This is a genomic window from Neisseria weixii, assembly GCF_042658245.1.
Lineage (GTDB): Bacteria > Pseudomonadota > Gammaproteobacteria > Burkholderiales > Neisseriaceae > Neisseria > Neisseria weixii.
The window spans coordinates 112279-168403 of the sequence record NZ_JBHSPY010000003.1; the positions used below are offsets into that span (position 1 = coordinate 112279).

Annotated in this window: 47 protein-coding genes and 2 pseudogenes (1 of these 49 cut by a window edge); 35 read left to right on the plus strand and 14 right to left on the minus strand. The window is 49.5% G+C overall.

Translation table 11 applies throughout. From position 1 onward, the window contains the following. Positions 1 to 751: the beginning of a polyamine aminopropyltransferase gene (locus tag ACFPVS_RS03425; RefSeq protein WP_096295433.1), read on the minus strand. 764 nt of this gene lie to the left of the window's left edge; 751 of the gene's 1515 nt are visible here — the first part of the coding sequence; it begins with the start codon at positions 749 to 751; the stop codon falls past the left edge of the window. A gap of 182 nt (positions 752 to 933) precedes the next feature. Between ACFPVS_RS03425 and ACFPVS_RS03430 the strand changes: the two genes are divergently transcribed. From ACFPVS_RS03430 to ACFPVS_RS03460, 7 genes are all read left to right on the plus strand, one after another. Continuing rightward, a complete protein-coding gene (locus tag ACFPVS_RS03430) occupies positions 934 to 1332 on the plus strand; it encodes a DUF350 domain-containing protein (protein ID WP_232507402.1) in 399 nt (132 codons plus the stop codon). A gap of 16 nt (positions 1333 to 1348) precedes the next feature. Then, complete coding sequence (locus ACFPVS_RS03435) at positions 1349 to 2392, plus strand: SPFH domain-containing protein (RefSeq protein WP_096295432.1); 1044 nt, start codon at positions 1349 to 1351, stop codon at positions 2390 to 2392. A 37-nt stretch (positions 2393 to 2429) separates the two neighbouring features. Continuing rightward, positions 2430 to 3173 carry an NERD domain-containing protein gene (locus ACFPVS_RS03440; RefSeq protein WP_158608749.1) on the plus strand — a complete coding sequence of 248 codons (744 nt, stop codon included), beginning with the start codon at positions 2430 to 2432 and terminating at the stop codon, positions 3171 to 3173. Between the two features lie 25 nt (positions 3174 to 3198). Continuing rightward, positions 3199 to 4731 carry a DUF4178 domain-containing protein gene (locus ACFPVS_RS03445; RefSeq protein ID WP_096295430.1) on the plus strand — a complete coding sequence of 511 codons (1533 nt, stop codon included), beginning with the start codon at positions 3199 to 3201 and terminating at the stop codon, positions 4729 to 4731. A 9-nt stretch (positions 4732 to 4740) separates the two neighbouring features. Then, entirely contained in the window at positions 4741 to 4902 is a 162-nt protein-coding gene (locus ACFPVS_RS03450) for a hypothetical protein (RefSeq protein WP_195690046.1), read from the plus strand. Beyond that, positions 4902 to 5252 (plus strand): adenosylmethionine decarboxylase, encoded by a 351-nt coding sequence (speD, locus tag ACFPVS_RS03455; RefSeq protein ID WP_096295429.1) that lies wholly within the window; start codon positions 4902 to 4904, stop codon positions 5250 to 5252. The genes ACFPVS_RS03450 and speD overlap by 1 nt, the downstream gene beginning before the upstream one ends. 265 nt (positions 5253 to 5517) lie before the next feature. Continuing rightward, on the plus strand, positions 5518 to 7122 hold the full coding sequence (locus ACFPVS_RS03460; protein WP_378595406.1) for an NAD(P)-binding protein: 1605 nt from the start codon (positions 5518 to 5520) through the stop codon (positions 7120 to 7122). Between the two features lie 143 nt (positions 7123 to 7265). On the opposite strand, the gene ACFPVS_RS03465 is transcribed toward ACFPVS_RS03460, so the two are convergent. The 3 genes from ACFPVS_RS03465 to plsY form a co-directional block, all read right to left on the minus strand. Next, the gene (locus tag ACFPVS_RS03465) at positions 7266 to 7991 is read right to left on the minus strand and encodes an epoxyqueuosine reductase QueH (RefSeq protein ID WP_123803841.1); all 726 of its coding nucleotides are present in this window, start codon (positions 7989 to 7991) and stop codon (positions 7266 to 7268) included. Between the two features lie 326 nt (positions 7992 to 8317). Then, positions 8318 to 9835 (minus strand): patatin-like phospholipase family protein, encoded by a 1518-nt coding sequence (locus tag ACFPVS_RS03470; protein WP_096295428.1) that lies wholly within the window; start codon positions 9833 to 9835, stop codon positions 8318 to 8320. A gap of 163 nt (positions 9836 to 9998) precedes the next feature. Then, entirely contained in the window at positions 9999 to 10604 is a 606-nt protein-coding gene (gene plsY, locus ACFPVS_RS03475; protein WP_123803840.1) for a glycerol-3-phosphate 1-O-acyltransferase PlsY, read from the minus strand. 58 nt (positions 10605 to 10662) lie between these two features. Between plsY and folB the strand changes: the two genes are divergently transcribed. Next, positions 10663 to 11013 carry a dihydroneopterin aldolase gene (gene folB / locus ACFPVS_RS03480; protein WP_096296135.1) on the plus strand — a complete coding sequence of 117 codons (351 nt, stop codon included), beginning with the start codon at positions 10663 to 10665 and terminating at the stop codon, positions 11011 to 11013. A 40-nt stretch (positions 11014 to 11053) separates the two neighbouring features. Then, a complete protein-coding gene (locus ACFPVS_RS03485; RefSeq protein WP_096295427.1) occupies positions 11054 to 11590 on the plus strand; it encodes an NUDIX hydrolase in 537 nt (178 codons plus the stop codon). Between the two features lie 62 nt (positions 11591 to 11652). Here ACFPVS_RS03485 and ACFPVS_RS03490 read toward each other — a convergent pair whose 3' ends face one another. Continuing rightward, complete coding sequence (locus tag ACFPVS_RS03490; protein ID WP_378595410.1) at positions 11653 to 11991, minus strand: hypothetical protein; 339 nt, start codon at positions 11989 to 11991, stop codon at positions 11653 to 11655. A gap of 146 nt (positions 11992 to 12137) precedes the next feature. Continuing rightward, positions 12138 to 13289, minus strand: coding sequence for an FAD-dependent monooxygenase (locus ACFPVS_RS03495; RefSeq protein WP_096295426.1), 1152 nt, complete (start codon positions 13287 to 13289; stop codon positions 12138 to 12140). A 141-nt stretch (positions 13290 to 13430) separates the two neighbouring features. Here ACFPVS_RS03495 and surE point away from each other — a divergent pair, with 141 nt between their 5' ends. The 9 genes and pseudogenes from surE to ACFPVS_RS03540 all read left to right on the plus strand — a co-directional run bounded on the left by surE (position 13431) and on the right by ACFPVS_RS03540 (position 23965). Beyond that, positions 13431 to 14198 carry a 5'/3'-nucleotidase SurE gene (gene surE, locus ACFPVS_RS03500; RefSeq protein WP_096295425.1) on the plus strand — a complete coding sequence of 256 codons (768 nt, stop codon included), beginning with the start codon at positions 13431 to 13433 and terminating at the stop codon, positions 14196 to 14198. Positions 14199 to 14285: 87 nt separating this feature from the next. After that, positions 14286 to 14683, plus strand: a pseudogene (locus tag ACFPVS_RS03505) (energy-dependent translational throttle protein EttA); the annotation flags it as partial. 99 nt (positions 14684 to 14782) lie between these two features. Then, positions 14783 to 15928: a double zinc ribbon domain-containing protein gene (locus tag ACFPVS_RS03510; protein WP_232507400.1), complete on the plus strand. Its 1146-nt coding sequence runs from the start codon at positions 14783 to 14785 to the stop codon at positions 15926 to 15928. Positions 15929 to 16090: 162 nt separating this feature from the next. Next, positions 16091 to 16999, plus strand: a complete 909-nt coding sequence (locus ACFPVS_RS03515) for a peptidoglycan DD-metalloendopeptidase family protein (RefSeq protein ID WP_096295423.1) — start codon at positions 16091 to 16093, stop codon at positions 16997 to 16999. Between the two features lie 167 nt (positions 17000 to 17166). Then, on the plus strand, positions 17167 to 17715 hold the full coding sequence (locus ACFPVS_RS03520) for a TetR/AcrR family transcriptional regulator (protein ID WP_096295422.1): 549 nt from the start codon (positions 17167 to 17169) through the stop codon (positions 17713 to 17715). 274 nt (positions 17716 to 17989) lie between these two features. Then, positions 17990 to 18637 (plus strand): TetR/AcrR family transcriptional regulator, encoded by a 648-nt coding sequence (locus ACFPVS_RS03525; RefSeq protein ID WP_157742745.1) that lies wholly within the window; start codon positions 17990 to 17992, stop codon positions 18635 to 18637. Next, positions 18634 to 19686 carry an HlyD family secretion protein gene (locus ACFPVS_RS03530; RefSeq protein WP_096295420.1) on the plus strand — a complete coding sequence of 351 codons (1053 nt, stop codon included), beginning with the start codon at positions 18634 to 18636 and terminating at the stop codon, positions 19684 to 19686. Before ACFPVS_RS03525 ends, ACFPVS_RS03530 begins: the two co-directional genes overlap by 4 nt. Positions 19687 to 19751: 65 nt before the next feature. Then, positions 19752 to 22853, plus strand: a complete 3102-nt coding sequence (locus ACFPVS_RS03535) for an ABC transporter ATP-binding protein/permease (protein ID WP_096295419.1) — start codon at positions 19752 to 19754, stop codon at positions 22851 to 22853. Further along, positions 22853 to 23965 (plus strand): ABC transporter permease, encoded by a 1113-nt coding sequence (locus ACFPVS_RS03540; protein ID WP_123803833.1) that lies wholly within the window; start codon positions 22853 to 22855, stop codon positions 23963 to 23965. Before ACFPVS_RS03535 ends, ACFPVS_RS03540 begins: the two co-directional genes overlap by 1 nt. A 510-nt stretch (positions 23966 to 24475) precedes the next feature. On the opposite strand, the gene ACFPVS_RS03545 is transcribed toward ACFPVS_RS03540, so the two are convergent. Continuing rightward, on the minus strand, positions 24476 to 24745 hold the full coding sequence (locus ACFPVS_RS03545) for a hypothetical protein (RefSeq protein ID WP_096295418.1): 270 nt from the start codon (positions 24743 to 24745) through the stop codon (positions 24476 to 24478). A 226-nt stretch (positions 24746 to 24971) separates the two neighbouring features. Here ACFPVS_RS03545 and ACFPVS_RS03550 point away from each other — a divergent pair, with 226 nt between their 5' ends. The 4 genes from ACFPVS_RS03550 to yfaE all read left to right on the plus strand — a co-directional run bounded on the left by ACFPVS_RS03550 (position 24972) and on the right by yfaE (position 31064). Further along, the gene (locus ACFPVS_RS03550) at positions 24972 to 26444 is read left to right on the plus strand and encodes a TolC family protein (RefSeq protein ID WP_096295417.1); all 1473 of its coding nucleotides are present in this window, start codon (positions 24972 to 24974) and stop codon (positions 26442 to 26444) included. A gap of 444 nt (positions 26445 to 26888) precedes the next feature. Next, the gene (nrdA, locus tag ACFPVS_RS03555) at positions 26889 to 29168 is read left to right on the plus strand and encodes a class 1a ribonucleoside-diphosphate reductase subunit alpha (protein WP_096295416.1); all 2280 of its coding nucleotides are present in this window, start codon (positions 26889 to 26891) and stop codon (positions 29166 to 29168) included. Positions 29169 to 29569: 401 nt separating this feature from the next. Continuing rightward, positions 29570 to 30703: a class Ia ribonucleoside-diphosphate reductase subunit beta gene (nrdB, locus tag ACFPVS_RS03560; protein WP_096296134.1), complete on the plus strand. Its 1134-nt coding sequence runs from the start codon at positions 29570 to 29572 to the stop codon at positions 30701 to 30703. Positions 30704 to 30764: 61 nt separating this feature from the next. Further along, positions 30765 to 31064, plus strand: a complete 300-nt coding sequence (gene yfaE / locus ACFPVS_RS03565) for a class I ribonucleotide reductase maintenance protein YfaE (RefSeq protein ID WP_096295415.1) — start codon at positions 30765 to 30767, stop codon at positions 31062 to 31064. 81 nt (positions 31065 to 31145) lie between these two features. Here yfaE and ACFPVS_RS03570 read toward each other — a convergent pair whose 3' ends face one another. Beyond that, positions 31146 to 32450 (minus strand): replication-associated recombination protein A, encoded by a 1305-nt coding sequence (locus ACFPVS_RS03570; RefSeq protein ID WP_378595415.1) that lies wholly within the window; start codon positions 32448 to 32450, stop codon positions 31146 to 31148. Between the two features lie 208 nt (positions 32451 to 32658). Between ACFPVS_RS03570 and ACFPVS_RS03575 the strand changes: the two genes are divergently transcribed. The 6 genes from ACFPVS_RS03575 (at position 32659) to ACFPVS_RS03600 (ending at position 39744) form a co-directional block, all read left to right on the plus strand. Continuing rightward, on the plus strand, positions 32659 to 33030 hold the full coding sequence (locus tag ACFPVS_RS03575) for a hypothetical protein (RefSeq protein ID WP_096296133.1): 372 nt from the start codon (positions 32659 to 32661) through the stop codon (positions 33028 to 33030). Positions 33031 to 33108: 78 nt separating this feature from the next. Further along, complete coding sequence (thrC, locus tag ACFPVS_RS03580; protein WP_378595417.1) at positions 33109 to 34518, plus strand: threonine synthase; 1410 nt, start codon at positions 33109 to 33111, stop codon at positions 34516 to 34518. A gap of 162 nt (positions 34519 to 34680) precedes the next feature. Further along, on the plus strand, positions 34681 to 35460 hold the full coding sequence (locus tag ACFPVS_RS03585; protein ID WP_096296132.1) for a ferredoxin--NADP reductase: 780 nt from the start codon (positions 34681 to 34683) through the stop codon (positions 35458 to 35460). Positions 35461 to 35545: 85 nt separating this feature from the next. Continuing rightward, on the plus strand, positions 35546 to 36289 hold the full coding sequence (gene aroD / locus ACFPVS_RS03590; RefSeq protein WP_096295414.1) for a type I 3-dehydroquinate dehydratase: 744 nt from the start codon (positions 35546 to 35548) through the stop codon (positions 36287 to 36289). 211 nt (positions 36290 to 36500) lie between these two features. Beyond that, complete coding sequence (locus ACFPVS_RS03595) at positions 36501 to 36947, plus strand: GNAT family N-acetyltransferase (RefSeq protein ID WP_096295413.1); 447 nt, start codon at positions 36501 to 36503, stop codon at positions 36945 to 36947. A 106-nt stretch (positions 36948 to 37053) separates the two neighbouring features. Further along, positions 37054 to 39744, plus strand: coding sequence for a M16 family metallopeptidase (locus ACFPVS_RS03600; RefSeq protein ID WP_378595420.1), 2691 nt, complete (start codon positions 37054 to 37056; stop codon positions 39742 to 39744). Positions 39745 to 39810: 66 nt separating this feature from the next. On the opposite strand, the gene ACFPVS_RS03605 is transcribed toward ACFPVS_RS03600, so the two are convergent. The 6 genes from ACFPVS_RS03605 to ACFPVS_RS03630 form a co-directional block, all read right to left on the minus strand. After that, positions 39811 to 41208: an MFS transporter gene (locus tag ACFPVS_RS03605; RefSeq protein ID WP_378595422.1), complete on the minus strand. Its 1398-nt coding sequence runs from the start codon at positions 41206 to 41208 to the stop codon at positions 39811 to 39813. A gap of 60 nt (positions 41209 to 41268) precedes the next feature. Further along, positions 41269 to 42432 carry a M20 aminoacylase family protein gene (locus ACFPVS_RS03610; RefSeq protein WP_096295408.1) on the minus strand — a complete coding sequence of 388 codons (1164 nt, stop codon included), beginning with the start codon at positions 42430 to 42432 and terminating at the stop codon, positions 41269 to 41271. A gap of 131 nt (positions 42433 to 42563) precedes the next feature. Further along, a complete protein-coding gene (gene htpX / locus ACFPVS_RS03615; protein WP_096295407.1) occupies positions 42564 to 43403 on the minus strand; it encodes a protease HtpX in 840 nt (279 codons plus the stop codon). 252 nt (positions 43404 to 43655) lie between these two features. After that, positions 43656 to 45101, minus strand: coding sequence for a LutB/LldF family L-lactate oxidation iron-sulfur protein (locus ACFPVS_RS03620; RefSeq protein WP_096295406.1), 1446 nt, complete (start codon positions 45099 to 45101; stop codon positions 43656 to 43658). Then, positions 45098 to 45799 carry a LutC/YkgG family protein gene (locus ACFPVS_RS03625; RefSeq protein ID WP_096295405.1) on the minus strand — a complete coding sequence of 234 codons (702 nt, stop codon included), beginning with the start codon at positions 45797 to 45799 and terminating at the stop codon, positions 45098 to 45100. The genes ACFPVS_RS03620 and ACFPVS_RS03625 overlap by 4 nt, the downstream gene beginning before the upstream one ends. Next, positions 45796 to 46575 (minus strand): (Fe-S)-binding protein, encoded by a 780-nt coding sequence (locus ACFPVS_RS03630; RefSeq protein ID WP_096295404.1) that lies wholly within the window; start codon positions 46573 to 46575, stop codon positions 45796 to 45798. The genes ACFPVS_RS03625 and ACFPVS_RS03630 overlap by 4 nt, the downstream gene beginning before the upstream one ends. A gap of 631 nt (positions 46576 to 47206) precedes the next feature. On the opposite strand from ACFPVS_RS03630, the pseudogene ACFPVS_RS03635 reads away from it, so the two are divergent. The 7 genes and pseudogenes from ACFPVS_RS03635 (at position 47207) to ACFPVS_RS03665 (ending at position 55679) form a co-directional block, all read left to right on the plus strand. Further along, a pseudogene (locus ACFPVS_RS03635) lies at positions 47207 to 48594 on the plus strand (MFS transporter). A gap of 123 nt (positions 48595 to 48717) precedes the next feature. Beyond that, positions 48718 to 50250 carry a phospholipase D family protein gene (locus tag ACFPVS_RS03640; RefSeq protein ID WP_378595424.1) on the plus strand — a complete coding sequence of 511 codons (1533 nt, stop codon included), beginning with the start codon at positions 48718 to 48720 and terminating at the stop codon, positions 50248 to 50250. Between the two features lie 70 nt (positions 50251 to 50320). Then, positions 50321 to 50821 carry a C40 family peptidase gene (locus ACFPVS_RS03645; RefSeq protein ID WP_123803890.1) on the plus strand — a complete coding sequence of 167 codons (501 nt, stop codon included), beginning with the start codon at positions 50321 to 50323 and terminating at the stop codon, positions 50819 to 50821. A 93-nt stretch (positions 50822 to 50914) separates the two neighbouring features. After that, positions 50915 to 51820 carry an oxygen-dependent coproporphyrinogen oxidase gene (gene hemF, locus ACFPVS_RS03650; RefSeq protein WP_096295403.1) on the plus strand — a complete coding sequence of 302 codons (906 nt, stop codon included), beginning with the start codon at positions 50915 to 50917 and terminating at the stop codon, positions 51818 to 51820. Positions 51821 to 52065: 245 nt separating this feature from the next. Beyond that, positions 52066 to 53925 (plus strand): dihydroxy-acid dehydratase, encoded by a 1860-nt coding sequence (gene ilvD, locus ACFPVS_RS03655; RefSeq protein WP_096295402.1) that lies wholly within the window; start codon positions 52066 to 52068, stop codon positions 53923 to 53925. Positions 53926 to 54132: 207 nt separating this feature from the next. Further along, positions 54133 to 54261 (plus strand): hypothetical protein, encoded by a 129-nt coding sequence (locus tag ACFPVS_RS03660; protein WP_269768586.1) that lies wholly within the window; start codon positions 54133 to 54135, stop codon positions 54259 to 54261. Positions 54262 to 54389: 128 nt separating this feature from the next. Then, entirely contained in the window at positions 54390 to 55679 is a 1290-nt protein-coding gene (locus ACFPVS_RS03665) for a CAP domain-containing protein (protein ID WP_096295401.1), read from the plus strand. Positions 55680 to 56125: the final 446 nt, after the last annotated feature.

Genomic DNA, 56125 nt, shown 5'->3' on the forward strand with positions numbered 1-56125 from the left:
GCGTATCGTCTTTCCAACGTGTCACGACTAAGCGCTGATAGGGAGAATGGCTTTCATACACAATCGGGTCGCCGAAGTAGCGTTGCTCGGCTTGGAAGGTGATGCGGTCGGCGTATAAAAATGCTGCCGCTAAAATCAGCAGCACCGCCGTCGCGCGGATTTGCAACGATTTGTAGTTTTTCAATTCTGCTTTAAACACGTGCGCGGTCAACGCTGCGACGGCCGCATTGAGTAAGCCGAACAACAGGGCCGAGCGCGCCATGCCCAGCTTAGGGGCGAGTATCAACGGAAACAAAAGCGAGACGGCCAACGCGCCCAAATAATCGAAGGTCAACACTTTTGCCACCAACTCTTTGAAATCCGCTTTTTGCTGGTTCAACACGCGCATCACCAGTGGGATTTCCATACCGACAATGGTGCCGACAATCAACACAAGCGCATAAAGCAAAGTGCGAAACGGTGCGGCAGAAAAACCGAATGCCACAAACAAAGCCAGTGCGGAAACGCCGCCGATGATGCCCACCAGCAATTCGATTTCGATAAAACGCGCCAGCGTATCTTCGTCTTTGACGTATTTCGACAAATGCGCACCAATGCCCATCGAAAAAAGATACAGGCCGATGATGGATGAAAATTGCAGAATGCTGTCGCCCAAAAGATAGCTGGCGAGCGCGGCTAAAATGAGTTCGTAAGCCAAGCCGCAACTGGCGACGACGAAAACGGAAATAATAAGCGTGCGGTTGAGTTTCATGTTTCAGACGGCCTGTAGCGGATAAGACGGCGATATCGTGTTTTAAAGGTATTGAGGCCGTCTGAAAAACACAACTTAAAAAATCAACGTTTCAGACGGCATGTGCATTGTCAGCAGCGCATAGTCAATGGCATAATCAGCAAAAATTTCCGGTAATTATACCAAATCAAAGGATGTCTATCGTGAGCATTTCTCCAGCCCAGTATTTTCTGTATCTGCAATACATGCTTGCCGGCGTGGCGATGACGGTGGTGTTTGCCGCGGTTTATCTGCGCATCACACCCGCCGAAGAATTGCGCCTGATTAAAAACGGCAATTTGGCCTGCGCGTTGTCATTCGGCGGCGCATTGGTCGGCTTTTGCGTGACCCTGGCATCGAGCATTTCCCACAGTGTCGGCTTCACCGATTTTATTTTATGGGGCTTGGGTGCGGCGGTGGCGCAGATTTTGGTGTATTTTGCCTCGACCTGTATGATTAAAGGCGCCAATGAAGAATTGATTAACAATAATGTCGCGGTGGGCGCGCTGTTCGGCGCGGTTTCGGTGTCTATCGGCTTATTAAACGCGGCGTGTCTGACCTAATATTCGGGAGCAAAAAATGGCTTTATTCGATTTTATCAAAAAACAATTTATCGACGTCATCCAATGGCCGAATCCGGACGAGCGCCTGCTGATGTGGCGCTTTCCCATGCAGGATGAGGAAATCCAAAACGGCGCCAGTCTCACCGTGCGTGAGGCGCAGATGGCGATGTTTGTCGATGAAGGCGTGACGGCAGACGTATTCGGTGCGGGACGCTACACGCTCAATACGCAGACGCTGCCCGTGCTCACCAACTTGAAAAACTGGGATAAATTATTCCAATCGCCATTTAAATCAGACGTTTATTTCTTTAACACCAAGCAGCAGCTTGCCCGCAAATGGGGTACCGCCCAGCCGGTAACCGTGCGCGATTCGGAATTCGGCGCGGTACAGTTGCGCTCGTTCGGCATGTATTCCTACCGCGTGAACGATCCGGCCAAATTCTTCAAAGAAGTTACCGGTGTGGCTGCGGCATACAGCGGCGAAGAACTGGAAGCGCAATTGCGCAATATCGTGGTGACGCAATTGGCCACCGCCTTCGGTACATCGGGCATTCCGTTTCTCGATATGGCGGCTAATCAAGTGCTGCTGTCGCAAAAAATGGCCGAATTGTTGGCCGCCGAATTTGCCAAACTGGGCTTAATACTGGAAAACTTCACCGTTGAGAGTGTTTCCCTGCCTGAAGCCATTCAAGCGGCCTTGGATAAAAAAATCTCCATGGGCGTGATTGGCGATTTGGGCAGGTATGCCCAATACCAAACTGCCGAAGCCATTACCAAAGCCGCAGAAAACGAAGGCGGTTTGGCCGGCATCGGTGCGGGCATCGGTGTCGGCGCGGGTGTGGGGCAAACCATGGCCGGCGCGATGGCCGGTATGCTTCAACCGAACCAAGCCCAAGCGGCACCGGCCAATCCGGTTCAGACACCGGCAGACTCTGCCGAAGATCCGCAAAGCAAGCTGGCCAAACTTAAAACCTTGCTTGATGAAGGCCTGATTTCGCAAGAAGACTACAACCAAGCCAAAGCCGAAGTGTTGAAAAAATTAATCGGCAAAGATGAATAGGCCGTCGGAAAAGGTTTTGGTGTTCAGACGGCCACCGTTGGGGGAAAACAACACAATGGAAAGTCTAATTATTTTTGTCATTGTGGTTTGTTTTGTGTGTATGCTGTTGGTTGGAAAGGGCTCTAATCAGCCGAGTAGACGCAAAAAAACACGACAAAATAGCAATCAAAAGAAGCAAAGTAATCTAAATAAGGAAGAAAAAACTGCACTTAAAGGTGCGATAGGCGAGCAGATTATTAAAGTACAAGTTTTATCAAAGCTTGATACAGCACGTTACCGTTATTTTCATAATCTAATTGTGCCTATAGATGGTGGTAGTACACAAATCGATAATATTGTTATTTCACCTTATGGAATTTTTGTGATTGAAGCAAAATATTTTCAAGGTTGGATTTTCGGGGCGCCAAATCAACCTAGATGGACGCATACCTTACCTTCCGGCAGTAAGTTTTCGTTTCAAAATCCGTTAAGGCAAAATTATAAGCATATCAAAGCATTATCTAAATTGTTAGGGCTTTCGGACAAAGAATTCCATTCGATTGTTGCATTTACTCATCGTAATTGTCAGTTGAAAACAACATTTCCGGAAAATGTATGTTTGGTTTCTGATTTTATTCCTTATGTTCAGAAACATGACAAGGAAGTTTTCAGTATTGAGCAATGCACTGAATTTTGTAGAATTTTATCAAACCCTGATTTTGAAGCGACGCCTGAGCGGATTGAACATCATGTTCAATCATTAAAACAAAAAGAGACTTCAGCCGTTCACCATGTCGTCTGAACTTTCCCGATAAAACAAAATATCCATGTCAACAACGCCATTTTTCAAAACCGATTGCCCAAGCTGCGGCGCACCGGTAGAAGCGTATTCGGCCACCGCGGTGACGCTGGTGTGCGGCTACTGCAACAGCATGCTGGTGCGTCAAGACGACAGCATCGTCGATACCGGCCGCGATTCCGCGCTGCTGGAAGATTTCAGCCCGCTGCAAATCGGCACGACGGGACGTTACCTGCGCGGGTTTTCGATTATCGGCCGGCTGCAGGCGCGTTATGATGGCGGGGTGTGGAACGAATGGTATGTGTTGTTTGACGACGGGCATAACGGCTGGTTGTCGGAAGCAGGTGATTTGTATGTGATGACCATGGCCGAACGCTTGCCCGAATCAGCGCCGAAGTTTCACGATATTCGTGCCGGATTCAGCACCTTAAACCACAACGGCAAGCAGTTTATGGTGGCCGACGTGCGTGAAATCAGCTTGAGCCAGGCTGCGGCTCAGGGCGAATTGCCGTTTCGGATTCAGGGCGAAACGGTCAGCCGCGTGGCCGACTGGCGTTGCGAAAACCTGTTTCTGACCTTGGATTATGCCGAAGCCGAGCCGCAAGCCTTTGTCGGCCGCACGGTCAAACTCGATGATTTGTATTTGGCCCATACCCGCAGCGACGATCAAATCCGCGAAACCGCAGGCCGTCTGAAAGGCTCGCGGCAGGCGGAAGATTGTCCGAATTGCGGCGCACCGGTGCATTGGGTCAACGGTATGGCCGAGCATATTGTCTGCCCGAGTTGCGCCAGCCGGTTGCAGGCAAGTGAAGACAAAATCAATCTGATTGAAGCCAACCACATGCGGCAGGCGCAGGAAAAGCTGTTTATGCTGCCGGTGGGCAGCAAAGGCCGTCTGAAAAACCGCGATTATTATGTGATGGGTGCGGTGCGTTACAGCGAAACCGACGCGCAGGAAACCTTTGACAAAATGTTCGGCATGGCCACTCACGCGTTGGTACCGGAGAGCTGGTGGGTGGAATATTTACTGTATCACCCGCAGCACGGGTTTAACTGGTTGGTGCAAACGGAAGACGGCGAATGGAGCATCGCCGAAACACTCAACGAATGGCCGCGCTTGAACCAATACAACCAGCCGCAAGGTTGCGAAAAGCTTTACGATTACGGCGGCCGTGTCGAAGTGGCGGCAGGCGCGTTTTATTGGCAGGTGCGGCAGGGCGATTTGAACTATTACACCGATTACCGCCAAGGCAGCGGCAAATTGAGTGCCACATTGTCGCCAAATGAGTTGGCGTGGAGTAAAAACACACCCATCCGCTACGATGAAATCGTCCAAGCCTTCGGTTTGACACAAAGCCGCGCCCCACAATACACCGCCAATATGCGCTCCGACGGCGTGAGCAACGGCTTGCGCTTATTGATGGTGGGCATTTTGCTGTTGGTTAACGCACCGGCATGGCTGATGATGAACTCGGAGCAAATGTTTGACGAATCGATGATTCCGACCATCATCGGTATCGCATTTATTTGGTTTTTAGGCCGCAGCAGCGACGACGATTAGGAAAACAACATGTCTAAAATCGCTTATATTATGTTTGCTTCGCTGATTGTGCTGATGGTGACGCTCAACAATTATTCCATCGTCAGCGACAGTGATTCCGGCGGCTCGCGTACCCACGGCGGCGGCTATGTGGGCGGCTATGTCGGCGGTTCGGCCGGAGGACACAAATAATGCAGCCCGAAAACCACGGTTTGCTGGATTTATACGGCTGCCATGTCGAATCACTGAAAGACGAAGGCCGTCTGAAAAACTGGCTTACCGAAGCAGCGCAAGCAGTGGATGCGACCATACTCGGCAGCCATTTTCACACCTTCGGCGGCGAAGGCGGTGTGACCGGTGTATTGTTATTGGCCGAATCACACATCAGCATCCACACTTGGCCGGAGCACGGTTTTGCCGCGGTGGACGCGTTTGTCTGCGGCAGCAGCGAGCTGGAAACCGTGCACCAACTCTTGCAATCAGCTTTACAGGCCAGGCACAGCGAATGGACGGTACACCGCCGTGGCAGCGGTTTGGGCTGATTTTTGATTCATTAAGGCAGTTTTCAGACGGTCTGAGACTTTGGCTAAAGCATGCTTAAATGTTCAATGCCCAAAAACAAAACAATGTCATCCCCGCAAAGGCCGGAATCCATTTTTGAGTGCGGCAAGTTGTTGCATAAATATCTATCTCAAATTTTAAGATAGATTCCGGCTTTTGCGGTAATGACGTCGTTTTTATATACGTTGACGTTAACAGGATGATTTCAAAAATCTCAGGCCTTAACCTTTCTTCCGAACACCACCCATGAACACCACCCGCCGCCAGTTTCTCGGCTATACCGCAGCCTTAACCACCGCCTCCCTGTTTTCCTATCTCGGCTACCGCCATTTGAATAACGCACCGACGGTATCGGTCAACCGTGTCGGTTTGCCGATGGGGCATTTGCTGCGTGACGGCAAATTGTCGGTTGAACCGAAAAAACATTATCAATGCGATACTCTGATTTTGGGCAGCGGTGCAGCGGGCTTGAGCGCACTGTGGTATTTGGCGAAACACGGCCACCGAGATATATTGCTGGCTGAAGGTTTTGAGCCGGACGGTAACAATGCCGCCTACCGTTTTTCAGACAGCCTGATTGCCCCCCGCGGTGCGCATTATTTGGCCATGCCGTCAAAAGAAAGCAGCCATATCCACGATATGCTGAGCGACTTTGATATTTTGCAGGCCGACGGCAGCTATCGCGAGACGGATTTGGTGCATGCGCCCGAAGCGCGTTTATTTTACGGTCAAATGTGGCAGGCGGATTTGCTGCCTGAAGACGATGACGACAGCCGCCGCTTTTTTGCTTTGATAGGCCGTCTGAAAAATGCCTACGGTAGTGACGGCAAAAAAATCTTTGCCATTCCCATTGCTTTGTCTTCTCAAGATACACAATGGCGCGCGCTCGATAAACTGACTTTTGCGCAATGGCTGAATCAGGAACGTTACCAATCGCCGACCTTGCGCTGGTATCTCGATTACTGCTGCCGCGATGATTACGGGCAGGGGATTGGGCAAGTGTCGGCGTTTGCCGGATTGCATTATTTTGCCAGCCGCAACAGCGCTGATACGGTGTTGACTTGGCCGCAGGGCTTGGCGTATTTGTCGGCCAAGTTACGCGAAAAAAGCAGCTTGCAAACTTTGCATTCATGGCCGTCTGAAAACATAATCCGATTGTCGCAGCCGGCTTCTGTCGAGGCAACCGCTGTCAAGATTCGTGAGCATTCAGACGGCGTGGACGTTTTGTTGTACGACCATGCCAGTAGCGAAACCTATGCCGTCACCGCCCGCCATGTCATCAGCGCCATGCCTTTAATGGTGGCGGCGCGCATCATCGACACACCGCAGCAATATGGTTTGCACACGCCCGAATACGCCCCGTGGCTGGTGGCTAATTTTGTGCTCAACCGATTTCCCAAAGAACAAGGCAACAGCGAATTAGCGTGGGACAACGTGGTTTACGGCAGCCCGTCGCTGGGCTATGTGGTGGCCACGCATCAACATATCCGCGTGGACAAACCTGAGCACACCATTTTCACCGCCTACACTGCGCTTAACCACGACACCCCGCAAAACATCCGCCGTTGGCTGCAGAGGGGCGACGACCAAGCATTGTTGGATATGGCTGCCCAAGATTTATTGAGCGTGTACGGCAAATCATTTTGGCAACATGTCGGCCACATCGACCTCACTTTGCGCGGCCATGCCATGAGCGTACCGAAAGTCGGCTATCTTGACGATGAAAACTTACTGGCGCTGCGGCAGCATCACTCCAAATTATTGTTTGCCCACAGTGACTTAAGCGGCTATTCGGTTTTTGAAGAGGCGGCTTATTGGGGGATAGAAGCAGCGAAGAAGGTGTTGGCTTAAAGATTAATGAATATAAAAGGCCGTCTGAAAGATTTTATCTTTCAGACGGCCTGAGCTGTAAGAAAAGCTCCTTCAAAAGCCAGTACACATAAAATTGCCGTCATTAGTTTCTGCAAAGGTCTCGACTTATTTTAAAACCGGTATTATTTATCCACTTTAATCGCTTGCGGCTCGTAAATCGTTGATTCATCGCCGTAATACAGCTTGCCAATTTTAATCGGAATGCGGCCTTGTGATTTGCGGTGTTTGTTGGAATCACGCAGGGAATAAGCGCAGCCGCAGTATTCCTGTTGGTAGAAGTTTTCGCGCTTGCTGATTTCAATCATGCGTGCGCTGCCGCCGCTTTTGCGCCAGTTGAAATCCCAATACACCACGTCGTCGAACAAATCCGCCGCGCGGTGGCCGCAGCCGTTGATTTGCTTCATGTCTTTCCAGCGGGAAATGCCCAGAGAGCTGGTGAACACGGGAAAACCGTTGTCGTGGGCGTATTGCGCGGCTTTGACGAAGCGCATGTCGAAACACATGGTGCAGCGGATACCGCGCTCCGGCTCGAATTCCATGCCTTTGGCCAGCTCGAACCATTCTTTGCGGTCGTTTTCATAGTCGTCGTCTTTATCGACAAAAGGGATGCCGAATTTTTCCGCAAAACGCAGGTTTTCTTCTTTGCGCAGCATGTATTCTTTGTGCGGATGGATATTCGGATTGTAGAAATAAATGGTGTAATCGATACCGCTGGCGAGCATGGCTTCCATCACTTCGCCGGAACATGGTGCACAGCAGGAATGCAACAGCACTTTTTTGTGACCTTCGGGCGGCGTGAGTACGGGGCGGTCAATGTCGGTGACGATTAATTTTTCGTTTTGGCTCATGGTTTGATTCTGTGTATTGAAATGTTTCAGACGGCCTGATGAATGGGTAGGCTGAGGCTTGTGTAAAACCCCGGATTTGAGTGCAGTTCAAAGTTAGCGCAGCGCCGAAAGTGAAGACATCACAAAAATAGGCAAGATTTCGAGCAGCGCCTCACGAAACGAAGAAATGTGTCAAAGATGCGTTGTGTCAAGGTATCAGGCCGTCTGAAAGGATAAATGGATGGGCTATTTTAGCAAATTATATGTTCAACTGAAAGGCCGATAAAACATCAAGGCCGTCTGAAGTCTTTGTTTTTGCAATCATTCAGACGGCCTTGATGTGTGGTTTATGGTTGCGCCGGTAATTCAAATTCGCCGGAATCGGTGGTATTCACTTGATTTATTTCTTCAATGGAAAATGGATTTTCCACCGGTTTCATTTTGGGATTGTTTTCCATCGCCGATTCGGTTTGGCTAAACAAAGCTTCGGCATTCGGTTGGGTGGATAATTCTTTCAACAAGCCCTGATATTCTTTGGAATGCTTCATCAATTCGGCGGCAGCGGTACGCAGGTTATCGACATCTTCACCCGGCAGGTAGAAACTGGTCGGAATATTCAACACCGTCTCACGCAGCGGCGACTCAGGCAAATCGCGCAGGCTCAGGCTGACAAAGGTCAGCGAAATCGGATTGCCGTTGGCATCTTTATATTTGGCTTCGTTCCAGCGGTCGGTAAAGGCGCGGAAGCGGCGCAGCGATTCCTGCGAATATTTGCCGATCGGAATGTCGATAATCGCATTCACCACATCGCGCATACCGGGCACAACGGCGGTTTTGTCCAAACCGCTGTTGATTTGATTTTGCGCGTTGACATTAATCACCACAATGCGTTTGATTTTATGCGTGCCTATTTGTTGCACCAGCATATTGCTTGAATACACTTCGGTCATGTCGAGCAGGCTGCGCATACCGAGATTATCGGTCAGGCCGCCATCGAGCAGGTGGATGTAAGGGCGCGATTGGCTGTCGCTGTATTGCGCGATGCTTTCGGCAACTTCTTTACGCGTGATGCTCTGTTGAGTGTTTTTGTTTTTCTGCATGGCCGTCTGGATACGTTTCGGCGGCGTATAGTTGCAATTGCCGCCGTTGTTATTGAGCGTAAGCGGCGCAAACACCACTGGTACGGCACTCGAAGCCGCTACCGCACGAGCAATACTCAATTTGCTTAAGTTCAAGCACATCGGGTCGAAATATTCTTGGGTGAAATTGATGCGTTCACCTATGCCCATGTCTGTTGCGCTGATGATGGCAAACGGGCCTTTGCGGCGTTTTTCCAAATCTTCAAACGTGGTTTTGCCAAATAAATAGGTTTCAAACTGTTCTTGCAGCAAATCGCCACGGCCGAATTCAGGCGAAGCCAAGCGTGGGATATTGGTGGCGGAAAATGCCTGTTTGATGACTTGGCTTTGGAAATTCTGGCTTAAGAAACGTTTATAAAAGCCCGGAATCGTATTCGTACCATGCAGCGAGTAATAAGCCGCTAATACTGAGCCGCCGGATACGCCCACTACTAAATCGACGTTTTCCAGTAGGGATTTTTTCTGGCCGTTGATGCTGACCTGTTGCTGGTGGAGCTGCTCTAACACACCGTAGCCCAACGCCGCTGCACGTGTGCCGCCGCCGGAAAACATCAATACCATTAAGGTATCGTCTTGATTTTCTTTATTGGCGTTTTCAAAACGATAGCCTTGGTTCAAATCCACTTTACTGATGGTTTCGAGCGGTTGGAATTTGACCAGCGAACAAGCCGGAAGCATGGCGGCGAGCGAGACCGTAAGGATGAGTTTGGCAGTTTTTTTCAACATGATGATTTAATCGGAAATAAAGAGAAAAATATTGAATCTGTTTTTCAGACGGCCTTGTTTATTCTAGCCGAATTATATTTGAGTAAGTACATTATTGTATGTATCGAGGCATAAAAAAAGCCCGACAATGTCAGGCTTTAACATAAGGCTGCATTGGGAAAAGTTATGAAGCTTTATCGCCGATTTTGCTTTCTTTTCCGGAAAGCAGATTGATAATATTGCTTTTATGACGATACAGCACCAAGACCGCAATCACCGTTGTAGCCCATATCCAAGACGGGTAAGGCATGAAGAAATAGGCCGCAATCGGGCTGATTAACGCGGCCGCTATAGCTGCCAGTGAGGAAACTTTAAAACCGAAAGCCACGACCAGCCATACAATGGCGCATACCAAACCGGTCGGCCAAGAAAGCGCCAGCAATGCCCCCAATGCCGTGGCCACGCCTTTGCCGCCTTTGAAGCGGAAGAATATCGGCCACATGTGTCCGACCAACACGGCCACTGCACACGCGCCGATGGTAGTCATGGTAAGGTTGATTTCGGTTTCCATCCACCGAACCAACCACACAGCCGCAAAGCCTTTAAACGCATCGCCCAGCAAGGTTAATGCAGCCGCTTTTTTCTTGCCGCTGCGCAAAACATTGGTCGCGCCCGGATTGCCGGAACCGTAGGTGCGCGGATCATTCATGCCGTATGCTTTCGACACAATTACCGCAAAAGACAATGAACCGATTAAATAAGCCGAAACCACCGCTAAAACATTGTACATTTTGTATGCTTTGCTTAGAATGAAAGGGGTATTCTATCCAAAAAACGGGACAATGCAAATGGATAAAATTTTTTTACGCGGCATGAAAGCCGACACGCTGGTTGGCATCTACGATTGGGAACGCGAGCGCCTGCAAACGCTGGTGCTGGATTTAGATATAGGCGTGCCGGAAAAATCTGCGCTGAGCGACGACATCGGCGACACGGTACACTACGGCGAAGTCTGCGAAGCTGTGCGCAACAGTCTGCGCGAACAGGATTTTTTGTTGCTGGAAGGTTTGGCCGAGCATGTGGCCAAGTTGGTTTTGGAAGATTTCAATGCGTTGTGGGTGCGCGTGAGAATTGTCAAACCGGGCATTCTGCCGGACGTAAAAGAAGTGGGCGTGGAAATCGAGCGCAGCAAAAATTGATTTCAGACGGCCTGTTTGTCTTAATTAAAGAAAGCATATCATGGATTTAAAAGAAACCTGTATCAGCAGCGAACCGATTTACGAAGGATCGTTTATCCGCATCAGCCGTGACCAAATCCGTTTGTCCAACGGTAAAGAAAGCCAGCGCATGGTAATCCGACATCCCGGCGCGGCTTGTGTGTTGGCCGTGACGGATAATGATGAAGTGGTGCTGGTGCGTCAATGGCGCTATGCCGCCGACCAAGCCGTATTGGAATTGCCGGCGGGTAAATTGGATGTAGAGGGCGAAGACCCGGCCGAATGCGCTTTACGTGAATTGGCCGAAGAAACCAACTATACCGCCGACAGCGTGAAGCTGCTGCACACTTTCTACACCGCAATCGGCTTTTGCGATGAAAAAATGTATCTCTACCAAGCCGACGGCGTGCGCATAGGCAGCACCTTGAGCAATGATGAAGACGAAATTACCGAAACCGTGTTACTCAGCCGAGAAGAAGTGAAAGCTGCGTTGAAGCACGATGAAATCAAAGATGCCAAAACCTTAGTCGGTCTGCAATATTGGTTGATGAATAGTTAAAAGGTTAATTGAAGTAACAGGCCGTCTGAAAGATTATCTTTCAGACGGCCTGATTTTATACTTTACAAGCAGCAGCTGCCGAAACGTAATTTCTTGCTGAACACCAATTCATGCGTTTTTTGTTTGAAGACTAAAATATTGGTGGCATCTTCCAAAGCGCGGATGCTGTGCGCCTCGTTCGGCTCAAGACGGACTACCTGCAAGCCTTGCGTGTCGAGTGTGCCTTCGGAAGTGATGATTTGTGCGCGGCCGTTGAGCACCAGTAATAACACAATCGCATCGGTTTCGTAAGTCGGGATTTCATTGTTTTTCTGTAAAGAAAGCTGTACGATTTCTTGGTCGTTGTCGCTGGAAATCACGCCGTCGAGCAGGGCTTTGGGGTCGAGGGTATATTGTTTCATGATGTTTCCTTAAGCGTAAAAGTCAGCGGTTAGTATAATCTTTTATTTTGTTTCAATATTAAATATTCCAAGCTGTTTTGACATAAAACAAGGCCGTCTGAAAATTTTCAGACGGCCTGTAAATCACCCAATTAAAGTTTGAACAGTCACAAGCCCATCGCATGTTTGATCAGACGGTTTTTGACGAATGGCGCAGCGTTAACCAAATCCAAACCGGTGTTGCGCAGCCAAGGCAGCGCGGGCAGGGTGTTGTCGGCAAACAGACGGAACAGGCCGTCGCAGCCGTATTGCATGGTGCGTACCGGTTCGAGGCGGTTTTGCGCAAAACGTTTTAAAAATTGATACGCGCCGATGTCGGCTACGCCTTGGCTGAGTTTTTGCAATTCAAGCACGTCGCCGAAGCCTAAATTTACGCCTTGCCCCGCCAAAGGGTGAATGGTATGCGCGGCATCGCCAATCAATAAAATGCGCGACGCAAACGTGGTTTCAGGGCGGCGCAAAATCAGGTTGAAAGAAAACGCGGGCGAGAGCGGCGAGAGTTTGCCCAATATGCCTTCGCCTTGCGCAGTGATGGCCGCGGCCAAATCTTCGGGGCTGAGCTTGGTAAGTTTTTCCGGCTCGGCGGTGCTCCACACCACAGAAATTTTATGGTCGGGCAGCGGCAGATAAGCCAGCACCTCGCCGTTTTTAAACCATTGAAACGCCGTACCGTGATGGTTTTTTTCAGTGATAAAGTTGGCCACCACACCATGATGGCCGTAAGGATTTTCGCGCACTTTAATCCCTGCCTGCGTGCGTACCCAAGAATGGGCACCGTCGGCACCGATGATGAGTTTGGCCTGCACCGTGCCGCCGTTTTCCAAGCGCACAGTTGCCATTTGAATATCGGTTTCCAATTCGACCGCTTTTTGCGTGATGACCGGAATATCCAATGCACGGATTTGCTGCCACAATCCAGCCAATAGCCAACGGTTTTCCGCAATGGCGGTGAGCCGCGGCACGGGAATGTCGGCGGCTTTGAATTCGATGCGCCCGCCGTTGTCGCCGCGTACATCCATGGTTGCAACCGGCTGAATGCGGTTTTCAGACGGCCACGCATCCAATGATTGCAGCAAAGCCTGATTGGCGGGGCTAATCGCAAAAATGCGTGCGTCCCAACCGTTTTCCAAGCGGCTTAAATCGGTTTCGGCAGGGCGGATTTCCAGCAGGGCGGCATCACGGCCTTGGCGTTTGAGCGCCACAGCCGCTGCGGCACCGACCAAGCCGCCGCCGATAATCAGAATTTCGTGTTCAATCATGGCATGGTTTTCTAAAACGGATATGGTGCAGATTATAGCCTGTTTCAGACGGCCTTACTAACACACAAGGCCGTCTGAAACATAGACAAATCCCAAACCGCGCATTTACAATCGCATTCATCATCATTCGGGGATTAGCGCATGAATATTTTGATTTGTAACGACGACGGTTACCTCGCGCCGGGCATCGCGATTTTGGCACGGGTAGCGGCCGAATTTGCCAACGTGCGCGTGGTTGCGCCTGAGCGCGACCGCAGCGGTGTGAGCAATTCTTTAACGCTCGACCGGCCTTTACGTATCCGCCAGGCCGAAAACGGCTTTTATTATGTCAGCGGCACACCGACCGATTGCATCCATCTCGGTTTGCATGCGCTGCCGGAATTCCAACCCGATTTGGTGCTTTCCGGTATCAATAATGGTGCCAATATGGGTGATGATACGTTGTATTCGGGCACGGTTGCTGCGGCAACCGAAGCTTATTTGATGGGTATTCCGGCGGTAGCGGTTTCATTAAACGATTTCAGCGGCCGCTATTGGGATACCGCCGAAAAAGCCGCGTGGCTTCTGCTTGAGCATTTGCTGAAAAATCCGCCGCAACGGCCCATGCTGTGGAACATCAATATTCCTGCCGTGGCACCGGAAGATATTCAAGGCATCAAAATCACGCGCTTGGGAAGGCGCCACCACACGCAAAGCATTGTGCCGACGACCAATCCCCGCGGTGAGCCGGTGTATTGGATTGGTCCTGTCGGCGATATTTCCGACCGCGAAGAAGGCACGGATTTCGGTGAATGCGAAGCCGGCTTTATCACGGTGACACCGTTGCAAATTGATTTGACTTCACATGAAGAGCTAAGCGGTGTACGAATATTTTGGCAAAATGCGCCGCATAAACCGGCTTCAGAATAAGCGTGAAAACCGGTTTACTTTGGTTAATGTAAAAAATTTCAGACGGCCTGAAGCATAAAAAGGCCTAAAGAGAAATAACGAGGGTAAACGCGGCCGATTTTGGGGCGTTTCAATTTCAACGGCAGCGACCAAAGTAAAATTGTGGGCAATTCGTCAGGCGGCGAACGCGGACATTTGCATTTAGTCAAAACTTTATTGAGCGGCGGTAATGTGTTGTTGTTGGACGAACCGTCAAACGATTTGGACGTGGAAACCTTACGCGCTTTGGAAGATGCTTTGTTGGAATTTGCGGGCAGCGTGATGGTGATTTCGCACGACCGCTGGTTCTTGGACAGAATTGCCACGCATATTTTGGTGCGTGAAGGCGACAGCAAATGGGTATTCTTTGATAGAAGCTATCAAAAATGCGAATTCGATAAGAACACCATTTAGGCGAAGAAGGCGCGAAACCGAAACGCATTAAATACAAACCTGTAATGCGTTGATTTGATTATATTTCAGGCAGCCTGAAATATATCTGGTGAATTAAAATTGCAACGATACAGCGTTGCCCACTCCTTTATGTACTTCTATATACACGGCAGTTGTGGTCGCCTTGTCTCGTTTTTATTTTAATCCACTATACATTAAAGAAAAGGTGTTTAGTCATGAAATTCAAAATAAACAAGAAAAATGAAACACTTACTGAAACCAATCGCCATACTGAAAAATGGTTTAGACGTGGTTTGTGGCTGTTGTCGTTTATTTTTGCGTCTTTTTTAATTGGACTGGGTGGCAAAATTGTCAATGATTTACCCAAAGTGGAAAGTCAGCGCGAATGGGAAAGTTACGTTAGCCCAGACAAATTGAATACGATAGACAACGCAAAAAAATCTTGGGAAGCCAAACGCGACCAACATGAAAAATCGCTAGCGCAAGCCAAATTGGCATTAGAAAAACAAGAAAACGAAACGCAAGCACAACGTGAAAAATTTGCAGCTTCATTGGCAACACGCCACACAACAGGGATTCTTTCTGAAAACGAGCGCGTGTTTGAACGCACCAAAGAATACGAGCAACTAATAGACAAAGAACGTCAGTTAAATAATCAAGTTGCCCATATTCGCCAAGAAATTGCCGCAACCGAAGCACAAATGACTGAAGTGGAACGCGGACGCGAACAATTAGAAGCCGAAGGACGTAAACTTAAAGAAATAGACGACCGCAAAATTGAGCTGAAAATCTTTTTGTATCGTTTGGCTTTGACTTTGCCGTTGTTGTTGGTGGCGGCGTGGTTGTTTAAAACGCAGCGGCATTCGCGTTGGTTTCCGTTTGTTTGGGGATTTATTTTCTTTGCGCTGTTTGCGTTTTTTGTGGAGCTTGTGCCGTATTTGCCGAGTTACGGTGGTTATGTGCGTTATTTTGTGGGGATTGTGGGGACGTTGGTGGTTGGCAAATACGCGATAAATGCGATGTATCGTTATTTGGAGCAGAAGCAGGCGCAAGAAGCGTTGCCAGCTACTGAACGCGCAGCGTTAAATTACGAATTGGCGCAGAGTCGTTTGAGTAAACACATTTGTCCAGCGTGTGAGCGTCCGTTGGATTTTAGCAATCCGCAAATGGATTTTTGTCCGCATTGCAGCACGCGCCTGTTTCAAACGTGTGTACATTGCCAGACGCGGACCAGCGCGTTTAACCGCTACTGCTACCAGTGTGGCGCGGCAACAAAATCGCAAGAAAATATTTCCTAAAAATTTTCAGACTGCCTTAATTTATTGGATTTCAGGCAGCCTGAAACAAATCAATCAGCAGATTGGTTTGTCATTTTACCCATGCAACACTTGAGAATGGGGCGTATTTTGATTATGATATGCCCCAACAGAAATAGAAAACCCAAAACGAAGGTCATCCATATGTTGAAAAAAACCGCATTCTATGCCGGCTCGGCTACTTTGGCATTATTCTTAAGCGCGTGTGCCAGCCAGCAACCTGCACCTGTTGTCGCCGGTACTTCTTCCACCGCCCCGACTTCAACGGCAGCCAATCCATACGGCGACAATCCATACGATCCGAATGCGGCTTCCACCGTGGCCACAGATGCGTCATATGTTCCACCGACCGTACCACCTTTTTCTACCCCTGCTTACACCGGCTCGACCAGCGGCACTTACGTGCCTTCTTACGCACCGGTTGACGTGAATGCGGCAACGCATACCGTGGTGCGTGGCGATACCGTTTACAATATTTCCAAGCGCTACAACATCAACCAAAACGATTTGCGTTCATGGAATAATTTGGCTGACAACACCATCAGCGTGGGTCAGGTTTTGCGTGTGAAACCGGCAGGTTATGTGGCACCGGCTACCCCGGCTAGCACCACAGCGAATACGCCAACAGCTGCTCCGGTCCCTACTCCGGCTACAACCGCTGCCGTATCGACCGGCGCAACCCGCACCGTAAGCGGCATTACTTGGCAGCGCCCGACGGTGGGCAATGTAATTACCAATTTCGGCGGCAACAATAAAGGTGTAAACATTGCTGGTAATGCCGGTCAATCTGTGGTTGCGGCTGCGGACGGTAAAGTCGTGTATGCCGGTTCAGGCTTGCGCGGATACGGTAATTTGGTGATTGTGCAGCACAATTCTACTTTCCTGACTGCCTACGGCCATAACCAAAGCCTGATGGTTAACGAAGGCCAAACCGTGAAACGCGGCCAGATTATTGCCAAAATGGGCAGCACCGATGCACCGCGCAACCAATTGCACTTTGAAGTGCGCCAAAACGGCAAGCCGGTAAACCCGACTACTTACGTTCCGTTCTAAACCAACTGATTTTATTGAATCCGGATAAGGCCGTCTGAATCATGCATCTGCATGATTCAGACGGCTTTTTTTTAATTTTTCTTGCCTGAAACAAAATATCGGGAGCATAGTATTTTTTGATTGGACAAATGCCCAATCAAAAACAGAATAATCACAAGGAGAATCTCATGAACAGTATCACCATGCAGTTGGTGCGTGCCGGCATCAAGCTTTATCCAAGCCATGGATATGACGGCTTAACTGCTGAAGTCATCTCCAAAAATCTCAACATTTCTCCACAAACATACGAATCGATGTTCCCCGATAAAGATGAATTTATCAAAATCATGTTGCAGGAATTCAATGCCTGTCCGTTGGGCAGATTGTCATCCGATTTTGCGCCGCAAATGCCGCCGATAGAGCGTTTTCGTCAAATTGTATGGCGCTTGGCGGTGGCTTTGCGCTGCAACTTGGATTGGACGCACCGTATGCTGTTGGATGGCTGCTTAGGTGTCAAAATCATTAGGAGGGCCTTAAAAATACAAAATGAAATCATCGCTTTAGGCCTGATTAATTTGCTGCGTGAATGTTATGAGGGACTGGAAATTTCCGAATTGGAATTGCAAAACCGCTATGAGTTTTTAAAAGGTGCGGTATTCCTGCCGCTCATTATCACATATCGTGATGAGAAAATGGGGTATTGTCGGAAGATATCAGCAGCAATGTACCCGACCTGATGGCCGATACGCATATCCAGCAACATATCAGTTGGGCGTTTAAAGTATTATTCAATGATTGAATGCAATAGGCCGTCTGAACGTGCATGGCTTTCAGACGGCCTATCTGGTTTATTGAAAAAACATGAATTTGAACAAAGTTCTATGTAAACCCAAGAGTGAAAACACCATGTTATATTGATGGATGATAAGTATTTTTATTCTAAAAATTTTCTTGATAGGGAAAAATTTTTTCATCATAATTGGACGGGTGTCCAATAAAAAGGAAGTTGCCATGTCTGAACAAAGCGCACATGACAAATTCATTGCTGCCGGCAGCAAACTGTATCCCAAGTTAGGTTATTACAAGCTTTCGGTGCGCGTGTTGGCGGTTGAGGCGGGGTTAAGCTCGGGTATGTTTCATCATCTTTTTACCAATAAAGATGCCTTTATTCTTGAGTTGCTCAATCATCACAACAATGACATTTCTGCCAATCTCGACATGGCGGCGCTCTCGGATAATCCCTTTGAAAAGCTGCGCGCCATGGCGCAAGTTTTGGCCGAAAACATCCGCAATAATTTACAAATGATTCACCGCATGTTTGCCGATAGCGCGAATGGCGTTGATGTCATCAACCATTTTATCCGCACCACCATCGGGCAACGCATGGAATTATTCAGGAAAGTATTAGAAGAGTGCGGCAAGCTGGACAACGGTGTTCCGGCAACCGATATACAACGCTTGGGCTATTTCAGTGCGGCCGTAAATGCGCCGATGATTATCGGTTCGCGCTTTGGCCAAATGGATTTGCTGCCTCATACCATCAAAGGCCGGGTGGCGGATATTCTCACCGATGAGGCCATTACCGAACGCATCGACTGGTGTCTGAATGCGATGTTTCCCCATCACGCAAAATTCACCGATAAACAGGAAAAATCATGAAAAAAATCATCACGATTACCGTGGTTGCGGCATTGGCTGTCGGCGGTTTTTATTATTGGCAGCACCAACAAAGCGGCAAGTTGCCGGAAAATATTGCTCAATCCAACGGCCGCTTGGAATTAAACCGCATTGATGTCGCCAGTCTGTATGGCGGCCGGGTGTCGAAAATGAATGTGGAAGAAGGAGACGATGTGAAAGCAGGCGATGTGTTGGCGGAATTGTCTTCCGATACAAGCTCCAGTCGTTTGGCAGAAGCGCAGGCAGCGGCACGCCGTCAGCAAGAAGCGGTCACGCGTGCGCAAGCCGCCAAAGCACAGACGCAACAATCCGTTGCCCGAGCACAAGCCAATGTCGATTCAGCCCGTCAGCAGCAACGCGTGGCTAAATTGGAATTAGACAATGCCCGAAAATTGTTGGCCGACCAATTGGTTTCGCGTTCGGAAGTAACGAAACGCCAAGCCGATTATGAGCGTGCGACTGCCGGTGTGAAAGCCGCCGAAGCCGCCCGTGACGAAGCGCAAGCCGTTGTGGTGCAAACCGGTGCACAAATCGCCGAAGCGCAAGCAGGGGTGGAACAAGCCCAAGCACAAGTCAAATCCGCCACGTCCGCCAATGACGATATGAACATCCGCGCCCCGATTGACGGACGCGTGGAATACAAAATCGCCGAAGTCGGCAACGTGATTGCAGCAGGCAACAAAATCGTCAGCCTGTTGGATCCGAGCGATGTGTCGATGAACATTTTTCTGCCAACCGACAGCATGAGCCGTCTGAAAGTCGGTGATGAAGCCCGCATCAAGCTTGATGGCATCGATGCCGTGTTCCCTGCGGCTGTCAAATTCATCGCCACTGAGGCGCAATTCACACCAAAATCAGTGGAAACCGAAAGCGAGCGAGCCAAATTGATGTTTAAAGTGAAATTGCAAGTACCGTCTGAAACCGCTATGCGCTACAACCGTCTATTGAAAGGTGGCTTAACCGGCAATGGTTTTGTGAAAACGCAAGAAGGCGAATGGCCGTCTGAATTGGCGGTGAAGCTGCCGCAATAAGTTTCAATATTTTCAGACGGCCTTGAGGTAACGCAGGCCGTCTGAACCACATGAGTGAAATAAGCATGACAACAACCGCCGTTTCCCTTTCTGCTGTTTCCCACCACTACGGCAAAGTGCTGGCACTGGATAACGTATCGCTTGAAATCGGGCGTGGTCAGACCGTAGGTTTAATCGGCCCCGATGGCGTGGGCAAATCGACTTTATTGTCGTTGATTGCCGGTGTGCGCGTGATTCAAGAAGGCAGTGTGTCGGTGCTGGGTGGTGACATGGGCAACAAAGAGGCGCGGCGCGAATTGTCGCACCGCATTGCCTATATGCCGCAAGGGTTGGGACAGAATCTTTACCGCACCTTATCCGTATATGAAAATATCGATTTTCATGCGCGTTTGTTTGGTTTAAAGGCTCAAGAACGGGAACAGCGGATTACGCGTTTGGTAGCGGCAACGGGCTTGGATCCGTTTGTCGATCGTGCGGCAGGCAAGCTTTCCGGCGGTATGAAGCAGAAATTAAGTCTGTGTTGTGCCCTGGTACACAATCCTGATTTATTGATTTTGGACGAACCGACCACCGGTGTCGATCCCTTGTCCCGTCGCCAATTTTGGACGCTGGTTAACGATTTGCGCCAAGAAAACCAAGGCATGACGGTGATTGTGGCCACCGCTTATGTGGAAGAAGCGCAGCAATTCGAGCAGCTTTTGGCGATGGACGACGGCAAATTGTTGGCCAACCAATCGACGCAATCGGTTTTGGAGGAATACGGCACCGAAGTGCTGGAAGAAGCCTACATCAAAATGCTGCCCGAAGAAAAACAGACCGAAGGCATTTTAAATATTACGCCATTTGCCCCTGATTCCGATTTGCCACCGGCAATTGAAGCACACGGCTTAACCAAGCGTTTTGGCAATTTTACCGCCGTTGACCGGGTCAGCTTTACTATTCCGCAAGGCGAGATTTTCGGATTTTTGGGCAGTAACGGCTGCGGTAAATCCACCACCATGAAAATGCTTACCGGCTTACTGGAAGCGACCGAAGGCATGGCAGAATTGTTGGGCAGACCGATTGATGCAGGCGGCACCGACGTGAAAATGCGCGTGGGCTATATGTCGCAAGCGTTTTCGCTGTATGAAGAACTGAGTGTGCGCCAAAACTTGGATTTGCATGCCAAGCTTTACCAATTGGGTGACAAGGGCAAAGCGGCGGTAGATAGCGCATTACAGCAGTTTGAATTGGCTGAAGTGGCCGATACCGCGCCGTCATCGCTGCCTTTGGGCATCCGCCAGCGCCTGCAATTGGCCGCAGCGTGTCTGCATCATCCCGAAGTATTGATTTTGGACGAGCCTACTTCGGGCGTTGACCCTGCTGCCCGCGATATGTTTTGGCGCCATCTGCTCAAGCTCTCGCGCGAAGACAAAATCACCATTTTCGTCTCCACCCACTTTATGAACGAAGCCGAACGCTGCGACCGCATTTCCTTTATGCACAAAGGCCGTGTGTTGGGCGTGGGCACGCCGGAAGAATTGACCCGGGAGCAAAACGCACCGGATTTGGAAGAAGCATTTGTGCAGTATTTGATTGAAGCAGAAGGTGAAAACGAATCCGGTGAAAAAGTAGGTGGGCCAATCCAATCTGCGTCGGCTGCTTCAGACGGCCCGACCTCAACCGAATCACAACAGCCGGCTTTTCCAAATCAGGCGGCCAACGGCGAAACGGCCACACAATTGGCTGCCCGCGTGATTCAGGCCGACAGACAGCAAGACAGGCCGTCTGAAAACAAACAAGCCGAATCTGATTCATACGGCCTTGTCACCGATTCCGCACAGGCTGTGTCATTTCCTACAGAAAATGACACACAACATGTGACTGGCTCAAAACCACCATCTGTTCGGCAAAATAATGACTTTGCTTCTACGGAATATATCTCTATGCCGTCTGAAAACCAAACGGCAGAGACGCGCTCATTTAATCAACTTTCAGACGGCCCGTATACGCGAAGGCCGTCTGAAAACGCCAATCCCAAGCGCGACACCGAATCATTGAAATACTGGCTGGCAACGGTGTTCACCTTTGCACGGCGCGAAACCAAAGAATTAATCCGCGACAAAATCCGTTTGGTGTTTGCCGTATTCGGGCCGGTAATTATGCTGGCCGCAATGGCATGGGGCGTGTCGTTTGATGTGCAAAATCTAAAGTTTGCCGTGTACGACCGAGATCAAACCAGCGCAAGCCGTGAATTGGTGGAATATTTTTCCGGTTCGCGTTATTTCATCGAGCAGCCGCCGTTGCAAAGCGAAGCCGAAATTCAGACGGCCTTGGAAAGCTCGCAAGCAGTAATGGTGATGGATATTCCACACGGCTTCGGGCGCGATGTGGCGCGTGGTTTGTCGCCGGAAGTGGCTTTTTATATCGATGGTGCCATGCCGTTTAATGCTGCCAATATTCAAGGTTATGTCGCCAGTTTGGCCGGGGCATACAGCCGCGCTAAAATTGAAGCGCAAGGCTTGCCGGTAAATTTGAATCCGCCGGCTGTGGTCGAACCGCGCATGTTGTATAACCAAGATTTCAACAGCATCAACGCGATTGCACCGGGTGTGGTGATGCTGGTGTTGATTATGGTGCCGGCGATGATGGCGGCAGTAGGCGTGGTGCGTGAAAAAGAGGTTGGGTCGATTGCCAATTTTTATGCGTCGCCCGCCAGTGTGCCGCAATATTTAATCGGTAAGCAGCTGCCTTATATCGGCGTCGGCCTGATTAACTTTGCCGCCTTGGCGATGATGTTGGTGTTTTGGTTCGGTGTGCCGCTCAAAGGCTCGTTACTGGGCGTATTGATTGGCACAGTCTTGATTGTAACGGCTTCAACCGCTATGGGTTTGGTGATTTCCAGCTTTGTGCGTTCACAATTGGCGGCGATTTTCGCGGCGGCGATTATTTCTATTATCCCCACCATCAATTATTCGGGTTTCCTGTATTCACTTTCTGCCATGAGCGGGGCTTCGGTCATGTTCGGCAAAATCATGCCTGCCTCTTGGTATCGCAACATTACCGTCGGCAGCTTCACCAAAGGCCTAAACACAGCCGATTACACTACTGAATATGCAGCTATTGCGGCATTTGCGGCGGTGATGTTGGTTTTTGCCTGTATGCTTTTGAAAAAAAAGGAGAAATGATGAGATCCTTGCGTAATATTGTTACGCTGATGTTTAAGGAATTCCGCAGCCTGTTAACAGACCCGGTGCTTTTGGTATTGATTGGATTTATGTTTACCGGCTCAATTATCAGCTCGGCGCAAATCAGCACCGATGTGAAAAATGCGACGGTCGGCATCATCGATCAAGACCGCTCACCTTTGTCGCTGCGCATTCGTGATGCCATCTTGCCGCCTTATTTTAAAATGCCGGTGGAAATCAAGCGAGAAGCTGCCGACGAGCTGATGGATAAAAACAGTTTGATTTTTGTGTTGGAAATTCCCCCGAATTTTGAACGCGATGTTCAAGCCGGACGCAGCCCGTCATTGCAGCTTTTAACCGATGCCACCATGATGACGCAGGCCGGTTTGGGGTCGGCCTATCTGACCCAGATTATCAATCGCGAAATTCAGGAATTTGTCGGCATGCCTTCGGTGCCGGCGGTCTCGCCGGTCATGAATATCCAGTTTAACCCCAATGGCGACAGCGTGTGGTTTCTGCCGATTATGCAGGAAGGCAACAATGCAGCTTTGCTGATTTTGATTTTGGTCGGTGCGGCGGTGATTCGTGAGCGCGAACGGGGCACCATCGAGCATCTCTTGGTAATGCCGGTGCGTAGTTTTGAATTGATGATGTCGAAGATTTTGGCCAATAGTTTGGTGATTATGGTGGTGGAATTATTGTCGGTATGGCTGCTTGTGCATCATGTACTGGGTGTGCCGATTAATGGTTCAATCGTGCTTTATGCGGCAGGCTTGTGGCTGTTTCTCTTTTGCGTGGCAGCCTTGGGTGTGATGCTGGCTACTGTCGCCCCGAGCATGGCTCAATTCGGTTTGCTGATTATCCCGATCCACATGGTCACGCTGCTGTTTTCAGGGTCAACATCTTCACGCAGCAATATGCCTGAAGCAGCACAAAGGATTAGTGAATATTGGCCGCAAACGCAATTTGCCAATTTTTCGCAAAACGTAGTATTCCGCGGGGCGGGTTTGGATATTGTATGGCCGCAAATGCTTGCCTTAATGCTGCTGGGCTTGGCTTTTTTGGGCTATGCCTTACTGCGTTTTAGAAAAATGCTTGAGCAGCAGGGATAATGTTTTCAGACGGCATAATGCCTTGGCGCAATCAAGAGTTTGCAGGCGGCTTATAGTGAACTGAAATAAGAAATTTGCTTCGTTGGCTGAGGCTTGCCGCATTTTGATGCTGCCCGGTCTCTTGCTGTTTAAGACAGTTATATTTTTCAGACGGCCTCAATGGGTAGGCAAGCCATCTGAAAAGAAGATAAATATGCAAAGAAAAAGCCGCCTGCAAAGAATGAGACGGCTTTTTCTGATTGGAGGCAGCCCGATAGAATCAGATTGAAGCCATTCGGAAGAATACATTGGAAACAATGTATCAAGGCTATATCTCTGAAATTAAAAACTGCTTAACGGTTAAGTAACCGGATAAAAATCACCATAACAGCCATTCCGATTGCAAGCCGCCAATAAAACATATCTTTGCCTGGAAAGAAAAATTTAAATCCTATCCCAATAATTAAGGAAGATATGGTAATAATTAATAACAGAAGGCATAATTTTTTCATGGTTAACCGGTTGTTCGTCTTAGAAATAGGGGCTGCCGACCGATGTTCCTATTGCGCTGGTTGCAAAAGCACCTCCGGCAGTCATTGCTGCCGAACGGATACCGTTCACTGGGCTGAATGCACCTCCTACTCCGCCAAGTGCTACCGCACCCAGAAATTTGTTGGGATCTTTGCCTCCCGCGGCTAAATAGCCGTATCCGACACCATATGCGCCGGCTACTGCACCTACTGCATTCGCAACCCAACCTCCGGATACATTTTGGATTTCTTCGGTACCCAGAACTTGCATGATAATTGTCTCCTATCAGATTAAAGCTTGAAACCAAACAGAATTTTCGATTTTTCAAAAATCCTGCACAATAAGAGAAAATATGAGGGTTAAGGTTTTTATGTTTTTTTATAAAAAATCATTAAATTCAATTAATTTAAATTATAAAAGTTAAATCATTATGAAGATTGAATTTTGATTGTTACAGGAATACTTAAAGACCGTCTGAACACAAAAAGGACATTCGATGAAAAAATCCGTATCAATATCCGCTTTATGCGCTGCTGTGTTATTGGCCTTAACCGCTTGTCAAAGTACGCAGATTCCGCTTCATTCGGAGATTAATGTGCCGCAATCGTTTAACGAAAGCGAAGCCGCAAAAGGCAGCGAACAAATCGCCCAATGGTGGCAGCATTGGCACGATCCGGTGCTGAGCCGTTTGATTGGACAAGGTTTGGCGCAGGGCTATGACGTCAAAATCGCCATCAGCCGCTTAAACGAAACACGTGCCACCAGTCGGGCAGCCATCGCTGATTTGGGCCCGCAAGCCGGCTTGAGCGGGCAGGGTGCGGTGATGCGCGGAGAAGCGGATAACCCGCTCTCAGGCGTGCCGGCACAACTTCCGCAGGCAGGCACATTGGGCAATGACACGGTGGACATCAAAGGCAACCAGTTAGTCGGCGGCATATCCGCTTCGTGGGAGCCGGATATTTTCGGTCAGAAACGCAGCGACGCCGATGCCGCCTATTACGCCGCTTTGGGGCAGCAAGAGCAGGTCTATGGCGCGCAAATGTTGGTGGCCGGTGATATTGCCGAAAACTATTTTAAAGCACGTGCGGTGCAAGGCCGTCTGAAAGTCGCAGATACCAGTATTAACACACTCAAGCGCTTGCAGCAATATGTGCAGGGGCGTTTTAAAGCCGGTCATGTCAGTGGCTATGAAGTGAATGAAGTCGGTGTGCGGCTGACTGCCGCTGAAGCCAAACGTGCCACGCTGCAGGCCGAATATGAGGCTTATGTGCGCAGTATTGCCGTGTTGACGGGGAATGTACCGCAACGCTTTGATTTACCGCCATCAGGTGTCGATGTATTAGCCAAGCAACCGGCCGCACCGAGCGGGCAAACGCCGCAAGGCATGCTGGAGCGCCGCCCCGATTTACGCGCCCATACCGCGCAAGTGAATGCTTATGCCGCCAAACTGGCCAGTGCCAAAGCCGATTTATTGCCGCGGTTCAGCATTAATTTTTTGGGACAAGGCGCGCGCATCGGCATTGACGGCAGCGATGCCCTGAAAGGCTGGGCAAGCCTGTTGAGCGTAGGTATTCAAATGCCGATTCTCACCAATGGCCGGATTAAAGCCAATATTGCCGCTGCCGATGCCCGCCTTCAGACTGCCTTGCTGCAATATGACCTTCAACTTTTGATCGCATTGGGTGAAGTGGACAGCGCCTATCAAAGCGTGCATGCCATGCAGCGTCAAACCGCGCTGATGCAAACCGCCCACCGCCAGGCCGCACAGCACGCGAGCGACACGGAAAAGCTGTTCCGCAACGATTATAAAACCTTAGATCACGCCTTACGCGCGCATTTGAACGAAAACCAAATGCAGGAAAACCTGATTCAGGCGCAGCTTGCGCACGCGAAAATGCTGGTGTCACTTTATAAGGCTCTAGGCGGCGGTTGGTCGGATAGCCTAAACTCATCGGAATCGGGTGTGTGATATAGAAGGCCGTCTGAAAAGAATCGGATAGAATGCCAATTTATTTTCAGACGGCCTTTTTTGACAACGTGTCGTGTTTGTCACATATTTTTAAGTTTACAAATTTTAACGCACTAAAAATCTGCTCAAAAATCAGTCAAAAAAATCAATCTGCCCCTTTTCAGACGGCCGCACGATAAAATCAAAATTACCTGATTTCATAAGCCTTTAGCCATTTCGCTATTTGATGGAGTCTTCAGCTGCGCTCACGCCAAGGCTTGAATTTTCTAGATTATGGCTGTCAAGAGGGTAAAAATGTAAAAATCTTCAGGCCGTCTGAATCTTGCAAACAATCCAAAAAAAACATGCTTTGTCAAGACTAGATGTTCAAATTGAAATACATTATATTGTGTGCCGTAAGATTAATTTATACCGTATCTTGTGTTTTCAGCTAGGACTTTGATGATGAATGCAACCACTCACTTGCAAGTAACCAAACGCGATGGCCGCTTGGAGCCGATTGATTTAGACAAAATCCACCGTGTTGTCACTTGGGCGGCCGAAGGCTTGAATAATGTATCGGTGTCGCAGGTCGAGCTGAAATCCCACATTCAGTTTTACAACGGCATCCGCACCGACGACATCCACGAAACCATCATCAAGGCGGCAGCCGACCTGATTTCGCAAGATTCGCCCGATTATCAGTATCTGGCCGCACGTTTGGCCATTTTCCACCTGCGGAAAATCGCTTACGGCGAATTCGAACCGCCGCATCTTTTCGACCATGTGAGCAAGCTCACCGAGGCCGGCAAATACGACCGCCATATTCTCGAAGACTATACGCGTGAAGAATTTGATGAGCTGAATGCCTACATCGATCATTGCCGCGACATGACCTTCTCATACGCTGCGGTGAAGCAGTTGGAAGGCAAATATTTGGTGCAAAACCGAGTGACCCGCCAAATCTACGAAACGCCGCAGTTTCTGTATATTTTGGTGGCAATGTGTCTGTTCAGCAAATACCCGAAGGCCACACGCTTGGATTATGTGAAGCGCTTCTACGATGCCGTTTCTACCTTTAAAGTATCGTTGCCTACGCCGATTATGAGCGGTGTGCGTACGCCAACCCGCCAATTCTCAAGCTGCGTATTGATTGAGTGTGACGACAGCTTGGATTCCATCAACGCCACCACCAGCGCGATTGTGAAATATGTATCACAACGTGCGGGCATCGGCATCAATGCCGGCCGCATCCGCGGTTTGGGCAGCGAAATCCGCGGCGGTGAAGCGCAGCATACCGGCTGTATTCCGTTTTTCAAAATGTTCCAAGCGGCAGTGAAATCCTGCTCGCAAGGCGGTGTGCGCGGTGGTGCGGCAACTTTGTTCTATCCGATGTGGCACATCGAAGTCAAAAATCTGCTGGTGTTGAAAAACAACCGCGGCGTAGAAGAAAACCGCGTGCGCCATTTGGATTACGGCGTGCAAATCAATAAATTGATGTACACCCGCCTGATTAAAGGCGGCAACATTACCTTATTCTCACCAAACGAAGTGCCGGGTTTGTATGACGCATTTTTCGCCGACCAAGACGAATTCGAGCGTTTGTATACCCAATACGAGCAAGACCCGAACATCCGCAAACGCAGCGTACCGGCCACCGATTTGTTTTCATCACTAATGCAAGAGCGCGCAGGCACAGGCCGCATCTACATTCAAAACGTCGATCACTGCAACACCCACAGCCCGTTTGACCCGAGCGTGGCACCGGTGCGCCAGTCTAACCTGTGTCTGGAAATCGCCTTGCCGACCAAACCTTTGGACAACATCCACGACGAAAACGGCGAAATTGCCTTGTGTACCTTGTCTGCCTTCAACTTAGGCACATTGAACGACTTGGACGAATTCGAAGAAATGGCTGATTTGACCGTGCGCGCCTTGGATGCCTTGCTGGATTACCAAGATTATCCGGTGAAAGCCGCTTATCAAGCGACCATGAACCGCCGCACCTTGGGCATCGGCGTGATTAACTACGCGTATTACTTGGCCAAAAACGGCGTGAAATACAGCGACGATTCCGCCATCGGCCTGACCCACCGCACTTTTGAAGCGATGCAATATTATCTGCTGAAAGCATCGGTCAATCTGGCCAAAGAATACGGCGCTTGCCCGTTGTTTAACGAAACCGTTTATTCGCAAGGCAAACTGCCGATTGACACTTACAAAAAAGATTTGGACGCCATCTGCCAAGAGCCACTGCATTACGATTGGGAAGCCTTGCGCGCCGACATCGTTAAATACGGCTTGCGCAACTCAACCCTGACTGCCCTGATGCCGTCTGAAACCAGCTCGCAAATCGCCAACGCCACCAACGGCATCGAGCCGCCGCGTGGATTGGTGACGGTGAAAGCATCGAAAGACGGTATCTTGAAACAAGTCGTGCCGGAGTTTGAAAACCTGAAAAATGCCTACGAAACCCTGTGGCAAATGCCGAGCAACGACGGCTATCTGAAATTGGTGGGCGTGATGCAGAAATTTGTCGATCAAGCGATTTCAGCCAACACCAGCTACGACCCGGGCAAATTCGAAGGCGGCAAAGTTTCCATGAAACAAATGCTGAAAGACCTGCTCACCGCCTACAAATACGGCGTGAAAACCCTGTATTACCACAACACGCGCGACGGTGCGGACGATACGCAGGCTGATTTGCAGGATGACGGCTGCGCGGGCGGGGCTTGTAAGATTTGATGAAGTTAGAGTTTTAAATTGCTTATGTATATTAAGGCTTTCTTTCGAAGGCCTTTGCTTGAAGCAATAAGCTCTGGTTCTTTGAAATAAAGCTTTATTTACATAAATTATTACCATATTCATAGGTATTATGAAAAAAAGCTTTATTAAAAACATCACTTCAAACCCAGTAAACTTAGGCATAGTTTGTTTGGCTATTTGTCTCAAACTGGTTTTTGTTCTCTATTTCATGAGCTCAAGTATTTCTAATATTGGAAGTCTTGAATTTAAGAAAAAGGGCGATGAGGTTTTAATCAAATATACGAAGCAGTAACACGATTTAAGTATGCCCGTATGAGCATTTTCAGACGGCTTTTGTACGATAGACAAGAGAGAATACAATGTCTTGCGACCATTTAACCATGTCATACAGCACATTCACCAAAACACCGAACGATGCATTAAAAGAACCAATGTTTTTCGGCCAGTCGGTGAACGTAGCGCGTTATGACCAGCAAAAATACGAAATTTTTGAAAAACTGATTGAAAAACAATTGTCTTTCTTTTGGCGTCCGGAAGAAATCGATGTGTCGCGCGACCGCATCGACTATTCCAATTTGCCGGAACACGAAAAACACATTTTCATCAGCAATTTGAAATACCAAACGCTGCTGGATTCGATTCAAGGCCGCAGCCCAAATGTAGCGCTGCTGCCGTTGGTGTCGATTCCGGAGTTGGAAACGTGGATTGAAACATGGTCGTTTTCCGAAACCATCCACTCGCGCAGCTACACCCACATCATCCGCAACATCGTCAACGATCCGTCGGTTGTGTTTGATGATATTGTGCAAAATGAATACATCATCGCGCGTGCGGAAGACATTGCCTGTTATTACGATGAATTAATTGAATATACGCAGTATTACAATCTGTTCGGCGAGGGCAAGCACAATGTCAAAGGCAAAACGGTTGAAGTTTCGTTGCGCGAGTTGAAGAAAAAGCTGTATTTGTGTTTGATGTGTGTGAATGTGCTTGAAGCGATTCGTTTCTACGTGTCGTTCGCCTGCTCGTTTGCCTTTGCCGAGCGCGAATTGATGGAAGGCAACGCCAAAATCATCAAGCTGATTGCGCGTGATGAAGCCTTGCACTTAACCAGCACGCAGCACATGCTGAACTTAATGCGCGCCGGTGTCGATGATCCGGAAATGGCGCAAATTGCAGCGGAGCTGGAAAACGATTGCTTTGAATTGTTCAAAAAAGCGGCCGAGCAGGAAAAAGAATGGGCGGCTTATTTGTTTAAAGACGGCTCGATGATTGGCTTGAACAAAGAAATTTTGGGTCAATACGTCGAATACATCACCAATCTGCGTATGCAGGCGGTGGGTTTGAAACCGGCATTTGAAGGCGCGAGCCAAAACCCGATTCCGTGGATTAACGCGTGGCTGTCGTCCGACAATGTACAGGTCGCGCCGCAGGAAGTGGAAATTTCTTCTTACCTGATCGGGCAAATCGATGCGGAAGTCAACGCCGACGATTTGGGCGATTTCGAGCTGTAACACTTCACTTACAAAAGGCCGTCGGATTGAGCATTTCTTTCAGACGGCCTTTTATCAAACTATGGCCATTATTAGCACACATGACAAAATTTTTGAGCTGCAAGACGGCGAAACCCTGCTGGAAGGGCTGGAACGTACCGGCCACGAGGTTGAGTACCAATGCCGCAGCGGCTATTGCGGTTCATGCCGTCTGAAAATCATCAGCGGCAAGGTCGGCTATGATGATTTTCCGTTGGCCTTTATCACACCCGGCGAAATCCTGCCTTGTTGCTGTCGGGTCACGGAAGACATCACGCTTGATTGCCGTACTAAAATTCACGAGCCAGATTTGTTTGATGTGGATTTGTTTGACAAAGAATAAAAAATCATTGAAAAGGCCGTCTGAAATATTGGGTTTCAGACGGCCTTTTGATGATAAATCATTCAAAACCAGCCAATCATTTTATTTTAAGGCTTCATCATCCAGCGATTTCAGCCAAGCCAGTTTTTCGCCGATTTTGATTTCCAAGCCGCGTGGCACGGGTTGGTAAAATTCAGGCTCGTCCAAGCCGTCGGGCATATAGGTTTCTCCGGCGGCATAAGCATGCGGTTCATCGTGGGCATAGCGGTATCCGCGACCATAGCCTAATTCTTTCATCAGCTTGGTCGGCGCATTGCGCAAATGCACCGGCACTTCATCGCTGGCATTTTCCCGCACAAATGCGCGCATTTGGTTGTAGGCATTGTAACCCGCATTTGATTTTGCCGCCGAAGCCAAATACAACACGGCTTGTGCCAAAGCCAGTTCGCCTTCGGGGCTGCCCAAGCGTTCGAAAGTGGTGGCGGCATCGTTGGCAATCTGAAAGGCGCGCGGGTCGGCTAGGCCGATGTCTTCCCAAGCCATGCGCACAATGCGTCGTGCCAGATAGCGCGGGTCGGCGCCGCCGTCGATCATGCGGCAGAACCAATACAGTGCGGCATTGGGGTGGGAGCCACGCACGGATTTGTGCAGGGCGGAGATCTGGTTGTAGAAGCTCTCTCCGCCTTTATCGAAACGGCGGATTTGCGCCCCCAAGCTTTCTGCGAGAAAAGCGGCATCTAAGGTTTTCAGACGGCGCGTATCGGCAGCGCGGAGCAGTTGTTCCAATAAATTCAGCATGCGCCGTGCATCGCCGTCGGCCGTGTTCACCAATAATTCGCGTGCTTCAGCATCAATTTCAAAATCTTGATATTCGGGCAAGGCCAGCACTTTTTCAATTAATTGCTGCAAATCTTGTGCAGATAAGGATTGCAACACATACACTTGCGCACGGCTGAGCAAGGCCGGATTGACTTCAAACGATGGGTTTTCCGTGGTCGCGCCGATAAAGGTCAGCAAGCCGCTTTCCACATGCGGCAGAAAAGCATCCTGCTGCGCTTTGTTGAAACGGTGTACTTCATCGACAAACAAAATCGTCGCGCGCCCCTGTTGCAGGGCGGTTTCGGCTTTCAGGATGGCCTCGCGGATGTCTTTTACGCCCGAAAATACAGCCGATACAGGCAGAAACTGCGCATGGAAACTTTGCGCGAGAATGCGTGCCAATGTGGTTTTGCCGACACCGGGCGGCCCCCACAGCAGCATGGAATGCGGTTTGCCGCCTTCTACCGCCACGCGCAACGGTTTGCCTTCGCCGATTAAGTGCTGCTGGCCGATGACTTCGTCTAAAGAATGCGGCCGCAGGCGTTCGGCGAGCGGGGCGTCGGGTTGACGGGTAAATAAATCGTTCATGACAGATTCCGTTTCAGACGGCATTGTGGTTTTCTTGCCGGATATTATAGCGCAAGCGTTCGCATGATTCAGAGCCTTGCTGTATAATATGCCGGAAATTTAAACCGTGGCGCCGATTAGGCGGCATACGTTAAAAACAGGCGATTCGGGCGAGGTAGCCATGCCCGTTATCATATTGATTTGAATGTTCCGTTTGGAAGGTTACAGAATGAAAAAAATCTTGGCAGCCGCTGTGTCGGCTTTATTGTTGGGCGCATGTGCGAGTGGTACAGGTACGTCCATCAACGGCTTGGGCAGCGGTACCGGCATCGGCAGCAGCGTGGTGAAAATGGCGGTGGAAAACCAATGCCGCACCGAATTGAACAAGCGCAACGAATGGCGCATGGTGGCTTTGGCCATGTCGGCCGAAAAACAAGAAGAATGGGAAAGCAAAATTTGCGGCTGTGCCAGCGAAGAAGCTCCTAACCAACTGACTGCCAATGAAATGATGCAGGTTTTGAATCCAAGCACCCGTACACAAGCTTTGGCGACTGTGACCGCTAAAACCGTGACTGCTTGCGTAAAACGCATTTACCGCTAATTATATTGTTCAGACGGCCCGAAAATACTTCAGGCCGTCTGAAATCTTTAATGATTAAACAGATACAGAGTAGAAAACATGAAATACATCAGCACGCGCGGTGCCACTGCGCCGAAATCGTTTAGCGAAGTATTATTGATGGGCTTGGCACCCGACGGCGGCTTGATGCTGCCCGAGCATTATCCGCAAGTGGGCGAGGTGACCCTGCAAGAATGGCGCACGCTGAGCTACCCTGAGCTGGCGTTTAAAATCATCAGCCTGTTTGCTACCGATATTCCAAGCGATGATTTGCGCGATATTGTCAACAGCACCTATACCGAAGCTACGTTCGGCACCAAAGAAATTACGCCTGTGCGCAGCCTTTCAGACGGCATCAAAATTGAAGCTTTGTCTAATGGCCCGACCTTGGCCTTTAAAGACATGGCGATGCAGTTTTTGGGTAACGCGTTTGAATATGTGTTGAACAAAGAAGGCAAGCAAGTCAACATTTTAGGTGCGACCAGCGGCGATACCGGTTCGGCGGCGGAATATGCTTTGCGCGGCAAAAAAGGTGTGAATGTATTTATGCTCTCGCCGGAAGGCAAAATGAGTGCGTTCCAACGCGCGCAAATGTTCAGCCTGCAAGACGAAAATATTCACAACATTGCCGTAGAAGGCATGTTTGATGATTGCCAAGACATCGTTAAAGCCGTGCAAAACGATGCCGAATTCAAAGCCAAATATCATGTCGGCACGGTTAACTCGATTAATTGGGGCCGTATTGTGGCGCAAGTGGTGTACTATTTCGCCGGTTATTTCAATGCCACCACCAGCAATGAGCAAAAAGTGAGCTTCTGCGTACCAAGCGGCAATTTTGGTAACGTGTGCGCCGGCCATATTGCGCGCCAAATGGGTTTGCCGGTGCATCGCTTAATCGTGGCAACCAATGAAAACGATGTGTTGGACGAGTTTTTCAAAACCGGCCGTTACCAACCCCGCACCACCGAAAACACTCACGTTACCTCAAGCCCGTCGATGGACATTTCCAAAGCGTCGAACTTCGAGCGTTTTGTGTTTGATTTGATGGATCGCGATGCCGATACAATCCAAAACCTGTGGGCTGAAGTGGCATCAGGTAAAGGCTTTGATTTGAAAGGCCATTTAGAAGAAATCCACGAAAAATACGGTTTTGTATCGGGTAAATCGACCCACGCCGACCGCTTGGCGACCATTCGTCAAGTGTACGAGCAAGACGGCGAATTGATTGACCCACACACCGCCGACGGCGTGAAAGTGGCGCGTGACGTGCGCGAAGCGGGCGAAACCATCGTTTGCTTGGAAACTGCGTTGGCGGCCAAATTTGACCAAACCATTTATGAAGCGGTGGGTAACGTGACCATTCCTCGTCCGGACGGTCTGGCAGGCTTGGAAGATCTGCCGCAACGCGTCGAAGTGGTGAAAAACGATGCTGAGCTGGTGAAAGACATCATCCGCAAAGCATTGGATTAATCACTCATAAGGCCGTCTGAACCTGATTGATTCAGACGGCCTGAACCATGAAATATGGGCGCTTGGCCTCATAAACAGCCCGGTACCCTGATTGAAAACGGTTATATTTCAAAACAGTTAGAAAAAGTGCCGGCAACGGCTTTTGTTCATAGGAAAAGATTCATGTCATCAAAATTTTATACTGAAAAGGTGTTGTCAGTGCATCACTGGACAGATGCTTATTTCTCTTTCACCTGCACCCGCGATGAATCATTGCGCTTTGAAAACGGCCAATTTGTAATGATTGGCTTGATGGTAGACGGCAAACCATTAATGCGCGCCTACAGCGTGGCATCGGCCAACTGGGAAGAGCATTTGGAATTTTTCAGTATTAAAGTGCAAGATGGTCCGTTGACCAGCCGTTTGCAGCATTTGCAAGTAGGCGATGAAGTGTTGATCAGTAAAAAACCGACCGGCACTTTGGTGGCAGGCGACTTAAATCCGGGCAAACATTTGTACCTGCTGAGCACCGGCACCGGCCTTGCCCCATTCTTGAGCGTGACCAAAGACCCTGAAATTTACGAGCAGTTTGAAAAAGTGATTTTGGTGCACGGCGTACGTTACAAGCAGGATTTGGCTTATTACGGCCATTTCACCAAAGAGTTGCCGGAGCATGAATATTTGGGCGGAATGGTGAAAGAAAAATTAATCTACTATCCGGTGGTATCGCGCGAAGAATTTGAACATCACGGCCGCCTGACCGATTTGATGAAGAGCGGTAAATTGTTTGAAGACATCGGGTTGCCGCCGATGAATCCGCAAGACGACCGCGCAATGTTGTGCGGCAGCACCGCGATGAACAAAGATACCGCCGCCATTCTCAACAGTTTCGGCCTGACCGCGTCGCCAAAAGTAGGCCAACGTGGTGATTACTTGATTGAACGCGCGTTTGTGGATCAATAATCGCTGACCGCGTTTAGCCTTCATAAGGCCGTCTGAACATATTATGCTTTCAGACGGCCTTTCATTCTAAAATAAAGGAGAAAAAATGAATACCGTTCAAATCAAAAACGTGACGCTGGGTGCAGGCAGCCCGAAAATTGCCGTGCCGCTGGTGGCCAAAAATTCGGAAGGTCTGCAGCAAGCGATTGCTGGCTTGGCCGGATTGAGTTTCGACATTGTGGAATTTCGTGTCGATTTTTTAGACATTGCCGCCGATGCCGTGTTGGCGCAAACGGAAATGGTGCGCCAAGCTTTGCCGGATACGCCGCTGCTGTTTACCTTCCGCCGTGCAGTAGAAGGCGGCGAATGCCCTTGCGACGACAATTATTATTTTGACTTGGTTCACCTCGCGATTGAATCGGGTTTGGTGGATATTATTGATATTGAACTGTTTGCCGGTGATGAAAAAGTGCAAGCAGCGGTGCAGGCTGCGAAGGCTAAAGGTGTGGCAGCGCTGTTGTGCAATCATGATTTTGACAAAACACCGGAAAAAGAAGAGATTACAGGCCGTCTGAAAAAAATGGAAAGCTTGGGTGCGGACATCTGCAAAATCGCGGTGATGCCGCAAAGCGCTGCCGATGTGTTGACCTTGTTGGACGCCACGCAAGAAGTGTATCAAACCGCCAAGCAACCGATTGTCACCATGTCGATGGGCAAGCTCGGTGTAATCAGCCGTTTGGGCGGGCAAACCTTCGGCTCGGCCATGACCTTCGGTGCCGCAGCCAAAGCGTCGGCGCCGGGGCAGATTGGTGCAAATGATTTGCGCCGTATTTTGGATACCTTGGCTTAAGTCATTTTATATGAATAGGTCGATACCTTGGCAAAACCCCGGATTTGAACGCAGTTCGAAGTCGGAGCAGCACTGAAAGCGCAGACATATCATGGATAGGCAGGCTTTCGAGCAATGCATAAGCATAACGAAGAAATGGGCTAAAGATGGGGAATGTGCAAAGGCCGAAGGCCGTCTGAATTTCAGACGGCCTATTGATTAGAAAGGCAGCATGAATTGGTATATTAAAGCATTTGCCGAATTGAGCCATCTCGAGTTGTGGCAGATTTATCAAAGCCGCGTCGATGTTTTCGTGGTGGAACAAAATTGCCCTTATCCGGAAGTAGACGATAAAGATTTAGCTGCGCTGCATGTATTCGCCGAAAAAGACGGTCAATTAGCCGCTTACTGCCGTATTATCTCAGAAGATACGCTGATTAAAATCGGGCGTGTGTTGGTGGTATCGTCATTTCGGCAGATGGGTTTGGGCAGGGTGTTGATGCAGCAAGCCTTGCAGGTGGTGCAACAGCGTTTTCCCCGACAGGAAATCTATATTGAAGCGCAGCTTTATCTGCAGCGGTTTTATGAATCTTTGGGTTTCCACAAAATCTCGGATGAATATTGGGAAGACGGTATTCCGCACATCGATATGATGTGGTGTAAAGATGAGGCCGTCTGAAAAAGTAGGAATATAAGCAATTCAATGTATTCATTTTAAATAAATTGAGGCTATAATGCTTCATTATAAAGCCGCTTCAGACGGCCTCATTAAACGGAAACTCTTCATGAAGCTCACTTATTTTGTCGTGTCGGCAGTTATCGGCACGACGTTGCCTGCTTATGCCAATCAATCGCTGTATGCCACCGGTAAGCTTGAGAATGGCTTGACTTATCATATTTTCAAAATTCCGTCGGCCGGTAAGCGGCTGATGACACGCATGAATGTCGGCGTGGGCGCAGCCGATGAAAATGACGGAGAAGAGGGCATTGCCCACATCACCGAGCATATGGTGTTTCAATCTTCGCCGCAAAACCCGCAAGGCTTGTCCGGCTGCCTGATGAAAGACGGCTGGCAGATGGGGCGGCATTTCAATGCGCAAACCACTTACGACTATACCCGCTATATGCTGACGCCACCACGCGGGATCAAACAGCTTGATGAAACCTTATTGATTTACCGTCAAATTTTGCAGCCTAAGCAATTTTCCGCTGCCGATTGGGAAAAAGAGCGGCAAGTGATTTTGAGCGAGTGGCGCCAACAGCAAAGCCTGCAACACCGCCTAGGCCGTCAGCAGCATGAATTGATGTATAAAGGTGCGCGCCAAGGGCGGTATGCACCGATTGGGCGTTTGGAAGCCATCAAGAAAGCCGACATGAAAACCGCCAGCGATTTTCACAACCGTTGGTATGGTGTCAACAATGCCGTGTTGGTGGTGATGGGTGATATAAGTATTGACGAAACTTCCGCCCTGATTCAAAAAGCATTCGGCAGTTTGCAGCCGATTACCTTGAGTGAGCGCCGTCACGAAGAATATGAGCCGACTTTGCAAAACGGTTGGCACATTGCGCAAGTAGCCGACCGCGATAACGTCGAAAACAAATTATCGCTGGTATTCCGCTTCAAAAAACAGCCGGCCTCAGCTTACGAAGAGCATGCTTATCAGCGTTTGCTGGATAATTTCGCCGCGTTTATCGTCAACCGCCGCATCCAACAATCGGGCGAAGATGTGGTATTGAAAATGGATACGTTGGGACGCAATACCGGCGCTTTGGTGTTGCAATCTGAAACTGCGCCGACTCAGCATAGTGAAATGTTGGACGTATTGCGTCATTTGCGCCAAGATATTTTAAATACACCGGCCACCAACGAGGAATTGGCGGAATACCGCAAAGCGCTGCACAGTAATTTGTCGCCTCAAAAGGCCGGTATTCCCAATGACTTAGGTAAAGTTGCAGCGATGAGCGATGAAACCGTATTGCGTGGTTTCCCCCTGCCTGATGCCGAAATCCAAACCATAGACCGCAGCCAGCTTTACCGTATTAACGCCAAAGTGGTGAATGAGCGCATTGCCGGTTGGTTGAACGCGCCCGATAAAATGATTCAGGTGCAAGCGCAGGCAGATGAGAAAGTAAAATTACCTGAAGTATCGAAATTGAATCATGTGATCAGGCCGTCTGAAAGCAGTTCAGACGGCCTAAGCGAACCGCGTTTTGCTGAAAACCAAGGCGGCAGAATTGTGGCCGAACGCCATGATGCCAAATTAAACCTGCATTACCTGACTTTAAGCAACGGTGATACGGCAGTGGTGATGAAATTGCCGATGGCAGGAAACAACCTGTATTTCAAAGCCTTATCCAATGTCGGCTATTGGAATCAGCCGCAACGGGTCTGGCAGGCAGAGATTTTGGCCGATGTGTTGGCACGTTCAACACCGCAGGGGATGGGGGCGGCCAATTTCAAACAATGGCAGCAAAAGCAGGGCATAAAACAATACCGTTTCCGTTTGGATGGTTATCACCAAACCACCGATGCGCAAGCAGCCAAAAGCGCGTTGCAACCGGTGTTGCAGCTTTACCGGCAACAGCAGACTGCACCTGATTTGAGCGGCTGGCAACAGGCTGTGAAGCGGGAAGAGTCGCGCTTTAAGGTGGCGCAATATGCCAAATCAAGTCGGCAACGCGATGCCTTTAACACGCTGCAATATGGCCGCAATGCGCTGATGCCGTCTGAAAGCCGCGCTTATAATGAATTGAATGAAGCCGCTTTCCGACAACAATGGCAAACGCTGGCTATTGCGCCGACTACTTACTACATCGTCAGCAATCTGCCGATTGAAAACGTGAAGCCTTGGGTAGCGCAATATTTAGCCGATATTCCGCGCCAAGCCGTGCAGCCGACTAAATATCCTTGGCAAAGCGGTCGTCAAATGCAGCAAATTGCCGTTAACGATACGCAAGGCACGGATGTGCAAGCCTTGTCGTGGCAAACCCTGCCGAAACTTTCACCGGCGCAATATGAGCAAATCAAGCTGTTGAACAATATCGCCAATGCACGTTTGAAAAATGAATTACGCAGCAAACAGCAAAGTGTTTACGGTGTGAAATTTCAGGCTGAGCCGAATATCGGGCAAAACCGCATGCAAAGCCACCTGTCGTTTAATGCGTCAAGCGAACAGGCTCAAGCCGCTTGGCAGGCAGCGCAAAAGGTGTTGAACGGCTTGCCTGACAATATCGGCTTTAGCGAAGCGCGCAATTTGCGCAAGCTCTTTGTCGAACAGGAAAATGCCCGCCGCCTTAAGCCCGAATTGTGGTTGGAACGTTTGGTGACCAGCCATCAAAACTACGGCGATGCGCGTTATTTGACCGAGGTTCCCAATATTCCGGCAACTTTCAGCCGTAACCGGTTGCGCGAAACGGCGAAATGGATGTGGTCGGCGGAAAATGAGAAAGTTTTGATGATGACACCGCGGCCATAATCGGCTGATAACAATGCCGTCTGAACAGAGTTTCAGACGGCATTGTTCCACATTCTCCGATAGCTTTCAGACGGCCTGATTAGATTTGCCACCATCTCGAGGAATCAGTAGCGCAATAGATAAGCAGGAAAGCAAAGCGAGTACCAACATCAACCATAAAGCAGCTTGTGCAGCTTGGTGTACGCCTGATGCTTGCAAGGCGCTGAACACCGTGGCGCCGCTGGCAATGCCGAAAGATGCACCGAGTGCACTCGCCATTTTATATACCCCGGCCGCGACACCGGCTTTCTCAAACGGCGCATTCACCATCGCGCAATCGGCTGATGGTGTGGCATAGCAGCCCAAGCCGAAACCGAACAGCGCAAACGAAATCACCACTTGAACCATGTAGGTTTCGTGGCTGACATTGGTCATGGATAAGCCCAAAATGCCTGTGGCGGTAATCAACACGCCAATAAACATAGGTTTTTTATAGCCGAATTTTTGCAACAGTTTCTCGCTGGCCCTAATCATGATTAATACCATGGTCAAATAGCCCAGAGATTTCAGACCGGCTTCAAACGGCGTTAAACTGTGACCTTTTTGCAGATAAGTGTTGATGATGAAAATGGTGCCGGCGGTGCAGTTGAGCAGGAAATTGGATAAACATGCACCGTTGTAGCCACGGTTTTGAAACAGTGAAAAATCCAAAAAAGCCGCCGATTTTAAGCGGATTTCAGTGAGGAAAAACACAATGGCCATCACGATAAAGCTGGCCAGCATGGCTAAGCTGAACGGATGACTAAAGCCTAAGCGGAAACCTTTGGTAATCAATAAATTGAGTGCGAGTAAGCCTAATACGCAGGAAAACAGGCCGGTGTAATCGTAGCGGCGGATCGCGGTTTGCGGCGATTTGCTTTCCGGTGTGCCGCGCATCAGCAGCATGCCGATGATGGAAATCGCAATCGAGAGTAAGAAAATACTCTGCCAGCCTAGATAAGTGGCGATGGTGCCGCCGACAAAAGAAGACAAACCCGAGCCGCCGAACGAACCGATTGCCCAAAAGCTAAACGCCCGCTGCCGCGCCGCGCCGTGGTAATAGTTTTTAATGACGGAAAGCGTGGCCGGCATGATGCAGGCCGAAGCCAAGCCCTGAAACACACGTCCGAGCCCGAAGCTGACAGGACCTTGGGCGAAATACAAAAATAAGCAGGCAATGATGTTGAGCAGAAAGCCGATATAAGTCAGGCGCACGCGGCCGAATTTATCCGCCAGCCCGCCCATCAATACGATAAAGCAACCGGAAAACAGCGAGCCTAAACTAATCACCGCATTGAGCGACGTATCGGGCATGGCAAGGCTGCGCTGAATGTCGGGGGCGACGTTAAATACGGCCTGATAAAACAGCCAAAACGTCAGCACCCCCAATACCATGCCGAAAAGCAGCCGGTCGTTGCCTTCAAATGGTTGAGAATGGTTTTGCATAGTGATACATCCTAAAATATATTCAGACGGCCTGAAGACGCAGATAGGCCGTCTGAAAGATTAACGTAAATATTTTTCAGTCAATGCACACCAATAGGCCGCTGCCGGCACAATAATCTCATCATTGAAATCATAAAGCGGATTATGCACCATACACGCGCCCGGTTCGTCACCGTTGCCGACGAAACAGTAATTTCCGTTAGGATTAGCTTCCAGCATAAAGGCAAAATCTTCGCTGCCCATCAATGGCGGAGCGGTATGCACTTTTTCTTCACCGAATAATTCGGTTGCCACTTCTCGGGCAAAACGCGTGGCTTCACGGCCGTTGATTAAAGGCGGGCAGCCGTTGATGTGTTCTATGGTGGCAGTAGCGCCGAAACTGTTGGCCTGTGCTTGGGCCATTTCGCTGATGCGGCGGCACACCAATTCGCGCACTTCCGGCTTCAAGGTGCGCACAGTCAGTTTCATCAAGGCTTTGCCGTTGACCACATTAGGCGCATTACCTGATTGAATACAGCCCACGGTTACCACGGCCTGATCGAGCGGGCTGACATTGCGCGAAACGATGCTTTGCAGAGCGATGGTGATGTGGCAGGCAACCAAGGTCGCATCAATGCCTGACTCGGGCATGGCGCCGTGGCCGCCGACACCTTGAATGTGAATATGAATTGTATCCGACGAAGCCATGGTCGAGCCTTCGCGGAAGTAAAATTCGCCGGTCTTCATTTTCGGCATATTGTGCAAACCGAAAATCATGTCGCAAGGAAACAAATCAAACAAACCGTCATCCAGCATCACCCGGCCACCGTAAAGCAATTCTTCCGCAGGCTGGAAGATAACGCGTAAGGTGCCATTAAAATTGCGGGTTTCCGCCAAACGTTGGGCCGTCGCCAATAAAATGGTGGTGTGGCCATCGTGGCCGCAACCGTGAAATTTGCCGTCTATTTTACTGCACCAGCCGTGGGTATTTTCTTCATGAATGGGCAATGCATCCATATCTGCGCGCAGACCGATGATTTTTTTACCGCCGCCGTTTTTTAACGTACCGACTACGCCGGTTTTGGCCAAGCCGCGATGCACTTCATAGCCCCATTTTTGCAGTAAATCGGCAATGATGTCGCCGGTGCGCTGTTCTTCAAAGCCAAGCTCGGGGTGTTGGTGGATTTGGCGGCGCAGACGGGTGAATTCTTCTTCTCTTTGTTGCAGTATTTGCAGATGGCTCATGATATTTCCTTTGGATTTTTAGGAATTATTGTAGGTAGAAAAGTTCAACCATCGTAACAATTTTGTTAACAATGTGCAAATGCAAAAAGGCCGTCTGAAATATTTCAGACGGCCTTTGATAATGTAATTTTTTATTGAGCTTTCAAGCGGGCAATGCGGTTATCCAAGGATGGGTGGGTGCTCAACAGCGAATCTTTGCTTTCACTGGCAATACCCATGGCGTTCATCTCTTGCGGCAAATCGCTTGCGGCACCTTTCAATCGTTGCAAGGCGGCAATCATTTTGGGCGCGCCTACCAATTTTGCAGCACCTGCATCAGCGCGGTATTCCCGTTGGCGGCTGAACCACATCACGATAAGGCTGGCCAAGAAGCCGAAGACGATTTGCAACACCATGCTGACCATGAAATACATACCGTTGGATGTGCTGCCGTCCTCATTGCGGGCAACTATGCCGGAAACGATGCGGGCGAAGAACACGACAAAAGTATTGACTACGCCTTGAATCAAGGTCAGCGTTACCATGTCGCCATTGCCGACGTGTGCCATTTCGTGCGCCAAAACAGCTTCTACTTCGTCGCGAGTCATATGGTCGAGCAGGCCGGTGGATACGGCAACCAATGAGTTGTTTTTGCTGGCGCCGGTGGCGAATGCGTTTGGTTCCGGTGAATGGTAAATGGCTACTTCCGGTGTTTTTAAATTCCATTGGCGCGCTTGGGCTTCAACGGTGGACAATAACCAAGCTTCTTCTTCGCTGCGCGGCTGGGTAATCACCTCCGCACTAACCGAGCGTTTGGCCATGGTTTTGGAAAGCAGCAGGGAAATAATCGAACCGCTGAAGCCGACAACGGCAGAATAAACCAACAGGCTGCCGACTTCATCGGAGCTGTTGATGCCTAAAATAGCCAAGACGATGCGGATAACGATCAGGACGGCAATGTTGGTAGCAAGAAACAAGAAAATGCGTTTCACCGGATGGATTCCTTTATGTTGGTGTGTGGTTTGTTTTTATGCTGCCCGAGGTGGCGCAGATCTGACGGTATTGATTGTCTCAAAAAGGTTGATTTTAGGGAATAAGCTTTTGAGCAAAGGTATGCAAATCTGAATGTTAGTATCTGTGGGAAAGTAGGGGTTTATGCAAATTTTAGCGGAATATTTATCCCTGTTTCCATAATCGAAAGGCCGTCTGAACGTTTCAGACGGCCTTGATTCAGTCATATAAAATTAGGATTGGCGTTGTTTCTCCGCCATCATTTCATGCAGGGTTTTTTTCGCAGGTTTCATCGGCACGCGGCTATCAGTCCAGCCCAATTGCTTGTTTGGGGTTAAAGCACGGAATTTGGTTGCTGCCCAACCGAATGCACGGTAGGCTTTTTTGCCGCTGAAAATGCCGTTAAACGTGCGCCATGCCATTTGTTCGCCAAAGGTATGCGCGGCACCTTGGCCGCGAATCGGATGCGGTACCACTTCGCTTGGGGAACGTTGGGCTTCTACGCGCAGACGCTGCATTTGTTCGGTAATCGGGATGCGTACCGGGCACACTTCCACACATGCGCCGCACATACTGCATGCGGTCGGCAGATCGCTGGTGCTTTCCAAACCCAGCAAGTGCGGTGACAGGATTTCGCCAATCGGCCCCGGGTATGTGGTACCGTAAGCGGCACCGCCGATTCGGGTGTACACGGGACAGTGGTTCATACACGCACCGCAGCGGATACATTGCAAAGTGCGGCGCATTTGTTCTTCAACATAGGCTTGCGTACGGCCGTTGTCGAGCAATACCAAGTGCATTTCCTGCGGTCCGTCCAGCTCTTCGCTGCGGCGCGGGCCGGTAATCATATTGAAGTAAGTGGTGATGTTTTGACCGATGGCGGAGCGTGGCAGCAAGCTATACAGCGGCGGCACGTCTGACAATTTGGCTACAACTTTTTCAATGCCGGTAATGGCAATATGCACCGGCGGCACGGTAGTTGACAAGCGGCCGTTGCCTTCGTTTTCAACCAAACATAAGGTACCGGTTTCGGCGACGGCAAAGTTCACACCGCTCAAGCCCACGTCGGCAGTGCGGTAAATATCGCGCAAAGCCATGCGGGCAAAGCCGGTGAGCTGGTCAACGTCATCGGTCAGCGGGGTATCTAAGTTTTGATGGAACAATTCGCTGACTTGCTCTTTGGTTTTGTGAATAGCGGGCATCACAATGTGGGTCGGCTTTTCGCCGGCCATCTGAACGATGAATTCGCCCAAATCACTTTCTACCGCGCGAATACCTCTGTCTTCTAAATAATGGTTCAGCTCGATTTCTTCGCTGACCATCGATTTGCCTTTGACCATTAATTTGCCGTTGTGGGCATTCATAATATTGTGAATGATGGTGCAGGCTTCGGCAGGGGTTTCTACCCAGTGTACTTTTACACCCAAGCGGGTGAGGTTGGCTTCGAGTTGCTCCAGCAAATCAGGCAGGCGTGACAGCGAGCGTTGGCGGATGTGTTCGCACAAATCGCGCAGGGTTTGCAATTCTTCTTCGTCTGACAACACGGCTTTGCGCTTGGTCATCAGCATATCCATCGCCGTGCGCAGGCTTTTGCGCAACGGTTTGTCCTGCAGCGAAATGGCGGTGTTTTGTTTGAAGGTTTCCGGCTTCATGTGGAATCGGATGGTTTGGCTGCTCATGCGGTTTCCTCCAAATCGGCAGGTGAAATGTGGTCGGGCAGAATTGCCAGCACCACCAAATCGCGCGGGCCGTGCGCGCCGTAGGCCAGCGTTAATTGGATGTCGGCGGTTTTCGATGGGCCGGAGATGAGAATGATATTGGTCGGCATACCGTTTTCAACCAGTTTTTCGCCTTCAACGGCGTGGTGGAATTCACCATACATTTTGCTGGTATCAAACAGGCAGAAATGCACCGGCGGCACCAAACTTAAGCTGCGCGGTTGCTCGGGGCTCGATTCCAGCATGATGGTGCCGGTGCGGGCGATGCCGCATTTTGAGCCGCTGAAACCGGCATCGACTTGCAGGAAAAATTCGTCTTTCCAGTCTTCGATTTTACGGTCGAACGACAAGGTTTGAATGTTGCTGGCTTCCAAGGCGGCTTGGGCTTTGAGGCCGTCTGAAGTTTGTAATGGCAATAAGATGTTTTTCAGGCCTTTTTCTTCGGCGGCCTGGCGGAACACTTGCGGCCAATTGTCACGGGTTACCCAGTAAATCTCGGTTTTCACCGCGCGCATGGTCACCGCCCAATGTTTCAGACGTGCCGTTTCGCTTTCCCAGGTCATTTCGTTTTGACGGTAGTAATCAGCGGTATTCGGCTCAATCATCGGGTAGGCATCGGCTTTTCTCAGCTTGGCCAGGATATTGTCGCGTGCGTTCATGCTTTGCCTCCTGTACGTTCTAATAAGAAGGTGGCAATGTGTTTCGGTGCCGGCATGTCGGGTTCGTCTTTAGCAATTTTACCGCCGATGTTCATCATGCAGCCGCAGTCGGCACTGATGATTTCGGTGGCTTGGGTTTCTTTCAATGCAGCCACTTTATCGCTGACCATGGCACCGGAAATGTCGGGATGTTTTACCGAGAATGTGCCGCCAAAGCCACAGCACTCGCTCTCATGGTCGTGTACGATGCGTTCGACATTTTCCATACCGTCAATCAATTCCCAGCCGGAAAGATGCACATTCATTTCACGGCGTGCCGCGCAAGAGGTATGCACAGCCACTTTTACCGGCGCACCTTTGTCTTCAGGGTGATAGCCGATGGCCAATAGGAAATGAGTAAATTCGATCACACGCCCGGCAACGTCTTTGGCTTTGGCTTCGTAAGGTGTGTTTTTAAACAAAGTCGGCCAATGGTGTTTCATCATACCGCCGCATGAACCTGATGGCACGACAATCGGCCAGTTTTCAGGGAACAGATCCAATTGGGCTTTGGCTACCTCAAACGCTTCTTGCGGGTGGCCTGAAGAATAAGCAGGCTGGCCGCAGCAGCTCTGACCCATCGGAAAATGGATGCGGATGCCTTGCTGCTCGATTAAGGTCATGGCATCCATACCGGCTTCGGGCATGAAGATGTCGAGAACGCAGGTACCGAAGAAATATGCATCGGTCGGGACGCTGTCGAAACGGATAATGGGGGTAGGGGTTTTTACGCTCATTTTGGCAGAGATTTCTTTATTGTAATGAGTAAAGGATAATTTTGTACTTTAAGTAATTCGATGTAACAGGTCAAGTTGAATTTTTCAAAATAAATTTGCGGATAAATGATTAAAAGCTAAAAAGCTTATTCCTTCTAATGCTTCATATTATGGTAATCATTATCATTAAATTCAATCGATAATTTGTTTATATTGAAATGAAGATAATTTTCAGATGGCATATCTATATATCTATAATCTATATATCTATAAATAAAAATTATGATAAAAGGCCGTCTGAATCAGTTTTAAAGGTTTGAAAGAAAGATTTGACCTTATGCCGAGACCTTTGCAAAACCTGATGAACCACCAATAAAAACCAAAACAGCCGTCATTCCCACACAGGCGGGAAGTCATCTTAAAATTTCAGAAACTTATTTTATTCAATAGTTTGCCATATTCAAAAATGGATTCCCGTCTGTGCGGGAATAGCGTCGATTCTTTGTTCAGTAGCTTTTCAGGGAGTTTTGCAAAGATCTCAGGCAGTCTGAATTCAGCGGTTTTCCAGACTGCCTTGAATGCCTTAAGCAGGCTTTAAATTCAGGTACAATGCTCGATATTGATGAAAAAAAAACATTATTTAAGCCGAATCATGATGACTCAAGCTGCGAAACCCTCCCGCTGGCTGCCGCTGTTGATGGCTATTGCCATTTTCATGCAAATGCTGGATACCACCATTTTAAATACCGCGTTGCCCAAAATTGCCGAAGATTTGCATGAATCGCCGCTGAATATGCAAATGGCGGTGATTGTTTATACCTTAACTGTAACTGTGGCGCTGCTGATTCCTTTAAGCGGCTATTTGGTGGACCGTGTAGGCACGAAAAAAGTATTTCTCGCTGCAATTTCCATCTTTATGCTGGGCTCGCTATTGTGCGCCGCTGCGCCAAATTTGCCGATGTTGGTGCTGGCCAGGGCGGTACAGGGTATTGCGGGTCTATGCTGGTGCCGGTGCCGCGTTTGACGATTTTGCGTGTGTATGAAAAATCACAATTACTCAATGCGTTTAATTATGCGGTGATGCCTGCTTTAATCGGGCCGGTGTTGGGGCCGTTGGTCGGCGGCTATTTGGTGGAATATGCGTCTTGGCATTGGATTTTTCTGCTGAATCTGCCGATTGGCTTGATGGGGCTGATCGTCGGCTGGAAAATTATGCCTGATGTCAAAGGTGAGAAAACGGCGTTGGATTTAAGCGGTTTTCTGATGTTTGCTGCGGCAGCGTGTGCGCTGACCTTGTCGGTAGAAATTGTGTCTCATTCTAATGCCGCGCCGTTTTCATTGCTGCTGGCGGCAAGCGGGGCGGTGTTAATGTGGCTGTATTACCGTCATGCGAAAACCGCACCCGATCCGATTTATGCCGGCCATCTGTTTAAAGTGCGCACGTTCCGCCTGGGCTTGACGGGCAATTTGTTTAGCCGCTTGGGAATTAGTTCGGTGCCGTTTTTACTCCCTTTACTGTTTCAGGTGGCCTTTGGCTACAGTGCGAGTTTATCGGGCTGGCTGGTGGCGCCGATTGCACTGGCTTCGTTGCTGGTGAAGCCGGCCATCAAGCCGATTATGGCGTGGTTTGGTTATCGTAATGTGCTGATTTGGAATACGCGTATTCTGGGCGTGTTGATTATGCTGGCGATACCTGACGGACAGGCACCGATAGCGGTGTGGGTGATTTTATTGCTGCTGATGGGTATGTGTAATTCGATTCAGTTTTCATCGATGAACACGCTCACACTGGAGGATTTACGCAGTTATCAGACCGGCAGCGGTAATAGCCTGATGGCTGTCAACCAGCAATTGGCCATTGCTTTAGGTATTGCTGTAGGTGCGCTGATGCTCTGGTTCTGGCGCGGTAGCAGCTTTGCTCAGGCGGATTTGCATATTGCGTTCCAACTCACTTTTGTCGGCGTCGGCTTGATTACTTTGCTTTCCAGCGTGATTTTCAACCGTTTGCATGTTTCAGATGGCCAAGATCTTACAAATTAGCAATAAAAATCAGGTAAAATGCGCGAAGCAACAATTTAAGTTCATTTTTTCAGACGGCATGCAAAAAATAAACCGGCAAGGATGTCTTGTATATTCACAAGGCCGTCTGGAAACAGTATTTCAATGAAGACACCATATTTGACATTCATGTTACCAGCGTTTCTTGTCGGCTGTGCCGCTCTGCCGTCTTTAGACGAGCGGGCGGAAAGCCAATATATCGAAGTGGATTCTGCACCGCGCTTGGAAGCCATTTTAAAACCGTCGCAACAAGGCGAGATTGACAATGATCGGGCGACTTCAGGCATCTATTTATTAAACGATGCGCATGAAGCCTTTGTCGCGCGTGCAGCTTTGATTGAGTCGGCTGATGTCAGCTTGGATTTGCAATATTATATTTGGCACAACGATATTTCCGGCCGCTTATTGTTTAATTTGGTACACCGTGCTGCCGAGCGTGGTGTGCGCGTACGCATGCTTTTAGACGATAACAACACCAACGGTTTAGATAATGTTCTGTTGGCGCTGGATAGCCACCAGAATATCGAAATCCGCCTGTTTAATCCGTTCGTGTCACGCAAATGGCGTGCGTTGGGCTATCTGACCGATTTTCCGCGTCTCAACCGCCGTATGCATAATAAATCGCTGACTGCCGACAACCGCGCCACCATTCTCGGCGGCCGCAACATCGGTGACGAATATTTCCAAGTCGGGGAAGACACCGTCTTTGCCGATTTGGATATTTTGGCAACCGGGCCGGTGGTTACCGAAGTGTCGAAAGATTTCGACCGCTATTGGGCGAGCAATTCTTCCTACAACGCCACCAGCATCATTAAAAAAGGCAGCATTGAAAAAGGCTACAAAGAGCTGGAATATGATCGTTCGGACAGCAACGAAGTTTTGGCCAAATACCGCAAAGAAGTCGAAAATTCGGGCTTGTTTAAATCGATGCAGGAAAACAACATCGAATGGTTTAACGTGCATACCCGCCTGATTAGCGATGATCCGGCCAAAGGCTTGAACCGCGACCGCTCCAAGCAATCGATTCAGGAGCGGCTGTTTAAAGCGCTGCAAAAACCACAAAAAAGTATATATTTGGTGTCGCCGTATTTTGTGCCGACCAAAAGCGGCACCGAAGCCTTGTTGCAAATGGCCAAAGAAGGCATTGATGTGAACGTGTTGACCAATTCCTTGCAGGCGACCGATGTGGCGGCGGTACATTCGGGTTATGTGAAATACCGCAAACCCTTACTCAAAGCCGGGGTACACCTTTATGAATTGCAGCCCAACCATGCTGTACCGAAAACCAAAGACCGAGGCTTGACCGGCAGCTCGGCCACCAGTTTGCATGCCAAAACTTTTATTGTCGATGCCAAGCGGGTGTTTATCGGCTCGTTCAACCTTGATCCGCGCTCGGCCCGTCTGAATACCGAAATGGGCGTGGTCATTGAAAGCCCTGAAGTGGCGGGCATAATGCAGCGCAGCTTGGTGGAAACCACGCCGAAATACGCTTATAAAGTGACCATGAACAAATTTCACAAGCTGCATTGGTACAATCCCGAAGATGGCAAAACCTACGGCAAAGAGCCGGAAGCAGGATTTTGGAAACGCGTGACCGCGCGTATTTTATCGTTTTTCCCGATTGAAAGTTTATTGTAAGGCCGTCTGAAAAGTGAAAGGAAAAGCGGTGGAACTGATTTGGAAAGCTTTATTTTTAGCTGCAAGCACCATGCTGTTGGCTTCGTGCGGCACCACCGCCAAAAAGCCGAAAAAAACGGTGAAAACCGCCAAACAGGCATCGGTGCGCAAGATCCAGCCCGTACGCATCAGCCACATCGACCGTGCCCACGGTTCGCAAGAAATCATGATTCAAAGCATGGGCTTGGTCGGCACACCCTATAAATGGGGCGGCAGTACCACGGCTACCGGCTTCGATTGCAGCGGCATGATTCAATATATTTATAAAAACGCACTCGGCGTAAATTTACCACGCACCGCCCGCGATATGGCCGCCGCCTCGCGCAAAATTCCCGACAGCCAATTGAAACCGGGCGACTTGGTGTTTTTCAATACCAGCAAGCGCACCAAATATTCGCATGTCGGTATCTACATCGGTAATGGAGAATTCATACACGCGCCAAGCAGCGGCAAAACCATTCAAACCGAAAAACTGGCCAAGCCGTTTTACGCCAAAAATTACTTGGGCGCGCATACCTTTTTTACCAATTGATGCCGTCTGAAAGCGGTATTTGTCAAACCACGTCATCAAGGCCGTCTGAAATCTTTCAGACGGCCTCGGCACCAATAAAAACAAGGAAACATCATGCACACCGAAACCGTATTGTCCGTATTGAAAAACCTGCAAAACCACATCTGTGCCGCATTGGAAGCCGAAGACGGCGGCGCGGTGTTTGTACGCGGCGAATGGACGAGTAAACTCGGTAAAGGTGAATCACGAGTGTTAAAAAACGGTGCGGTTTTTGAGCAGGCGGGCGTAAATTTTTCCCATGTCAAAGGTGAAAAAATGCCGGTATCAGCCACGGCCCACCGTCCTGAATTGGCCGGCGCCGCATTTGAAGCCATGGGCGTGTCGCTGGTGATTCACCCGAAAAATCCGTATGTGCCTACCAGCCATGCCAACGTGCGCTTTTTCATTGCGTATCCCGAAAATCAAGCGCCGGTGTGGTGGTTCGGCGGCGGCTTCGATCTGACGCCGTTTTATCCGTTTGAAGAAGACATTCTGCATTGGCACCGCGTGGCGGAAAAGCTGTGCCGCCCGTTTGGCGCGGAAGTCTATCCCGAATACAAAAAATGGTGCGACGATTATTTCTATCTCAAACACCGTGGCGAAACCCGCGGTGTCGGCGGCCTGTTTTTTGATGACTTAAACTGCTGGGATTTCGACACCTGCCTGAATTTCATCCAAGCTGTCGGCGAAGGCTATATGAAAGCCTACCAACCAATTGTTTGCAAAAGGAAAAACACCGCATACGGCGAACGCGAACGTGATTTCCAGATCTACCGCCGCGGCCGCTATGTCGAATTCAATCTGGTGTGGGACAGAGGCACGCTCTTCGGCTTGCAAAGCGGCGGCCGCACCGAAAGCATTTTGATGTCGATGCCGCCACTCGTGCGCTTTGAATACCAATATCAGCCGGAAGCAGGCAGCCCGGAAGCGCGTTTGAATGAGTTTTTAACGCCGCGTGATTGGTTGAGTGAGTCGGAATAATAATGTTTAGGCTGTCTGAAAAACTTATTCAGGTTCAGACGGCCTCAATTTAATCAATGAAAAGTAAATTCAGTAGTAGCAAATACGGGTATAGTAAATTCATCTTGATTTCATATTAGAAAACGACAAATTAAGATGCTGATTTACGCCTGATTGGTATAAAATAACCACTTTATTTTTGTTAACAATTTCCCAATTTTCAGACGGCCTCAAATACGCCGCCACAATAAACAAAGGAACACAACATGCCGGACTACCGCTCCAAAACCTCTACCCACGGCCGCAATATGGCCGGTGCGCGCGCATTGTGGCGTGCCACCGGTGTGGCCGATGCCGACTTCGGCAAGCCGATTATTGCGATTGCCAACTCGTTTACCCAATTTGTGCCGGGTCACGTTCACTTGCACAATATGGGTCAATTGGTGGCGCGCGAAATCGAAAAAGCCGGTGCGATTGCCAAAGAATTCAACACCATCGCGGTGGATGACGGCATCGCTATGGGGCACAGCGGCATGTTATACAGCCTGCCGAGCCGTGATTTGATTGCCGATTCGATCGAATACATGGTCAATGCCCACTGCACCGATGCGCTGGTGTGCATTTCCAACTGCGACAAAATCACCCCGGGTATGCTGATGGCGGCCATGCGTTTAAACATTCCGACTATTTTCGTATCCGGCGGCCCGATGGAAGCGGGTAAAGTCATCGGCGCCATCAATATTGCCGACGAGCGTCGTTTGGACTTGATCGATGCCATGATTGAAGCGGCAGACGACAATGTGTCCGACGCGCAGATTCAGGAAGTCGAGCAAAACGCATGTCCGACTTGCGGTTCGTGTTCCGGCATGTTTACCGCCAACTCAATGAACTGTTTAACCGAAGCCTTGGGCTTGTCGCTGCCGGGCAACGGTTCTTACTTGGCCACCCATGCCGGCCGCAAAGATTTGTTCTTGGAAGCAGGCCGCCTGATTGTTGAGATTACCCGCCGCTATTACGAGCAAAATGACGAATCCGTGTTGCCGCGCAGCATCGCCACCAAAGCCGCTTTTGAAAATGCCATGACCATGGACATCGCCATGGGCGGTTCGACCAACACCATTTTGCACTTGCTGGCCGTGGCCAATGAAGCCGGCGTCGATTTCAAAATGGCCGACATTGACCGTTTGAGCCGCGTGGTGCCGTGTATCTGTAAAACCGCGCCAAACAACCACGACTATTATATGGAAGACGTGCATCGCGCGGGCGGCATTTTCGGCATTTTGAAAGAGCTGGAAAAAGCGGGCAAACTGCACACCGATATTCCGACCATTCACGCGCCGACTTTGAAAGAAGCGATTGCCAAATGGGACGTGACCAATCCGGAAAACACCGAAGCCATCGAGCGCTTCAAAGCCGCACCGGGCGGCGTGCGCACCACGCAGGCCTTCTCGCAAAACCGCATGTGGAAAACGCTCGATCTCGACCGTGAAAAAGGCTGTATCCGCAGCGTGGAACATGCCTATTCGCAAGACGGCGGTTTGGCCGTATTGTTCGGTAATATTGCCGAGCGCGGCTGCGTGGTGAAAACCGCCGGTGTGGATGACAGTATTCTGAAATTTACCGGCCGCGCGCGCGTGTTTGAAAGCCAAGATGCCGCCGTGGAAGGCATTTTGGCCAACCAAATCGTGGCCGGCGACATCGTCATCATCCGCTACGAAGGTCCGAAAGGCGGCCCGGGTATGCAGGAAATGCTGTACCCGACTTCTTATTTGAAATCAAAAGGTTTGGGTAAAGCCTGTGCCTTGCTGACCGACGGCCGTTTCTCCGGCGGCACTTCAGGCCTGAGCATCGGCCACGCCTCGCCGGAAGCGGCAGAGGGCGGCGCCATCGGTTTGGTGAACGAAGGCGACACCATCGAAATCGACATTCCAAACCGCAGCATCAACCTGATGATTTCCGATGAAGAATTGGCACAACGCCGCGCCGAAATGGAAGTACGCGGCAGCCAAGCATGGAAACCGGTCAACCGCGACCGCTACGTTTCCCAAGCCCTGCGCGCCTACGGCCTGATGGCGACTTCCGCCGACAAAGGTGCCGTGCGCGACGTATCGCAAATCAAACGCTAATCGGCAGTAACAGGCCGAGACCTTTACAAAACCCTAGATTTGAGTACAGTTCAAAGTTGTAGCAACACAGAAAGCGCAGACATATCATGAAGATAGGCAGGCTTTCGAGCAAGCGTACAACGAAGAAATGTGCCAAAGATAGGGATTTTGCAAAGGTCACGGGTCGTCTGAAGCATCATGCTTCAGACGGCCTCCTGAAAGAATGCAATGGATAAATTCGTTATCGCCATGATTGCCTTGGCCGTCATCTTATTGATTTTGATGGGCGGTGGTTTTGTGGCGACCGAATATTTGAAAAAACATCCGGATATATTCCAAGTGCAGCCGAAAAAATGAATCGATTGAACAGCAAGGCCGTCTGAAAAAATAGTATTTTCAGACGGTCTTGCTTTTATGTTTGGTAGAATGCCTGTATTCAAACAATTATGCTCAATGGCTCAATCAAGGCCGTCTGAAACACAATCATGAAATCCCTTATTCTTTGGCTCAGCCTGTTTGCCGCTGTGTTTGCTTTTTTCCGGTATCAGCAACCGCCCAAAATGACACCGGAGCAATTGATGCAGGCGAGTGCGCCGCACGATCGTTCGGCGGTGGCGGGTTTGGGCGGCTTGGGCTATTTGAACTTTTTGCGCAAAACGGCCGGTTTGCAGCCCTTGGCGCATTCTTCGATTTTGGAGCAATCCGCCCGCAATCATGCGCTATATCTGACTGAACATCCCGACGATGGCCATGATGAATACAACCGCGCCAGCCGTTATTTTACCGGCAACAGGCCGTCTGAACGGGCAAGACACGCGGGTTATATTTATGAAGGTGTGCATGAGAATGTCAGCACCAGCAGCCGCTTTCAAGATGCGGATAGGGCGGCGGAATTTGCCGTACATCAGCAGCTTGATGGCTTGATGACGGCGATTTATCACCGCTTTTCTTTGTTGGAACAAAATATTAACGAAGCCGGTGTGGCCTATGAAAACGGCCGCAATCATACCGCGCTGGTGGTGAATCAAGGGCATAAAGGGTTTAACCGATTATGCGGTTTAGGCCGTCTGAAAGCCGAGCCGTACCGTCATTACTACAAGCAATCTTGTCACAACGGTGCGCTGGTGTATGCGGATGAAGTGCAAAACCGGCGAGAGTTGTTGTACACGGTTTATCCGATGGGACATTTCGCCATGCCTGATTTTCAGGGCGAGCGGCCGGATCCGATGCCGGGGCATGAGTTTACCGGTAATCCGGTGAGTATTTCTTTTTCCGACCAAGCAGGACGTGTGGTAATGCGTTCGTTCAAATTATATCAAGGCGAACAGGAAATCACCCATAAACGCGTGCTGACCCAACACAACGACCCAAATCAGCAATTCAGTGAGCGGCAATTTGCGCTGTTTCCCGTTCGGCCTTTGGAATACGGCACGCTTTATCGGGCGGTGTTTGAATTTGAGCGCAAGGGCAAACCGGAGCGGGCTGAATGGACATTCCGCACCAAAAAACCGGATTATCCGTATTTTATTGTGAAAGGTAATGAAAAATTATCGCTGCAATCGGGCAAGAAATACTTTATCCATTGGCAGAATCATTGGTGCTTAAAAACTTGCCCGCAATTGGTGTATCAGCAGCGTGGCGGGGCAAAATTGGAAGTGTTGGAGCGACAAATCGGTGGTGTGTTGGTACGCGTGAGCGGCGTAGCGGGTGGCGATGTGCGGCTGATGTTTGAAGGTGACCGTGATAAGGCCTTGCTGCTGTATGTATCTTCCTAAATATGGTATGCCGAGACCTTTGCAAAACCTATCTTCGGCATATCTCTCCGTTATGCGCTGCTCAAAGGCTTGCCTGTCTCAATCATATTTCTGCGCTTTGTGCGCTAATCTAACTTTGAACTGAACCCAAATCGAGGTTTTTGCCAAACCTGATGAATGATCAATGAAAACCCAAATGACTGTCATTCCCGCGCAGGCGGGAATCCATTGTTGAGTATGACAAACTATTGCATAAAATAGGCTTCTTAATTATTAAGATGAATTCCTGTCTGCGTGGGAATCATGTCGGTTTTGAGTGAGCCGGCTTTTTAGGAAATTTTGCAAAGGTGTCAAATCTGGAGTTTGCAAAGGTAGTGTCTCACTTTGAAATTTGATAGGCTAGTCAATAGGTATATTTTGTGGTAGTTTACACTTACTATGAAAAAACGCCAAAGACTAGATTTTAA

What these genes read in the sequence shown, in the direction of transcription:
- ACFPVS_RS03435 (WP_096295432.1), top strand. Translation starts at nt 1,349, where the DNA reads ATGGCTTTATTCGATTTTATCAAAAAACAATTTATCGACGTCATCCAA.
- ACFPVS_RS03445 (WP_096295430.1), top strand. Translation starts at nt 3,199, where the DNA reads ATGTCAACAACGCCATTTTTCAAAACCGATTGCCCAAGCTGCGGCGCA.
- ACFPVS_RS03450 (WP_195690046.1), top strand. Translation starts at nt 4,741, where the DNA reads ATGTCTAAAATCGCTTATATTATGTTTGCTTCGCTGATTGTGCTGATG.
- speD (WP_096295429.1), top strand. Translation starts at nt 4,902, where the DNA reads ATGCAGCCCGAAAACCACGGTTTGCTGGATTTATACGGCTGCCATGTC.
- ACFPVS_RS03460 (WP_378595406.1), top strand. Translation starts at nt 5,518, where the DNA reads ATGAACACCACCCGCCGCCAGTTTCTCGGCTATACCGCAGCCTTAACC.
- ACFPVS_RS03465 (WP_123803841.1), bottom strand. Translation starts at nt 7,991, where the DNA reads ATGAGCCAAAACGAAAAATTAATCGTCACCGACATTGACCGCCCCGTA.
- ACFPVS_RS03470 (WP_096295428.1), bottom strand. Translation starts at nt 9,835, where the DNA reads ATGTTGAAAAAAACTGCCAAACTCATCCTTACGGTCTCGCTCGCCGCC.
- plsY (WP_123803840.1), bottom strand. Translation starts at nt 10,604, where the DNA reads ATGTACAATGTTTTAGCGGTGGTTTCGGCTTATTTAATCGGTTCATTG.
- folB (WP_096296135.1), top strand. Translation starts at nt 10,663, where the DNA reads ATGGATAAAATTTTTTTACGCGGCATGAAAGCCGACACGCTGGTTGGC.
- ACFPVS_RS03485 (WP_096295427.1), top strand. Translation starts at nt 11,054, where the DNA reads ATGGATTTAAAAGAAACCTGTATCAGCAGCGAACCGATTTACGAAGGA.
- ACFPVS_RS03490 (WP_378595410.1), bottom strand. Translation starts at nt 11,991, where the DNA reads ATGAAACAATATACCCTCGACCCCAAAGCCCTGCTCGACGGCGTGATT.
- ACFPVS_RS03495 (WP_096295426.1), bottom strand. Translation starts at nt 13,289, where the DNA reads ATGATTGAACACGAAATTCTGATTATCGGCGGCGGCTTGGTCGGTGCC.
- surE (WP_096295425.1), top strand. Translation starts at nt 13,431, where the DNA reads ATGAATATTTTGATTTGTAACGACGACGGTTACCTCGCGCCGGGCATC.
- ACFPVS_RS03515 (WP_096295423.1), top strand. Translation starts at nt 16,091, where the DNA reads ATGTTGAAAAAAACCGCATTCTATGCCGGCTCGGCTACTTTGGCATTA.
- ACFPVS_RS03520 (WP_096295422.1), top strand. Translation starts at nt 17,167, where the DNA reads ATGAACAGTATCACCATGCAGTTGGTGCGTGCCGGCATCAAGCTTTAT.
- ACFPVS_RS03525 (WP_157742745.1), top strand. Translation starts at nt 17,990, where the DNA reads ATGTCTGAACAAAGCGCACATGACAAATTCATTGCTGCCGGCAGCAAA.
- ACFPVS_RS03530 (WP_096295420.1), top strand. Translation starts at nt 18,634, where the DNA reads ATGAAAAAAATCATCACGATTACCGTGGTTGCGGCATTGGCTGTCGGC.
- ACFPVS_RS03535 (WP_096295419.1), top strand. Translation starts at nt 19,752, where the DNA reads ATGACAACAACCGCCGTTTCCCTTTCTGCTGTTTCCCACCACTACGGC.
- ACFPVS_RS03540 (WP_123803833.1), top strand. Translation starts at nt 22,853, where the DNA reads ATGAGATCCTTGCGTAATATTGTTACGCTGATGTTTAAGGAATTCCGC.
- ACFPVS_RS03545 (WP_096295418.1), bottom strand. Translation starts at nt 24,745, where the DNA reads ATGCAAGTTCTGGGTACCGAAGAAATCCAAAATGTATCCGGAGGTTGG.
- ACFPVS_RS03550 (WP_096295417.1), top strand. Translation starts at nt 24,972, where the DNA reads ATGAAAAAATCCGTATCAATATCCGCTTTATGCGCTGCTGTGTTATTG.
- nrdA (WP_096295416.1), top strand. Translation starts at nt 26,889, where the DNA reads ATGAATGCAACCACTCACTTGCAAGTAACCAAACGCGATGGCCGCTTG.
- nrdB (WP_096296134.1), top strand. Translation starts at nt 29,570, where the DNA reads ATGTCATACAGCACATTCACCAAAACACCGAACGATGCATTAAAAGAA.
- yfaE (WP_096295415.1), top strand. Translation starts at nt 30,765, where the DNA reads ATGGCCATTATTAGCACACATGACAAAATTTTTGAGCTGCAAGACGGC.
- ACFPVS_RS03570 (WP_378595415.1), bottom strand. Translation starts at nt 32,450, where the DNA reads ATGAACGATTTATTTACCCGTCAACCCGACGCCCCGCTCGCCGAACGC.
- ACFPVS_RS03575 (WP_096296133.1), top strand. Translation starts at nt 32,659, where the DNA reads ATGAAAAAAATCTTGGCAGCCGCTGTGTCGGCTTTATTGTTGGGCGCA.
- thrC (WP_378595417.1), top strand. Translation starts at nt 33,109, where the DNA reads ATGAAATACATCAGCACGCGCGGTGCCACTGCGCCGAAATCGTTTAGC.
- ACFPVS_RS03585 (WP_096296132.1), top strand. Translation starts at nt 34,681, where the DNA reads ATGTCATCAAAATTTTATACTGAAAAGGTGTTGTCAGTGCATCACTGG.
- aroD (WP_096295414.1), top strand. Translation starts at nt 35,546, where the DNA reads ATGAATACCGTTCAAATCAAAAACGTGACGCTGGGTGCAGGCAGCCCG.
- ACFPVS_RS03595 (WP_096295413.1), top strand. Translation starts at nt 36,501, where the DNA reads ATGAATTGGTATATTAAAGCATTTGCCGAATTGAGCCATCTCGAGTTG.
- ACFPVS_RS03600 (WP_378595420.1), top strand. Translation starts at nt 37,054, where the DNA reads ATGAAGCTCACTTATTTTGTCGTGTCGGCAGTTATCGGCACGACGTTG.
- ACFPVS_RS03605 (WP_378595422.1), bottom strand. Translation starts at nt 41,208, where the DNA reads ATGCAAAACCATTCTCAACCATTTGAAGGCAACGACCGGCTGCTTTTC.
- ACFPVS_RS03610 (WP_096295408.1), bottom strand. Translation starts at nt 42,432, where the DNA reads ATGAGCCATCTGCAAATACTGCAACAAAGAGAAGAAGAATTCACCCGT.
- ACFPVS_RS03620 (WP_096295406.1), bottom strand. Translation starts at nt 45,101, where the DNA reads ATGAGCAGCCAAACCATCCGATTCCACATGAAGCCGGAAACCTTCAAA.
- ACFPVS_RS03625 (WP_096295405.1), bottom strand. Translation starts at nt 45,799, where the DNA reads ATGAACGCACGCGACAATATCCTGGCCAAGCTGAGAAAAGCCGATGCC.
- ACFPVS_RS03630 (WP_096295404.1), bottom strand. Translation starts at nt 46,575, where the DNA reads ATGAGCGTAAAAACCCCTACCCCCATTATCCGTTTCGACAGCGTCCCG.
- ACFPVS_RS03640 (WP_378595424.1), top strand. Translation starts at nt 48,718, where the DNA reads ATGAAGACACCATATTTGACATTCATGTTACCAGCGTTTCTTGTCGGC.
- ACFPVS_RS03645 (WP_123803890.1), top strand. Translation starts at nt 50,321, where the DNA reads ATGCTGTTGGCTTCGTGCGGCACCACCGCCAAAAAGCCGAAAAAAACG.
- hemF (WP_096295403.1), top strand. Translation starts at nt 50,915, where the DNA reads ATGCACACCGAAACCGTATTGTCCGTATTGAAAAACCTGCAAAACCAC.
- ilvD (WP_096295402.1), top strand. Translation starts at nt 52,066, where the DNA reads ATGCCGGACTACCGCTCCAAAACCTCTACCCACGGCCGCAATATGGCC.
- ACFPVS_RS03660 (WP_269768586.1), top strand. Translation starts at nt 54,133, where the DNA reads ATGGATAAATTCGTTATCGCCATGATTGCCTTGGCCGTCATCTTATTG.
- ACFPVS_RS03665 (WP_096295401.1), top strand. Translation starts at nt 54,390, where the DNA reads ATGAAATCCCTTATTCTTTGGCTCAGCCTGTTTGCCGCTGTGTTTGCT.